The 57,671-nt window shown below is 44.5% G+C and carries 51 protein-coding genes and 1 other annotated feature; of the genes, 28 read left to right on the top strand and 23 right to left on the bottom strand.

The window, feature by feature from the left end; genetic code table 11:
• Window positions 1–127 precede the first annotated feature (127 nt).
• On the top strand, window positions 128–970 hold the full coding sequence (focA, locus tag ACED60_RS08290) for a formate transporter FocA (RefSeq protein WP_009848790.1): 843 nt from the start codon (window positions 128–130) through the stop codon (window positions 968–970).
• Between the two features lie 380 nt (window positions 971–1,350).
• Here the strand turns inward: focA and ACED60_RS08285 are convergent, their stop codons facing one another.
• On the bottom strand, window positions 1,351–2,145 hold the full coding sequence (locus ACED60_RS08285; protein WP_371727298.1) for an ABC transporter permease: 795 nt from the start codon (window positions 2,143–2,145) through the stop codon (window positions 1,351–1,353).
• Between the two features lie 436 nt (window positions 2,146–2,581).
• On the opposite strand from ACED60_RS08285, the gene torE reads away from it, so the two are divergent.
• The 3 genes from torE to torA are packed head-to-tail and all read left to right on the top strand — an operon-like array spanning window position 2,582 to window position 6,483.
• On the top strand, window positions 2,582–2,764 hold the full coding sequence (gene torE, locus ACED60_RS08280; RefSeq protein ID WP_008222628.1) for a trimethylamine N-oxide reductase system protein TorE: 183 nt from the start codon (window positions 2,582–2,584) through the stop codon (window positions 2,762–2,764).
• A gap of 50 nt (window positions 2,765–2,814) precedes the next feature.
• A complete protein-coding gene (gene torC / locus ACED60_RS08275; RefSeq protein WP_009848788.1) occupies window positions 2,815–3,996 on the top strand; it encodes a pentaheme c-type cytochrome TorC in 1,182 nt (393 codons plus the stop codon).
• Window positions 3,997–4,020: 24 nt separating this feature from the next.
• Complete coding sequence (torA, locus tag ACED60_RS08270) at window positions 4,021–6,483, top strand: trimethylamine-N-oxide reductase TorA (protein WP_017100089.1); 2,463 nt, start codon at window positions 4,021–4,023, stop codon at window positions 6,481–6,483.
• Window positions 6,484–6,795: 312 nt separating this feature from the next.
• On the opposite strand, the gene ACED60_RS08265 is transcribed toward torA, so the two are convergent.
• Window positions 6,796–8,010, bottom strand: coding sequence for a putative manganese transporter (locus ACED60_RS08265; protein WP_371727297.1), 1,215 nt, complete (start codon window positions 8,008–8,010; stop codon window positions 6,796–6,798).
• Window positions 8,011–8,211: 201 nt separating this feature from the next.
• On the opposite strand from ACED60_RS08265, the gene ACED60_RS08260 reads away from it, so the two are divergent.
• Window positions 8,212–9,117, top strand: coding sequence for a manganese-dependent inorganic pyrophosphatase (locus ACED60_RS08260; protein ID WP_017104082.1), 906 nt, complete (start codon window positions 8,212–8,214; stop codon window positions 9,115–9,117).
• Window positions 9,118–9,266: 149 nt separating this feature from the next.
• Window positions 9,267–9,656, top strand: a complete 390-nt coding sequence (locus ACED60_RS08255) for a DUF2750 domain-containing protein (protein WP_004734596.1) — start codon at window positions 9,267–9,269, stop codon at window positions 9,654–9,656.
• A 93-nt stretch (window positions 9,657–9,749) separates the two neighbouring features.
• On the opposite strand, the gene ACED60_RS08250 is transcribed toward ACED60_RS08255, so the two are convergent.
• The 7 genes from ACED60_RS08250 to pspF form a co-directional block, all read right to left on the bottom strand.
• The gene (locus ACED60_RS08250; protein WP_102257842.1) at window positions 9,750–10,529 is read right to left on the bottom strand and encodes a DUF2927 domain-containing protein; all 780 of its coding nucleotides are present in this window, start codon (window positions 10,527–10,529) and stop codon (window positions 9,750–9,752) included.
• 36 nt (window positions 10,530–10,565) lie between these two features.
• Window positions 10,566–11,348: an ATP-binding cassette domain-containing protein gene (locus tag ACED60_RS08245; RefSeq protein WP_009848782.1), complete on the bottom strand. Its 783-nt coding sequence runs from the start codon at window positions 11,346–11,348 to the stop codon at window positions 10,566–10,568.
• A complete protein-coding gene (locus tag ACED60_RS08240) occupies window positions 11,345–12,346 on the bottom strand; it encodes an oligopeptide/dipeptide ABC transporter ATP-binding protein (RefSeq protein WP_009848781.1) in 1,002 nt (333 codons plus the stop codon). Before ACED60_RS08240 ends, ACED60_RS08245 begins: the two co-directional genes overlap by 4 nt.
• Complete coding sequence (gene sapC / locus ACED60_RS08235; RefSeq protein ID WP_009848780.1) at window positions 12,346–13,233, bottom strand: putrescine export ABC transporter permease SapC; 888 nt, start codon at window positions 13,231–13,233, stop codon at window positions 12,346–12,348. The genes ACED60_RS08240 and sapC overlap by 1 nt, the downstream gene beginning before the upstream one ends.
• Window positions 13,220–14,182: an ABC transporter permease gene (locus tag ACED60_RS08230; RefSeq protein ID WP_371727296.1), complete on the bottom strand. Its 963-nt coding sequence runs from the start codon at window positions 14,180–14,182 to the stop codon at window positions 13,220–13,222. Before ACED60_RS08230 ends, sapC begins: the two co-directional genes overlap by 14 nt.
• Entirely contained in the window at window positions 14,182–15,804 is a 1,623-nt protein-coding gene (gene sapA, locus ACED60_RS08225) for an ABC transporter substrate-binding protein SapA (RefSeq protein WP_371727295.1), read from the bottom strand. Before sapA ends, ACED60_RS08230 begins: the two co-directional genes overlap by 1 nt.
• A gap of 102 nt (window positions 15,805–15,906) precedes the next feature.
• Entirely contained in the window at window positions 15,907–16,929 is a 1,023-nt protein-coding gene (gene pspF / locus ACED60_RS08220; protein ID WP_371727294.1) for a phage shock protein operon transcriptional activator, read from the bottom strand.
• A 316-nt stretch (window positions 16,930–17,245) separates the two neighbouring features.
• On the opposite strand from pspF, the gene pspA reads away from it, so the two are divergent.
• The 9 genes from pspA to ACED60_RS08175 all read left to right on the top strand — a co-directional run bounded on the left by pspA (window position 17,246) and on the right by ACED60_RS08175 (window position 26,168).
• Window positions 17,246–17,917, top strand: coding sequence for a phage shock protein PspA (pspA, locus tag ACED60_RS08215; protein WP_009848776.1), 672 nt, complete (start codon window positions 17,246–17,248; stop codon window positions 17,915–17,917).
• 15 nt (window positions 17,918–17,932) lie between these two features.
• Window positions 17,933–18,166, top strand: coding sequence for an envelope stress response membrane protein PspB (pspB, locus tag ACED60_RS08210; RefSeq protein ID WP_009848775.1), 234 nt, complete (start codon window positions 17,933–17,935; stop codon window positions 18,164–18,166).
• Window positions 18,159–18,545, top strand: coding sequence for an envelope stress response membrane protein PspC (gene pspC / locus ACED60_RS08205; protein ID WP_029405178.1), 387 nt, complete (start codon window positions 18,159–18,161; stop codon window positions 18,543–18,545). The genes pspB and pspC overlap by 8 nt, the downstream gene beginning before the upstream one ends.
• Window positions 18,546–18,702: 157 nt before the next feature.
• The gene (locus ACED60_RS08200; RefSeq protein WP_029223131.1) at window positions 18,703–19,737 is read left to right on the top strand and encodes an efflux RND transporter periplasmic adaptor subunit; all 1,035 of its coding nucleotides are present in this window, start codon (window positions 18,703–18,705) and stop codon (window positions 19,735–19,737) included.
• Window position 19,738: 1 nt separating this feature from the next.
• On the top strand, window positions 19,739–20,824 hold the full coding sequence (locus ACED60_RS08195; protein ID WP_009848772.1) for an efflux RND transporter periplasmic adaptor subunit: 1,086 nt from the start codon (window positions 19,739–19,741) through the stop codon (window positions 20,822–20,824).
• Window positions 20,817–23,927 (top strand): efflux RND transporter permease subunit, encoded by a 3,111-nt coding sequence (locus ACED60_RS08190; RefSeq protein ID WP_009848771.1) that lies wholly within the window; start codon window positions 20,817–20,819, stop codon window positions 23,925–23,927. The genes ACED60_RS08195 and ACED60_RS08190 overlap by 8 nt, the downstream gene beginning before the upstream one ends.
• A 78-nt stretch (window positions 23,928–24,005) precedes the next feature.
• A complete protein-coding gene (locus ACED60_RS08185; protein ID WP_009848770.1) occupies window positions 24,006–24,572 on the top strand; it encodes a DNA-3-methyladenine glycosylase I in 567 nt (188 codons plus the stop codon).
• Between the two features lie 109 nt (window positions 24,573–24,681).
• Window positions 24,682–25,704 carry a winged helix-turn-helix domain-containing protein gene (locus ACED60_RS08180; protein ID WP_017100082.1) on the top strand — a complete coding sequence of 341 codons (1,023 nt, stop codon included), beginning with the start codon at window positions 24,682–24,684 and terminating at the stop codon, window positions 25,702–25,704.
• Window positions 25,695–26,168, top strand: a complete 474-nt coding sequence (locus tag ACED60_RS08175) for a hypothetical protein (RefSeq protein WP_009848768.1) — start codon at window positions 25,695–25,697, stop codon at window positions 26,166–26,168. The genes ACED60_RS08180 and ACED60_RS08175 overlap by 10 nt, the downstream gene beginning before the upstream one ends.
• Window positions 26,169–26,254: 86 nt before the next feature.
• Here ACED60_RS08175 and ACED60_RS08170 read toward each other — a convergent pair whose 3' ends face one another.
• Both ACED60_RS08170 and cls read right to left on the bottom strand, forming a co-directional pair.
• The gene (locus ACED60_RS08170; protein ID WP_371727293.1) at window positions 26,255–27,439 is read right to left on the bottom strand and encodes a cystathionine beta-lyase; all 1,185 of its coding nucleotides are present in this window, start codon (window positions 27,437–27,439) and stop codon (window positions 26,255–26,257) included.
• 183 nt (window positions 27,440–27,622) lie between these two features.
• Window positions 27,623–29,077: a cardiolipin synthase gene (gene cls, locus ACED60_RS08165; protein ID WP_012604351.1), complete on the bottom strand. Its 1,455-nt coding sequence runs from the start codon at window positions 29,075–29,077 to the stop codon at window positions 27,623–27,625.
• Window positions 29,078–29,444: 367 nt separating this feature from the next.
• Here cls and ACED60_RS08160 point away from each other — a divergent pair, with 367 nt between their 5' ends.
• The 4 genes from ACED60_RS08160 (at window position 29,445) to ACED60_RS08145 (ending at window position 34,570) form a co-directional block, all read left to right on the top strand.
• A complete protein-coding gene (locus ACED60_RS08160; RefSeq protein WP_012604350.1) occupies window positions 29,445–30,878 on the top strand; it encodes a sodium-dependent transporter in 1,434 nt (477 codons plus the stop codon).
• Window positions 30,879–31,066: 188 nt separating this feature from the next.
• On the top strand, window positions 31,067–32,683 hold the full coding sequence (locus ACED60_RS08155) for a methyl-accepting chemotaxis protein (RefSeq protein ID WP_009848765.1): 1,617 nt from the start codon (window positions 31,067–31,069) through the stop codon (window positions 32,681–32,683).
• 226 nt (window positions 32,684–32,909) lie between these two features.
• Complete coding sequence (locus ACED60_RS08150) at window positions 32,910–33,608, top strand: TIGR01621 family pseudouridine synthase (RefSeq protein WP_371727292.1); 699 nt, start codon at window positions 32,910–32,912, stop codon at window positions 33,606–33,608.
• An 8-nt stretch (window positions 33,609–33,616) separates the two neighbouring features.
• On the top strand, window positions 33,617–34,570 hold the full coding sequence (locus tag ACED60_RS08145) for a class I SAM-dependent methyltransferase (protein WP_371727291.1): 954 nt from the start codon (window positions 33,617–33,619) through the stop codon (window positions 34,568–34,570).
• Window positions 34,571–34,653: 83 nt separating this feature from the next.
• On the opposite strand, the gene ACED60_RS08140 is transcribed toward ACED60_RS08145, so the two are convergent.
• The gene (locus ACED60_RS08140) at window positions 34,654–35,973 is read right to left on the bottom strand and encodes a dicarboxylate/amino acid:cation symporter (RefSeq protein ID WP_012604345.1); all 1,320 of its coding nucleotides are present in this window, start codon (window positions 35,971–35,973) and stop codon (window positions 34,654–34,656) included.
• Between the two features lie 410 nt (window positions 35,974–36,383).
• Between ACED60_RS08140 and ACED60_RS08135 the strand changes: the two genes are divergently transcribed.
• Complete coding sequence (locus ACED60_RS08135) at window positions 36,384–37,790, top strand: nodulation protein NfeD (RefSeq protein ID WP_371727290.1); 1,407 nt, start codon at window positions 36,384–36,386, stop codon at window positions 37,788–37,790.
• Window positions 37,791–37,859: 69 nt separating this feature from the next.
• Window positions 37,860–38,657 (top strand): slipin family protein, encoded by a 798-nt coding sequence (locus ACED60_RS08130; RefSeq protein WP_004729804.1) that lies wholly within the window; start codon window positions 37,860–37,862, stop codon window positions 38,655–38,657.
• Between the two features lie 116 nt (window positions 38,658–38,773).
• Here ACED60_RS08130 and trpA read toward each other — a convergent pair whose 3' ends face one another.
• From trpA to ACED60_RS08095, 7 genes are all read right to left on the bottom strand, one after another.
• Window positions 38,774–39,580: a tryptophan synthase subunit alpha gene (gene trpA / locus ACED60_RS08125; protein WP_135383021.1), complete on the bottom strand. Its 807-nt coding sequence runs from the start codon at window positions 39,578–39,580 to the stop codon at window positions 38,774–38,776.
• Window positions 39,580–40,770 (bottom strand): tryptophan synthase subunit beta, encoded by a 1,191-nt coding sequence (trpB, locus tag ACED60_RS08120; RefSeq protein WP_009848758.1) that lies wholly within the window; start codon window positions 40,768–40,770, stop codon window positions 39,580–39,582. The genes trpA and trpB overlap by 1 nt, the downstream gene beginning before the upstream one ends.
• A gap of 130 nt (window positions 40,771–40,900) precedes the next feature.
• Window positions 40,901–42,352, bottom strand: a complete 1,452-nt coding sequence (trpCF, locus tag ACED60_RS08115) for a bifunctional indole-3-glycerol-phosphate synthase TrpC/phosphoribosylanthranilate isomerase TrpF (RefSeq protein WP_371727289.1) — start codon at window positions 42,350–42,352, stop codon at window positions 40,901–40,903.
• 25 nt (window positions 42,353–42,377) lie between these two features.
• Window positions 42,378–43,373, bottom strand: coding sequence for an anthranilate phosphoribosyltransferase (trpD, locus tag ACED60_RS08110; RefSeq protein WP_371727288.1), 996 nt, complete (start codon window positions 43,371–43,373; stop codon window positions 42,378–42,380).
• Window positions 43,374–43,382: 9 nt separating this feature from the next.
• Window positions 43,383–44,009, bottom strand: a complete 627-nt coding sequence (locus tag ACED60_RS08105; RefSeq protein WP_017104070.1) for an aminodeoxychorismate/anthranilate synthase component II — start codon at window positions 44,007–44,009, stop codon at window positions 43,383–43,385.
• Between the two features lie 2 nt (window positions 44,010–44,011).
• Complete coding sequence (locus tag ACED60_RS08100) at window positions 44,012–45,601, bottom strand: anthranilate synthase component 1 (RefSeq protein ID WP_371727287.1); 1,590 nt, start codon at window positions 45,599–45,601, stop codon at window positions 44,012–44,014.
• Between the two features lie 125 nt (window positions 45,602–45,726).
• Window positions 45,727–45,841, bottom strand: a sequence feature (Trp leader region).
• Window positions 45,788–45,913, bottom strand: coding sequence for a trp operon leader peptide (locus tag ACED60_RS08095; protein WP_009848753.1), 126 nt, complete (start codon window positions 45,911–45,913; stop codon window positions 45,788–45,790). It overlaps the preceding feature by 54 nt.
• Window positions 45,914–46,033: 120 nt before the next feature.
• Between ACED60_RS08095 and ACED60_RS08090 the strand changes: the two genes are divergently transcribed.
• The 3 genes from ACED60_RS08090 (at window position 46,034) to rluB (ending at window position 48,759) form a co-directional block, all read left to right on the top strand.
• Window positions 46,034–46,888, top strand: a complete 855-nt coding sequence (locus tag ACED60_RS08090; protein WP_009848752.1) for a PHP domain-containing protein — start codon at window positions 46,034–46,036, stop codon at window positions 46,886–46,888.
• Between the two features lie 62 nt (window positions 46,889–46,950).
• Window positions 46,951–47,571, top strand: coding sequence for an L-threonylcarbamoyladenylate synthase (locus tag ACED60_RS08085; RefSeq protein ID WP_371727286.1), 621 nt, complete (start codon window positions 46,951–46,953; stop codon window positions 47,569–47,571).
• Between the two features lie 159 nt (window positions 47,572–47,730).
• The gene (rluB, locus tag ACED60_RS08080) at window positions 47,731–48,759 is read left to right on the top strand and encodes a 23S rRNA pseudouridine(2605) synthase RluB (protein WP_017104066.1); all 1,029 of its coding nucleotides are present in this window, start codon (window positions 47,731–47,733) and stop codon (window positions 48,757–48,759) included.
• 162 nt (window positions 48,760–48,921) lie between these two features.
• Here rluB and ACED60_RS08075 read toward each other — a convergent pair whose 3' ends face one another.
• The 3 genes from ACED60_RS08075 to yeiP form a co-directional block, all read right to left on the bottom strand.
• A complete protein-coding gene (locus ACED60_RS08075; protein WP_004729783.1) occupies window positions 48,922–49,413 on the bottom strand; it encodes an RNA methyltransferase in 492 nt (163 codons plus the stop codon).
• A gap of 89 nt (window positions 49,414–49,502) precedes the next feature.
• Entirely contained in the window at window positions 49,503–49,832 is a 330-nt protein-coding gene (locus ACED60_RS08070; protein ID WP_012604336.1) for an HI1450 family dsDNA-mimic protein, read from the bottom strand.
• A 10-nt stretch (window positions 49,833–49,842) separates the two neighbouring features.
• Window positions 49,843–50,412: an elongation factor P-like protein YeiP gene (gene yeiP, locus ACED60_RS08065; protein ID WP_009848748.1), complete on the bottom strand. Its 570-nt coding sequence runs from the start codon at window positions 50,410–50,412 to the stop codon at window positions 49,843–49,845.
• 137 nt (window positions 50,413–50,549) lie between these two features.
• On the opposite strand from yeiP, the gene ACED60_RS08060 reads away from it, so the two are divergent.
• Window positions 50,550–51,317, top strand: coding sequence for a nucleotidyltransferase domain-containing protein (locus ACED60_RS08060; RefSeq protein WP_371727285.1), 768 nt, complete (start codon window positions 50,550–50,552; stop codon window positions 51,315–51,317).
• Between the two features lie 146 nt (window positions 51,318–51,463).
• Here ACED60_RS08060 and ACED60_RS08055 read toward each other — a convergent pair whose 3' ends face one another.
• Window positions 51,464–53,827: a DNA polymerase II gene (locus ACED60_RS08055; RefSeq protein ID WP_371727284.1), complete on the bottom strand. Its 2,364-nt coding sequence runs from the start codon at window positions 53,825–53,827 to the stop codon at window positions 51,464–51,466.
• A gap of 428 nt (window positions 53,828–54,255) precedes the next feature.
• Between ACED60_RS08055 and uvrY the strand changes: the two genes are divergently transcribed.
• The 3 genes from uvrY to pgsA are packed head-to-tail and all read left to right on the top strand — an operon-like array spanning window position 54,256 to window position 57,352.
• Window positions 54,256–54,900 carry a UvrY/SirA/GacA family response regulator transcription factor gene (gene uvrY, locus ACED60_RS08050; RefSeq protein ID WP_004729778.1) on the top strand — a complete coding sequence of 215 codons (645 nt, stop codon included), beginning with the start codon at window positions 54,256–54,258 and terminating at the stop codon, window positions 54,898–54,900.
• Window positions 54,901–54,915: 15 nt separating this feature from the next.
• Window positions 54,916–56,748 carry an excinuclease ABC subunit UvrC gene (gene uvrC, locus ACED60_RS08045; RefSeq protein WP_017098191.1) on the top strand — a complete coding sequence of 611 codons (1,833 nt, stop codon included), beginning with the start codon at window positions 54,916–54,918 and terminating at the stop codon, window positions 56,746–56,748.
• Between the two features lie 46 nt (window positions 56,749–56,794).
• On the top strand, window positions 56,795–57,352 hold the full coding sequence (gene pgsA / locus ACED60_RS08040) for a CDP-diacylglycerol--glycerol-3-phosphate 3-phosphatidyltransferase (RefSeq protein ID WP_012604331.1): 558 nt from the start codon (window positions 56,795–56,797) through the stop codon (window positions 57,350–57,352).
• Window positions 57,353–57,671 lie beyond the last annotated feature (319 nt).

Genomic DNA, 57,671 nt, shown 5'->3' with positions numbered 1-57,671 from the left:
ATAACTCGGACTATTTGCTTTCAACAAGGCTGTGAGAGGCATTTTGAACCTAAAATAGCTCTTGAATTCAGAAATGAAAGAGAGGATTATCGCGCTCCCGACGACATGTTTCAAAATGTAAATCATCATGAATCTAAACCAATTCGACTCATTATTACCGCCACAAATGGCTGAGCGCGCTGCAGATATTGGCGTAGGTAAAGCAACCAAAGATCCAATCAAATCTTTTCTCCTAGCGATTTCTGCTGGCATACATATTGGTATCGCGTTTGTGTTCTACACAATCGTGACTACCGGCGCTGGTGATTTACCGTGGGGTATTACTCGCTTATTGGGTGGTCTAGCTTTTAGCTTAGGATTAATCCTTGTTGTTGTTACTGGTGGTGAACTGTTTACCAGCTCGGTGTTGACGCTTGTTGCTCGCGCAAGTGGCAAGATTACCTGGCGTACATTAGTTAAGAACTGGACCACGGTTTATGTAGGTAACTTAATTGGTGCATTGCTGCTGGTGGCCTGTATGCTTCTGACTAAACAGTACATGTTCGATCATGGGCAAGTGGGTTTGAATGCCATGGCGATTTCCCAACACAAAATGCACCATGATTTTATCCAAGCTATCGCGCTTGGCATCATGTGTAATGTGTTGGTTTGTATCGCGGTATGGATGACGTTTAGTGGACGTACACTGACTGACAAAATCGCAGTTATGATTTTACCTGTTGCGATGTTCGTATCAGCCGGTTTTGAGCACTGTATTGCCAACATGTTCCAAGTCCCTTTAGCTATCGGTATCAAAACATTTGCTCCCGCAGAATTTTGGACAATGACAGGCGCTAACCCTGCGGACTATGTTGATCTGAACATGATGGACTTTTTGATGAACAACTTGCTGCCCGTTACCATTGGTAACATCATTGGCGGTGGTATCTTTGTTGGTATGTGGTACTGGTTGATCTACCTACGTGACTAATAAGGGTAGCGTGATCCACCAAGCGGTTTCGTGATTAATTCCGATTACGCGGTTAATCCAGTTTACGAGTTAACTGGGTAACTTGGACTCAGTGAAAACACTGAACTGACTTATGACATTTACAAGACGGCCTGCATTGCAGGCCGTTTTTATTTGTGGAAAACCTACTTATTCATGTCTTAAATTATCATGTGAACGCTCAATAGCGATGATCACCGTGTGTGTATATGTCTTTGAAAACACCCAAAGATCAAAGGTAATGATCTTTCCCTAGGTGGGAATGGACAAAAAAGGATCTATATTGATTTGGTTATCCACAATTTCTGTGGATAACCTGTCTCAAATTCAGTGAGTAACCAGATCTAAGTGGAGTAGGGAGGCTATTTCGAAGGCTGTATTTGCGCGAGAACTCGGCCTTCTTTAGTAAGAGATGTCTTCAATGAGAGCTGAAGTGCAAGTGCTAAAGAGCAGCTCATCATCACGAAGATAGCTAACATGATCATCAACTGATACTTAATCGCGATCATTGGTGATGCACCACCTAAGATCTGTCCTGTCATCATTCCCGGTAGCGTGACTAAGCCTGTAGTTGCCATAGAGGCCATAATTGGTGACATCGTTTTCTGTATCGCATTACGAACAAAAGGCGCGGCTGCATAGGAAGGAGATGCGCCCAAAGCGATAGCCGCTTCGTACTCTGATTTCTGCATTTCAAAAGCCCCAAACAAGTTCTGCAATGCCACGATATTACTGCTTAAGCTATTACCTAACAGCATCCCTGCAATAGGGATAAGGTACTGTGCGTTAAAAACCGGAGTCGGTTTAATGATGAAAAAGCAGATAAACAAGACAATAGGTACACAAGTTACAGCAAGGCTAACGGCTATAGGAACTAAAAGTAGATTTTTTGGGAGCCTAGATTTTTCAACAATTGAGCTTGCCCCAACGATGATCATTGCAAATAGCCACAGCAAATTGACCCATAAGCTATTCAAGGTGAACAAGTATTCTAGGTAAAGTCCCACTAGAAATAGCTGAATAACCATACGAATGATGCTGACAGAAGCCTCTTTTCCAAGGCCGAGTTTTAACTTGTGGTTGATGGTAATAGGTAGCAAGAGAAGTGAGCTGAAGAACAATAACTGCCACCAAGATATATCAATAACGTCTTGCATAATGATTCCTTTTAAGTGGTCTCCATCATATCTGAAAGTGCCAAATGATGCATTTCAACTGTAAAGTCACCAATTCTAAAAATGATCAATCATTTAACAAACAAAACACAAAATAGTGGTTGTTTGAGGCTTTTTTAGCTACTACTTAGTAGGTAAAAAGTTAAAATTGGTTGTCATATGGTTGCGTATATGTTGGTTTTTAACATTTGCGAAATATACTTAATTCTTCACATTTGTTAATACTTTTTAATAACTTTGTTTAACTGAAAACAAGTTTGGATGACCTCAAAAAGGTATTGATTAGCAAGGGTTATAACGGGGGATTTGATTGAACCCTACTTTGTGTATGGTCTAAAATTTGTTGTTAGATACTCAAGAACTTTAGCCCCATAGAATGGGTTACTCGAAATTACTAAATACAAAATAGGCAAAATGTATGAGTGATGTTAATAAAATTGAAACTGGCGAAAAACGCTCGTTGGAGTGGAAGTCTTTCCTCTTCATCGCGGTGGTTCTCTTTCCAATATTAAGTGTGGCTTTTGTAGGCGGTTACGGCTTCCTAGTTTGGGCACTGCAAGTGTTTGTATTCGGACCTCCTGGTGCTCACGGCGGCATGTAATGCCCTCTAGTAACAACATTTTTTAAAATCAATATTTAAGAGAGCTAAACATGAAATCATTTTTAGTTAAATTATGGCGCACAATGACTCGCCCTGCAGTACACATCAGTCTTGGTGTACTAACTATGGGTGGCTTTATCGCCGGTGTTATTTTCTGGGGCGGTTTTAACACAGCTCTAGAGCACACAAATACAGAAGAGTTCTGTGTAAGTTGTCACACCATGCGTGACAACGTGTACGTAGAACTACAAGAAACGGTTCACTGGAAAAACACTTCTGGTGTACGTGCTACTTGTCCTGACTGTCACGTTCCACATGAATGGACAGCAAAAATCGCTCGTAAGATGCAAGCATCTAAAGAAGTATTCGCTCAAGTATTTGGTGACCTAGATACTCCTGAGAAATTCGAAGCTCGTCGTATCGAACTGGCTAAACACGAATGGGATCGTTTCTCTTCGAACAAATCTCTAGAGTGTAAAAACTGTCACAACTACGATTCAATGGACTTCGAGAACATGCGCCCAACAGCGCGTATCCAGATGAAGAATGCAGCAGAACGTGATCAAAGCTGTGTTGACTGTCACAAAGGTATTGCTCACAACCTTCCAATGGATATGGCATCAGCAAGCGGTATTGTTGGCGAGCTAGAAAATGTAGCAAGCAGCACATCTTACGCAAATGGTTCTGACGTGATCTCTATTCGTCACCTCCCAATGTACACGGATGAAACAGCAACAGTTGAAGCGGGTCTACTCAGCCCTGCAAGTAAAGTTGCGGTTATCGACGAAAAAGGCGACATGATCAAGATTCAAATCGATGGTTGGCGTAAAGCGAAAGGCTTCGGACGTGTAATCCAAGAAGACTTCGGTATGAATATCTCAACTGCAATCTTGACCAAAGAAGTATCTCAAAGTGACGTTATCACTGTTGGTGAGAAGAAAGAAGATGAGCTTACTGGCCTTCCATGGGAAGAAGTTAACCTAGCACTTTGGATGAAGAAAGAGTCTATGGTTGATAACTTCGATCCAATCTGGAACGCAGCGGGTCAAGCGTACCAATCTAACTGTTCAACGTGTCACTCACAGCCAGATGAAGCTCACTTCAGCGCTAACGGTTGGGTAGGCATGTTAGATGGTATGATTGCATTCGTTAACTTCGATACAGATACAGAAGCACTTGTTCTTAAGTATCTACAGAAGCACTCATCAGATTTTTCTGAAGGCCATCACTAATAAGACGTCAATTGGAGTAACACAATGGCAATTACAAGAAGAAGTTTTCTGAAAGGTGTCGCGACTACAAGTGCGGCATCGGTTATCGGTCCAAGCTTATTGGCGTCGGCATCAGTGTCTGCAGCAGAAACAGACGGCGCGTGGAAAGTCTCTGGTTCTCACTGGGGTGCATTCCGAGCTCGCGTTTACGCGGGTAAAGTGCAAGAAATTAAACCTCTAGAAATCGATCAACACCCAACTGAGATGTTGAAAGGTATTAAAGGTATTATCTACAGCCCATCACGTGTGCGTTACCCTATGGTTCGCCTAGATTGGTTGAAGAAGCATAAATACAGCGCTGACACGCGTGGTAACAACCGTTTTATTCGTGTGACTTGGGATGAGGCACTAGACCTTGTTTACCGCGAATTAGAGCGCGTACAGAAAGATTACGGTCCATGGGCGCTTCACACAGGTCAAACTGGTTGGAGACAAACGGGTCAGTTCCATAGCTGTACTAACCATATGCAACGTGCAATGGCACTTCACGGTTACTCTGTGAAGAAAATCGGTGACTACTCAACAGGTGCTGGTCAAACGATCATGCCTTACGTGCTAGGTTCTACTGAAGTTTACGCACAAGGTACATCTTGGGAACTTATCCTAGAAAACAGTGACAACATTGTTCTTTGGGGTAACGATCCAGTTAAAAACCTGCAAGTAGGTTGGACATGTGAGACTCACGAGTCATTCGCATACTTAGAACAGCTGAAAGAAAAAGTTGCTAAGAAAGAGATCAACGTTGTTTCTGTTGACCCTGTTAAAAACAAAACAGGCCGTTACCTAGAAAACGAGCAAATGTACATCAACCCACAAACTGATGTGGCGTTCATGCTTGGTGTTGCTCACGTTCTTTACAACGAAGATCTATACGACAAGAAGTTCATCGAAACTTACTGTCTAGGTTTTGAAGACTTTATCAAGTACGTTCAAGGTGAAACGAAAGATAAAGTTGAGAAGACACCTGAGTGGGCTTCGGCTATCTGTGGTGCAAGCGCGGACTCTATCCGTGAATTCGCTAAGATGCTGGTTAACGGTCGTACGCAGATTCTTGTCGGTTGGAGTATCCAACGTCAACAACACGGTGAGCAGCCTTACTGGATGTGTGCCGTTATCGCAGCAATGGTTGGCCAAATCGGTCTACCTGGCGGTGGTATCTCTTACGGTCACCATTACTCTGGTATCGGTGTTTCTTCAACTGGCTTCGCTGCTCCGGGTTCATTCCCGTTGAACATCGACCAAGGTCAATCGCCTAAGCACACTAACACTGATTACAACGGTTACAGCCGTGTAATCCCTGTTGCTCGTTGGGTAGATAGCTTGCTAGAGCCAGGTAAGAAGATCAAAGCGAACGGTTCAACGGTTACACTACCGGATATCAAGATGATGGTATTCAGTGGTAATAACCCGTGGCACCACCACCAAGATCGCAACAAGATGCGTAAAGCATTCAAGAGCCTACAAACTGTAGTGGCTGTTGATTTCGCTTGGACTGCAACTTGTCGTCACTCTGATATCGTGCTTCCTGCATGTACTCAGTGGGAACGTAACGATATTGATGGTTACGGCGCGTACTCTGGTCGTGGTTTGATCGCGATGCACAAACTAGTCGATCCTCTGTTCCAGTCTAAAACTGACTTCGAGATTATGTCTAGCCTAACTAAGCGTTGGGGTCGTTACGACGATTACACGCGTGGTATGGACGAAATGCAGTGGGTTAAATCTCTGTATGACGAATGTCGTGCATCAAACGAAGGCAGCTTCGAAATGCCTGAGTTTGCTGAGTTCTGGGAGAAAGGTTTCCTAGACTTCGGTAAAGGTAAGCCATGGACTCGTCACGCTTCATTCCGTGAAGATCCAGAGATCAACGCACTAGGTACGCCTTCTGGTTTCATCGAAATCACAAGCCGTACTGTTGGCAATATGGGTTACGAGCACTGTCAAGAACACCCAATGTGGTTTGAGAAATCTGAACGTTCACACGGTGGTCCAGGCTCTGATAAACACCCGTACTGGCTACAATCTTGTCACCCAGACAAGCGTCTTCACTCTCAGATGTGTGAATCTGAAGAGTGGCGTGCGACTTACGCGGTACAAGGCCGTGAGCCAATCTACATCAACCCAATCGATGCTAAGAAGAAAGGCATCAAAGATGGCGACGTAGTACGTGTGTTCAATGACCGTGGTCAACTACTAGCAGGTGCTGTTCTAATGGATAGCTACGCACCTGGTGTTGTTCGTATCGAAGAAGGCGCTTGGTATGGCCCGATCAACGAGAAAGTGGGGGCGCTAGATACATACGGCGATCCAAACACACTAACTCAAGACATCGGTACGTCTGAACTTGCTCAAGCAACGTCAGCAAACACATGTTTGGTTAACTTCGAGAAGTTCCAAGGCAAACTGCCTCCAGTAACTTCATTCGGTGGTCCAATCGAAGTTTCTTAAGTCTCGTACTTAAGAACCAAGATTAAAGCTTGAATTAAAGCCCCTGTAAGCACTCTTACAGGGGCTTTTTGTTTTTCCAGCCTGTGTGTGGGATTTGTAATTAAGCATTGTCATAGCGCCAAGAGGGGGCGTTTTTGAGACAGGCTATAACGACGTGCCGTTTGAGATAGGCTGTAGAACTATGAACTATGAACAATGAAACAGGAAGGGAATGTAAAAAGAATCTGTTGTAAGGATTTAGGCAGACGGGAACAAAAAGGCCGATACAAAGTATCGACCTAATAGAGACCTATGGAATTGAATCAGCTTGAGTTAAATCTCGAACATAAACCAATAACCGTATGCACAGATTAATGCGGGTATGCCTGAATATAATGTGGCCACAAGAGCCGCTTTTGGTGCCATTGCGATAGCAGGGAATAAAGCGTCACCATCATTTGATATTGCGTTACCGACCTGAGCTGAAAGTGGTAGTGCACCTGAAAGGTAAAGGCTAGTGACCAACAATTGTGGACCACACCCCGGCAGTAAGCCCATCAACACACCCGCCAGGGGGAGCATCATACCCCAGCTTGAGAATAGCGTCGCAAAATCGACATTTGCAAGCACAGAGCCAAACTCGAAGAAAAGAAAAGCGACCACTACCCATGCAGTGACAAAGTTTGTATCTTGAGCTGTTTTTTGTAGTGGGTGAGAACCTATACATTTTTCATCTTCACTTACGGCCGATTTGTAATCCTCAATTTCACGAGTAAGCCCCCACAAAAACATCGAGCTGATCAGTAAAATCGTTCCCGTCCATTCCATAGACATCTCAGGCAGTGTCAGCAACTGGTTTACATCGATTTGAAAAGAGCCAAGAAGGGCAACAGCGGCTCCCGGAATAATAAGCACAGACCATAGGTAACCCTGAAGGTTTATCGCTTTTTTAGAGACAGGGCTTTGATCTTGAGGTTGTGAGGCACAGCTGTTTTCCGCTTCATTTCTCTCTGCCTGTTTCGGGCGTAAAAAGTCGTCTGCGTGAAGCAAGTTTATGATTCGTCCTGAGGCGGTACCCACGATTACGCCCATCGCCATCATGGCTAAACCTGTTTTGGGTTCGCTAGCAATTAACAGGAAGGCCGCGTCACCCATGGTTGAGACGAGTACAGCCACAACCGCACCAAATCCGAGTTTGCCTGAAATAAATTGTGTGGTGACCACAATCGCTCCCCCACAGCCTGGCAATGCGCCCATTAGCGCGGCGAATACAACTTGGTTTGAACGAGATTGATGGACGAGCTTATTGAAGACGTTGTCTTTGTTGATGTATAGACTTAACCCGTGGTAAATCGCTAAGGTTAGCGCAACGTAACATGACACTGCCCAGAAGGCGTCAGACAAGGTAGTGACCGTCAATTCTCGCGTAGCAGGAGCTGCAACTAACGCCGCAAGTGAAATAGGTAAAAGCAGGCGCTTAAAAGACAGTGAAAACTGAGTTGTTTTCGCAGCGCTGCTGCTTGGCAAAAAAGAGATTAGTCGATCCATAAGTGTCACTCAAAATTTGTGTATTAAGATAATCATATACGAATGATAATAATTATCAATTGCATTTGTTGTTTTTTTATCTTTTGTTACCATTGGCCAAACCCACGAAACATGACCAATCTAAAAAAATGAGGTAAAGTATGCCTAATAAAGAGAGACTCTAAAGGTAGAGTCATAATTGTTAGTGTAATAGGAAGAAACATGATTTTAGTTGTTGGTCACAAAAACCCTGATAGTGACAGTATTTGTAGTGCGTTAGTTGCAACTGAGCTTCTTAAAGCTCGTGGCGAGGAAGCGACACCAATTCGCCAAGGCGAGATCAACCGCGAAACTCAACACATTCTAGAAGTCGCTGGTGCTGAAAAGCCAGAACTTCGTACTTCTGTTGCTGGTGAGAAAATCTGGCTAGTAGACTACTCAGATCTAGCACAGGCACCAGACGATGTTGCTGAAGCAGAGATCGTAGGCATTGTCGATCACCACCGTCTAGGTGACGTGATGACAGTTAACCCTATGGAAGCTTGGATCTGGCCTGTTGGCTGTACAAATACAGTACTTTTCAACATGTTTAAGATTGAAGGTCACGCTATCTCTCAACAAATCGCTAAACTGATGATGTCTGCAATTCTTTCAGACACAGTTGGTTTTGCTTCTCCAACATGTACTCAAAAAGACAAAGACGCGGTTGCTGAGCTTGCTGAAATCGCTGGCGTGACTGACGTTGATGCATTTATCAAAGCGCTTCTAATCGCTAAGACAAACATCGAAGGCCTATCTGCTGCACAGTTAGTAGAAAAAGACCTTAAAGGCTACCCATTCAACGGTCGTGATGTTGTTGTTGGTCAAGTTGAGCTTGCGACTCTTGAGCAAGTAGACGGCATGATCGAAGCGCTAGAAGCTGATCTTGAAGCGCGTTGTGAGAAAGATGGTCTAGCGTTCGCGGCAGTAATGCTGACAGATATCACTACAGCTCAAACTCGTCTTCTATACAAAGGTGAGTGGGCTGATAAGCTGGTTAAATTCGAGAAAGACGGTGTATTGATGATGGAAAATACATTGAGCCGTAAGAAGCAAGGTTGGCCTTGGCTTCAAGGCGAGCTTGTTTAACCAAGTCGCTTAATTATAAACGCCTGCTAATTTAGCAGGCGTTTTTCTTTGAAGTAGGCTTTCTTCTTCATCGATAGTGTTTGAAGTTAAAAACACTCGGCATAAAATAGCTTTAAGAACATAGTTACTGACTAAAGTAGGAAATTGAGATGACTACACAGCTAGACGATAAAAAAATCGCTGAAATCAATAAGTATACGGGTGAGCAACGCCTGAAGTACTGTGTGAAAGAAATCGTAGCGAACCGTGAAGTATGGATCTTAACCGATGAACACGGTTGTGTAATGCTGAACACAGAAGATGAAGACTGTGTTCCTGTATGGCCAAATCAAGAGTTTGCGGAGTCTTGGGCGACGGGTGATTGGTCTGAGTGTAAAGCTGAGTCTATTTCACTAAACAAATGGCATAGCCGTTGGACTAACGGTCTAGAAGACGACGAGCTTGCCGTTGTTGTGTTCCCGAACGAACAGGAAGAAGGTGTTATCTTGTTCCCGGATGAGTTCGATTTCGAGCTGAAGAAGCAGGCTGCTAAGCGCTAATTCTCTCGTCAAATTGTAAGCCAGCGTTGTCTTACCTCGGGCAACGCTGTTGTTCTATTCTTCCCTTCTAAGCTACTTTCCAACGTATTTTCGTCAATACCCAATAAGTTGATACAAAGGCGCCTGCTGTGCTGCTTTAGAAGCTTGCTGAAGTACACCTGTTTTGCTGTATCTTTTCAGTATTTTTCGCACAACTGGTTTTGCCTGTTCTTTTGTCATTCCCACTTTCAATTGAGGTTCATACAGTAGCTTTAGCAGCACTACATCTAAGGGGGATAATAAGTCTTCTGGCGTGTGATCATTGAAAATAGAAGGGTAGGCTTTATCTGAGTCATTGGGTAACCCAAGTACCTGTGTGATCTCTTCAACAATACATGCGACCAGCTTTCCTCTTGCTCTCGCTTGATCTACTGGGATCACAATTCCTGCATATACAATCTCCCCTTTGGAATTAGTTCGATAACCTGCAGTACAGATAGCGCTGTTTAGATGCTGTGTCGATTTCAGTTTGAGTACAGTTTTGGCTTCAGCTATCCACTGACTCTGCCTCGTGTATATCCATTTTACATTCGCTTCAGACTTATTTTTAACGATTGTTATGGGGTGCTGGGTCACTTCGGACAAGTGTTGGAGATGAAGTTCCGTGAGCTCCTGATGCAGGTCTTTATCACCCACTCGATGATCAACCCATACCTTGATAGGCTGTTTCCATTTAGCGAGGAGCTTGTCGCCTTGTGAATATTCGTGTTGAAGTGCGACGTGATAAAAGGCAGTTTCGACGAAGGTTCTATCTAGCCATGTGAGTGTTGTGCTTGCTGCATTAAAGGACAGCAGCGCCAACAAGAGGGAAAGCATTGAAGCTCTTGGTAACATATCTTTCCCCTTTGCGGAATATAGCGCTATCACCGATTAATGGCTTGGTGCTTTATAGAAGTGGCTCTCAACTAACCTTTGTGTGATTTGGTGAGTTGGGTTAGTCAGTACTTCATGTGTTTCGCCACTTTCAACCACATTGCCTTCGTGCATGACGATGATCTTATCTGTGATGTGTTTAACAATGCCGATGTGTTGGGAAACATAAACGAACGATACGCCCATCTCTTCTTGAAGTTCTAGGAACAGATTGATGATTTGCGAACGCATCGCCATATCCAAACCATTCAACGCTTCATCAGCCACAATGATGGAAGGCTGAAGTATCAATGCGCGAGCCAAACAAACCCTCTGCTTCTGGCCTGCAGCAAGCATCTGAGGATAGAAGTAAGCATGTTCTGGTAGAAGCCCAACACGTAATAATGTGTCCTTTACGCGGCGCATGCGGGCTTCTGGTGGCATGTTGGTATTTCGCTTCAACGGTCCTTCAAGGATTCGACCAATCTGGATGCGTGGATTTAGCGAGGTGTTCGGATCTTGGAAGATCATTCGAATCAGTTTACAGCGAGTTGAGTAGTCTTTGTGTTCTAGCTTTTCACCGTTCACTCGGATCTCACCTGCTGTTGGTTCCACCATACCCGCTAGCATTCTAGCTAATGTCGATTTCCCCGACCCATTCTGACCGATAAAACCAATAGTCTGTCCCGCTTCAAGGGAAAAGCTAACTGGCTTCACTGCCTGATGAATCTTTTTACGGAAAAGACCAGAGCGAGTCGTAAAGTCTTTAGATAAATCACTGACCTCTAATAATGCACTCATGATTTCTTTTTCTTCTCCATATTCAGAGGGAAATGACAGTTAAATTTGTGGGTCTTTATACGTTTAGTATGCGGGATCTCGACACACTGTCTTTGCGCGTATGGACAACGTGGTCCAAGTCGACAACCAATCGGAAGGTGCTGCAGCGGCGGAATTGACCCTGGTAAAGATTGCAGTTTTTCTTTATGGGGAATCCAGTCGTTAAAATCGGGCATCGCTTTTAGCAGTGCAACGGTGTAAGGATGCTTTGGTACATCCAACAGTTTTGTCGTATCTGCAGACTCAACGGACTGACCGCAGTACATCACGGTTATTCGTGTCGCCCATTGAGTGATAGTCGTTAAATCGTGCCCAATGAGGAGAATTGTCGTGTTATGAAGTTGATTCATTCGGCTCAATAAGCGCAATATTTGAGACTGCGTAATCGGGTCTAAATCGTTGGTTGGCTCATCGGCAATTAGCACTTTTGGCTTGGCAGCGATCGCCATGGCGATCATGACTTTTTGACACTCACCATCGGTCAACTCATAAGAATAACTGTCCATTAGGTGAGAGTGATTTTTGATCCCCACTTTATGCAGCAATGCTATTGCTTGCTTTTTTCGCCACTTAAACCGTTGCCACCATCGACCTTCAAATGAACGCGAAGGAATCGCCTCTATTAGCTGGCGTCCCACTTTTTCGGAAGGGTCAAGACACGTCGATGGTTCTTGGAAGATCATCGCGATATCGCGAGCGATCACACGGCGTCGTTCTTTGGGCGTCAGTTGTAGCAGGTCGATATTGCCAAGGCGCATTCGGTCGGCAGACACTTTCCAGTTTTCTTTGCAAACACCAACGATCGCTTTTGCAACCAAGCTCTTACCAGAACCTGATTCACCTACTAAGCCACGAATTTCTCCCTCATTGAGGGTAATACTCATTCGATCTACTGCTTTAACCATCCCTTGAGGGGTCTCAATCTCGATAGTTAGATGTCGAATATCAAGTAACGGCATTATTCGATTCCTGCATTTAGCGCTTGGCGAACACCTTCACCGACAAGGTTAATCACGATCACTGTAAACATAATGGCTAAGCCGGGTAGAGTTACTGTCCATGGCGCAAGGTAAATCAGCTCTACAGAGTCACCCAAAATTGAGCCCCATTCGGTACTGGGTGCTTGAGCGCCAAGCCCTAAGAAACCCAAGGCCGTGATATCAAGAATGGCGACTGACAATGCCAGTGTAATTTCAAGTGCCACTACAGTAAGAATATTAGGAAGGATTGAATTCCATAACAGGTAGAAGTCATTCGCACCATCAAGGCGAGAAGCCAAAATATAGTCTTTTTCTACTTCTGCATGCACGGCAATGTATACCGAACGAATAAAGCGTGGAATCAATGCCAAACATAAGGCTAGCAAGATATTAAACTCGCCAAAGCCAAGAAATGCCACGAAGATAATCGCGAGTAGCAGCGACGGAATAGACATTACTGTGTCAAGCAGGTGGTTTAGCGTACTTGATAACAACCCGCGAGTCATACCTGCAAGTACGCCAATCAGACAACCGATGACTGCTGCGATAAAGGTAATCACCACTGCGGCACCAAATGTCAGCTGAGAGCCAATAATCAGACGGGATAGAATATCTCGCCCTAAATCATCAGTACCTAGAAAATACTCAACTGTTCCAGCAGGATCCCAAGAAGGAGGTGTTAGTAGGTGTCCCGTCTGCTCTTGAGCATCATGCGGTGCTAGCCATGGTGAAGTGATGGTGATCAAAATGATCAAGACCAAACACCATAGTCCAAACATTGCGAGATTATTGCCACGGAAGCTGCGCCAGAAACGCTCGAATTGGGTTGGAATCTGTTCTTCTTGGTAGACGTTATTTGTTAGCATACCATTCCTTCCTTACCAGAGGGTTGACCATCGCGCCCAGTAGATCGGACAGTATATTCGCGGTCAAAACCAAGGTTGCTACCACAATTACACCAGCTTGAATTGAAACGTAATCTTGATTGGATAATGCATCCAGCAACCAGCGGCCAATACCCGGCCAGTTAAAGATAGATTCGGTGATGATAGCGAGCGTTAACATACTGGAGAGTTGAACGCCGACCTTAGGAATAATCGGTGGTATTGCATTTCTTAATACGTGTTGAGTGACGATCTCTCTTGTTGAAAGACCTTTGATTCGTGCGGCACGGATGTAGTTTTGAGCCATCACTTCAGCCACTGACGCTCTCATTAGTCGGATAACCTGGGTTGTTGGAGCGAGCGCCAAAACAAGACAAGGTAACGCCATATGGTCTATTACGCTCTGTAGGGCGTGTGCTCGATAGTTACCTTCGGCAAAGAAGGCATCAATCATTGCAAAGCCAGTCACGTGTTCAATTTCGTAAAGTAGATCGTATTGTCCCCCAACAGGGAACATCTCGAAGTGCAGTGAGAACACCATGATCATTAGCAATGCGACCCAAAATATAGGTGCTGAGTAGCCTGCCATTGAAGTAAACGATATAGTGGTATCAACAAACTTACCTTGTCTCATGCCGGCAATTGTGCCGAAAGGGATGCCGATAAACAGTGCGAGTAGAAAAGCAAAGAAGCACAATTCTAACGTCGCAGGGAATACCACGACAAGCTCTTCGATGATAGGAACACCGTGTTTGCTCAGGCCGAAATTCAGCGTCGATAATTCGGTGACGTAGCTAAGCCAGCCGGGCCAAAAATCTTGAATTGCCCAAGGTGAGGTTTGGTCTAATCGAAGTAGAGCAAAGCCGACTAAAGTCAGAATTCCAAGTGTAATAATGAATAAGTTTACACGCCTTAATGTATACCAAAACATCAGTTCACCTCCCTTCTGACTTGATCAAAAGGTTGAGCATTAAAAGGACTGTGTTTAAAACCTGTTAGCGAACGATCGTGCACACGGAATTGCACGCCATGAGCGAGAGGTATCACAGGAACTTCTTCATTAAGAATGTTTTGGGCTTGTCGATACAAGTTCACACGATGCCTTTGTTGATTAATCTCTAATGCCAAGTCGAGAAGGAAATCAAAGTCTGAGTTGCACCACATAGAGACGTTTAATCCCGCGCGTTCCGAACTACATGATAGAAGTGGACGCAAGAAGTTGTCTGGGTCGCCCGTACTGCCAATCCAACCTGTGAGTAACAAATCTGTTGAGGAAATTGAAGACAGCTGTGTTCGGTCAAATCGGTCGTCGGTATAGAGTTTCAATTCAATACCAATATCAGCCAAGTTTGCTTGGATCAGTTCTGCCGTTTTTCTTGGGCTTGGATTGTATGCGCGTGGCTCTAGTGGCACCCACATTGAAAGCTCTAACCCTGGTTCTACACCGGCCTCTCTAAGAAGTGCGATCGCATAGTTTCGATCATAGCGAACTTGAACGCTGTCTTTTTGATAAGCCCAAGAAGTAGGGGGAAGTAACGTGTAGGCTTTTGTACCTGTACCGTAGTACACAGAATCAAGAATGTTCTGACGGTTAATAGCCAAGTTCAATGCTTTACGTACTCGTGAGTCACGCAATGCAGGGTGTTCTGTGTTTAGCGCGATGAAAGAGACATTTACTGCAGGTGTGGCAGAAATCTTCAACTCTTCATGAGCTTGAATAATAGGGATCTGGCTAGAAATTGGTGAGTTCAACACGTCACACTCACTGCGGAGAAGCTTGGCAAGTGTGCCTGTACCGCGTTGTGAAGTATCAAATACAACTTGGTCCATTTGTACTTCACCCTTCCAGTAATGCTTGTTCTTTTTCAAGCGTACAAGATCATTAATTTGATATTCATCCAAGTAGAAAGGGCCTGTGCCTACAGGCTTGGAGTCTATTTCATTTTTTTCATCTGTGGTAATCAGCTTGTTGGCATACTCTTTGGAGTGGATAACCGCATAACTGGTGGCGATATTGTTAAGAAATGAATTATCTGGGCGACTTAACTGGAACTTCACCGTTAGGTCATCCACCGCCGTGATTTCAACTATCAGGTTTTGAAAGTCGATGCCAGCGAACCATGGATATAAACCGCCACCCACATAATGGAATGGGTTTGAACTATCAATAATTCGTTCAAAACTAAAGACCACATCCTGTGCATTCATGCTACGGGTTGGGGTAAACCAATCTGTGGTTTGAAACGCAACATTTGGGCGCAGCTTGAAAGTGTACTCTGTACCTGATTTATCGACAGACCAGCTTGTTGCCAAGTTCTGTTTTGGTCGGTAAGTCATAGGATCAAGAGTGAGCAGGGTATCGAAAATTTGAGGGCTCAGCGATTCTGAGGTAATGCCACTATCAACCAATTGTGGATTGAAGGTACTAGGATTACCTTGGCCGCAATAAATGAAGCCTTTTTCACGGATTTGCTCGTGAGTGACACTTTCACCACATCCAGCTAAAAAGCCAAGCGTGCAGATGCTAAGTGATAGTCTTATTAGTGCTTTCATAAAAAGAAATACTTTTCGAAACGAGGCGTTAGAGGAGCCTCAAGATCCCGACAATTTAACATTTTATTTATTCGGCTCCAAATAATAATCAAGTGTGGACAGCTATTTATCGTTCGCTTGTCCTACAATCGCGTACTTCCTCACCATTCCACGTAATTGGTTGTAGGTTAACCCAAGTAATTCTGCTGCTTGTTTCTGGTTATACTTGCTCTGTTTTAGAGCTTGATTGAGTAATTTAATGTCTTGCTGTTCTTGCCATGCTTTGTAATCAAGCGGCAAAGAAAATGAGTGCTCTAATGGAGTATGGCTGTTGGACAGATCATTGCCAGTTTCGTGCGTGGAATGTTGATCTATTTTCCATGTTGGTTTGAAGGGGTTAAACACCAAAGATTCAATAGGATATGGATCTTTACCGTGCTGGTAGATAGCTCGTTCAACGACGTTTTTGAGTTCTCTCACATTTCCCGGCCAAGAATAATCCAATAGTGCCTCAACAGCAGATGGCGCAAAACCGACAAACAGCTCCAATTCTAATTCTCGACACATCTTAATGGCGTAGTATTCTGCTAGTAGCGTGATGTCTTCTTTTCGTTCGCGAAGAGGTGGGATAGTAATGACATCAAACGCCAGTCTATCTAATAAATCGGGTCTGAATTCGCCTTTTAACGCCATGTCTGGTAAGTCAGCATTGGTGGCACACACCAGTCTTACATTGGCACTTAGCGCCTTTTGTCCGCCGACACGTTCATATTGCCCGTATTCAATAACACGCAATAGCTTCTCTTGAACGGCAAGGGGGGTGGTCGCTAGTTCATCTAAGAACAGAGTTCCACCTTCAGCCCTTTCAAAACGACCTTGATGACGACCTTTTGAACCGGTAAAAGAACCTGATTCATGACCAAATAACTCTGAATCAATCAACCCTTCGCTAAGGGTTGAGCAGTTCAGTGAAATCAATGGCTGGTCCCAGCGCCTTGAAAGGTAATGCAGCCTTTGAGCGATTAACTCTTTACCCGTTCCACGTTCTCCAATGATCAGAATCGGTCTTTCGATTGGTGCGAGTTGGGACACTTTATCCAAAACAGAGAGAAAACTAGGGGATTCACCAATGAGATTCTGCTGCATAATGGGTCCTTGTATGATCTGATTTCCAATGGGCAAGATATAGAGAGCTTTATTTACATCACTTGATGTAAATAGCATTAATCACAAAGCTGTAGTGGTGAAAAATACCAATACTTGGCTAAATTCATCATAGCATGGTTCGGGCTAATCACCATTTTATTGTAAGTGCCTGATAAACAATGGCTTAAAAGTTGGCACGCTACTTGGATTACTTATTGTAGGTTTAACAACAAACGTAGATTTTTGAGCAAGTGGATTGAGAAATCGAAAAACGATTTAAAACCTATTTGCCATTATTGCAATTAAGGAGTTTCTTATGGGTATTTTTTCTCGCTTTGCAGACATTGTAAATTCAAACATCAGTGCACTATTAGATAAGGCTGAAGATCCTGAAAAGATGATTCGCCTCATTATTCAAGAAATGGAAGACACGCTGGTTGAGGTTCGTACTAACTCAGCAAAAGCTATTGCAGACAAGAAAGAGCTAGCACGTAAAGTTGAAGCTATCGAAACTCAGATTCTAGATTGGCAGAATAAAGCGACACTAGCCCTGACTAAACAACGTGAAGATCTGGCTAGAGCGGCACTAATCGAAAAGCAAAAACTTGAAGATATCATCAAGGGCCTTCATACCGAGCAAACTTTGGTTCATGAAACCATCGAAAAACTAACCAGTGAGATCGGTAAGCTTGAGACCAAAATCGCCGAGACTCGTGCAAAACAGCAAGCACTAATGATTCGCAATAATGCAGCAAGCAATCGTCGCGATGTTCAAAAACATCTGCATTCAAGCAAAACCAACGAAGCAATGGCGAAGTTTGAGCAATTCTCACGTAAAGTGGATGAATTAGAAGCTGAAGCTGACGTTTACGCAAAAACCGGTAACGCAAAATCTTTAGACCAAGAGTTTGCAGAACTACAAGCTCAAGACGAGATTGAAAAAGAGCTGGCGAAACTGAAGCAACAAGTTGAAAACCGCGATAAATAATTTTAGGAGTTGTCTATGTCAACATTTCTAATTGCAGGTCCACTGATTGTCTTTTTGATCTTCGTGGCACCGCTATGGTTATTCTTACACTACCGCAGCAAGAAGAAATCCAGCAATGGTCTTTCAGAAACGGATCTTCAGCGTCTGCATAAGCTTTCTGAGCAAGCTGAGTCGATGCAAGACCGAGTGAAAACGTTAGAAAAAATACTGGATGCGGAGTCACCTAACTGGAGGCGAAACTATGAGTAGAGAACTGTATCGCGATCCGATTAACGGTAAATTGTCTGGCGTGTGTGCCGGATTAGCGAACTATTTTGGCCTTGAAGTTTGGTTGGTTCGTATCTTAGTGATCTCAGCCGCACTGCTAGGTGGTAGCTTTCTGGTGTTATTAGCGTATTTAGCTTTGACATTTATGCTTGAAAAACAACCACCTCAATATGTCGATCAGATGAAAGCTAAACAAGAGCACACACTCAAGCAAAAACCCTGGGAAAAAGGGCAAACAGCAGAGTCTTTGTTGGGCACTTTAGAGGGTGATTTCCAGAAGTTAGAGACCAGTGTACGCAATATGGAAGCTTATGTGACTTCGGACACTTTTAAAGTCGACCGTGCATTTAAGAACATGTAGTGGTCAAGCCTCAAAAAGATTAGATAACGGTTTAGGAAAATTTATCCCAAGCCGTTATTTTTTTTAATAATTTTGTCTAAATAAATCTTACGATAACTGGTAAGTTACATGTGATTAATCTATTTTAATAAAATATTTATAGATATGGATGATCGCAATGTACAAAGCCTCCCTAGTCCTATTGGTGACCTTATCCGGGTTATCTGGGTGTGGTAAGGAGCTCCCTCCGGTTCCAGAACCCGAATCACGACCAGCCAAACTCTTCACCGTCTCGGTCGGTAACAATGCCTTCGAACGAAATTTTCCTGCGACTACTGAAGCGGGCGATAAAGCCGTATTGGCATTTCGAGTCCCCGGTTTACTAAAAACGATTGACGTCACTGCGGGTCAACAGGTCTCCAAAGGAGATGCATTGGCAACGCTTAATCCTGATGAGTATCAGTTGCTAGAAAAGCAGGCAAGAGCTAACTTCAAACTTGCCGATGTGCAATACCAACGTTCCATCAAGCTACGTAAGGATAGAGTGGTTTCTGAGCAAGATTTTGACCAAGCGAAAGCAAATCATAACTCTGCAAGAGCGGTTTTAAATCAAGCAAAAGCTAATCTTCGCTACACCACACTCGTTGCGCCTTATGATGGTACTATTTCTATTATTCCTGCTGAAAACCACGAATACATCGCGGCTAAGCAAGGTGTAATGAATATCCAAACGAATCAGATCCTCAAAGTTGTCTTCTTATTGCCTGATCAATTAATTGCACGCTTTTCTGCAGGGTTTGAGACAGACGCAACTATGGTATTCGATGCCTTCCCTGAGCATTCTTATGTCCTCACCTTTCAAGAAGTCGATACCGAAGCCGATCCTAAAACCGGTTCATACAAGGTCACTATGGTAATGGAGAGACCGACTGATATAGGCATCCTGCCGGGTATGTCTGGCACGGTTAACCTTGTTTCTTCACAAGCAGCGGCGACAAAAATTCCAACCTCAGCAATGATGACCAATGGAGATGATGTCTCAGTATGGCGCGTTAACAACGATGGTATCGTCGAAGAAGTCGCGATAGTCATTGATGAAAAACGTCATATTATTTCGGGTCTTAACGACGGAGATCGCGTTGTGACCTCGGGCGTTAATGGATTAGAAACTGGTGTCAAAGTTCGTGAGTGGATCAAGGAAAGGGGGCTCTAACATGAAGACAGTATCAAAAGCCATCGGCCTATCATGTTTGGCGTTGTTGACAGCCTGTAAAGACAAAGGTGTCACTGAAGTCGAAAAGCTTCCTCTTGTTAAAGCCATTGAAATCTCCGTCTTAGACTTTAACGATAAACTCTATTTTCCAGCAGTGGCTAATGCTGCTGAGAAAGCGCACCTAAGTTTCCGTGTCGCTGGTGAGATTTTTAAACTTGATGTCAAAGAAGGTGAACAAGTTAAAAAGGGTGATGTTCTTGCCGAGTTAGATCCAACAGATTATCAGTTGGACGTTGATAACGCTCAAGCTAGATACACAGTGATTAACAGCCAATACAGACGTTCAAGTCCGTTGGTCAAAAAGGGGTTATTGGCTAAGTCTCAATTCGATGAGATTGCCGCTCAGCGTCAAATCGCTTATGCCGAGTTAGAATTGGCAAAACTGCGTTTGTCATTTACCAAGCTTCGCGCACCGGTTGATGGAATTATCTCTCGTGTCAGTGTTGACCAATACGAAAATATTCAGGTTGGCCAACAGATTGTGAATATTCACAGTGTTGAGGATGTTGAAGTTGTTATCCAATTGCCTGACCAAATCTATGTAAATCAACCAAATGAAGCGACTATCTCGAATATTGAGGCAGTAGTTAGAGTTCCAAGTGGGAATGAATACAGTGCGGGGATAAAAGAGTTTACGACTGAACCCGATCCAAACACAGGTACATTTACCGTCACGCTTGCTTTACCTATGCCAGAAGATGATTTGATTCTTGACGGTATGGCCGTTGAGGTCACGTCAAATGGGCGTGATATCGGGTTGAAATTAAAAGCCGGCGTACTTATTCCTATTGAGGCTGTGTTCAATGCCGATGGGGATGAGTTAACTCGTCAAAACTCTTACGTGTGGATTCTTAATGACGACAATACAGTATCTAAACAGCAAGTCGTATTAGGCAAAGCGAATCAGAAAACATTGCAGATAATCAAAGGATTAGAAATGGGGCAGCATGTCGTTGTTGCAGGCGTATCGCGATTGCGAGATGGGATGACAGTGGAAGTATTGTCTCAGGAGACGAACAATGAGTGAAGTCAATAACAAGCCCCAAAGTGACGATCAACAGGGTGATGACCAAATCACTGGAGTGGCGGCTTATTTTATACGAAATAAGGTCATTAGCTGGATGCTATCACTGATCTTTCTTATTGGTGGTGTGTCTGCATTCTTTGGTTTGGGCCGTTTAGAAGATCCTGCCTTTACCATCAAAGATGCCATGGTAGTGACCTCTTATCCGGGAGCGACGCCTCAGCAAGTGGAAGAGGAAGTGACTTACCCATTAGAGAAAGCGATTCAACAGCTTACCTATGTTGATGAAGTTAACTCTATCTCTAGTCGTGGCCTGTCTCAGGTTACGGTAACGATGAAGAATAATTACGGCCCTGATGATCTTCCACAAATTTGGGATGAACTTCGACGTAAAGTGAATGATTTGAAAGGTCAACTTCCACCCGGGGTAAATGACCCTCAAGTCATAGACGATTTTGGTGATGTTTACGGCATTTTGCTTGCCGTAACGGGGGACGGTTACAGTTACAAAGAGTTACTTGATTACATTGATTACCTAAGGCGAGAGCTAGAACTTGTTGATGGGGTCAGTAAAGTCTCGGTATCCGGCCAACAGCAAGAGCAAGTGTTCATTGAGATATCGATGAAACGGATCAGCTCTCTGGGTTTGTCTCCAAATACTGTATTTAACCTTTTATCCACTCAAAATATTGTTTCAAGTGCAGGTGCTGTAAGGATTGGTGACGAGTACATTCGAATCCATCCAACAGGAGAGTTCCAGAATGTTGAACAGCTCGGTGATTTGATTCTTACGGAAGGTGGCGCTCAAGGGCTTATCTATCTAAAAGATGTGGCGAATGTAACTCGTGGTTATGTTGAAGTGCCTACTAACATCATTGGCTATAACGGGAAGCTCGCACTTAACCTTGGTGTTTCTTTTGCACAAGGCGTGAACGTGGTCGCAGTGGGTGAAGCCTTTGACCGAAGGCTCGCCGAGCTGAAATACCAACAGCCCGTAGGTATTGACATATCTGAGGTTTATAACCAACCCAAAGAAGTCGATAAGTCAGTTAGTGGATTTGTAGTGAGTTTAGGACAAGCGGTTGCGATCGTAATCGTAGTGTTGCTGTTCTTCATGGGATTACGATCGGGTTTGTTGATTGGTTTGATACTGCTATTGACCGTTTTCGGTACCTTCATTTTCATGCAGTACTTCAAAATCGATCTTCAACGTATTTCATTGGGCGCGTTGGTTATCGCGCTGGGGATGCTGGTGGATAATGCCATTGTGGTGGTGGAAGGGATATTGATCGGCACGCAGAAGGGGCGAACCCGAATGCAGGCCGCTACAGATATTGTGACCCAAACCAAATGGCCACTGCTTGGTGCAACGGTTATTGCGGTCACCGCTTTTGCCCCAATCGGTTTGTCTGAAGACTCAACGGGCGAATATTGTGGCACCTTGTTCACGGTTCTACTTATCTCCTTGATGCTGAGTTGGTTTACGGCCATCTCACTCACGCCATTCTTTGCCGATATGTTCTTCAAAGGCCAGAAAGTCGATCCAGATAGTGAAGGTAAAGACCCATACAACGGGATGGTTTTTGTTATCTATAAAAACTTCCTTGAGTTCTGTATGAAGCGTGCGTGGCTCACGATGTTCGTTCTGATTATTGGTTTGGGTGCGAGTGTTTACGGCTTTGGTTTTGTAAAACAAGCCTTCTTCCCATCTTCGACTACGCCAATGTTCCAAGTGGATGTTTGGATGCCGGAAGGTACCGATATTCGTGCGACCAACACTAAGCTTAAAGTGCTTGAAGGTTGGTTAGCAGAGCAGGACGAAGTTGAGCACATCACGACAACGGCAGGTAAAGGCCTACAACGTTTCATGCTGACTTATGCGCCAGAGAAAAGTTATAGCGCATACGGTGAGATAACGGTTCGTGTGAAGAGTTATGAAGTACTTGAAGGTTTGATGTTGCGCTTTCGTGAGCATGTAAACGGCCAGTTCCCTGAAATTAATTACAAACTTAAACAGATCGAATTAGGTCCTGGTGGCGGTGCTAAAATTGAAGCGCGAATTGTGGGTTCTGATCCAACGGTTTTACGTTCAATCGCAGCTCAAGTTATGGACATCATGCGTGCTGACAATGGGTCGTTTAACGTTCGTCACGATTGGCGTGAAAGAACTAAGGTACTGGAACCTCAGTTCAACGAAAGCCAAGCGCGTCGTTATGGTATTACCAAATCTGACGTTGATGATTTCCTAGCGATGTCTTTCTCTGGTAAGTCGATTGGTGTGTATCGTGATGGTACTACGCTGATGCCTATTGTGGCTCGTTTACCTGAAGATGAGCGAATTGATATTCGCAACATCGAAGGTATGAAGATTTGGAGCCCGGCATTAAGTGAATACATCCCACTACAACAAGTAACACTAGGCTACGAATTGGAATGGGAAGATCCACTGATCATCCGTAAGAACCGTAAGCGTATGCTGACGGTAATGGCGGATCCTGACCTACTGGGTGAAGAGACAGCATCAACTTTACAGAAACGCTTACAGCCACAAATAGAAGCGATTGAGATGCCACCGGGTTATTCATTGGAATGGGGTGGTGAATACGAGTCGTCAGCTGACGCTCAAGCGTCACTGTTCACAACTATGCCGTTAGGCTACTTGTTCATGTTCTTAATCACGGTGTTCTTGTTTAATTCGGTGAAAGAGCCTCTGATTGTTTGGTTAACGGTACCACTCGCCTTGATAGGGGTAACGACAGGCTTGCTAGCCTTGAATACACCGTTCGGTTTTATGGCGCTTCTGGGCTTCTTGAGTTTGTCTGGAATGCTTCTGAAGAACGGTATCGTACTGCTTGATCAAATTGAGATTGAGATGAAGTCAGGTAAAGACCCATATATAGCGGTTGTTGATGCGGCATTGAGTCGTGTACGTCCTGTATGTATGGCGGCTATCACAACGATTCTCGGTATGATTCCATTGTTACCGGATATCTTCTTCAAGCCAATGGCGGTAACCATCATGTTTGGTTTGGGCTTCGCCACCGTACTGACGCTAATCGTGGTACCTGTGCTGTATCGTCTATTCCATAAAATTGAAGTCTCGTAAGACGAGTGAGTCTTTGAATTAATGCCCCTGTTTAGGGGCATTATCATTTCTGAGTGATTTAAAATAGGTAGCAATAACATGGAAACAAACACTGAAGGTAGAACGTGTGCATGGGCACTGAAGCACGAACTGGAAAGGGAGTACCACGACGCAGAGTGGGGCGTACCGGTTTATGATGACCAAGTTTTGTTTGAGTTCATTACCTTAGAAGGGGCACAAGCAGGCCTTAGCTGGATTACGATCCTTAAAAAGCGCGAAGGCTATCGTGCTGCCTTTGATAATTACGATCTAAACAAGTTAGCCGAATTGAATGAAGACAATGTGCCACACGTCATAGAGAACTTTGATGTGGTTAAGCATAAAGGCAAGATTGCCTCTGTGTATAACAACGCTCGAGCAACGCTTGAACTGCAGAAAGAGTTTGGTTCTCTTTCAAACGCCTTATGGCAATTTGTCGATAACAAGGTGATCGAAAACCACTGGATTGAGATGACTCAAGTTCCCGCTTCTACCGAGCAATCCAAAGCGATGAGTAAGTTTTTGAAGAAGAGAGGCTTTAAGTTTGTTGGGGAAACAATCTGTTACGCGTTAATGCAAGCGACAGGTATGGTTAATGACCATTTAGAAGGTTGCCCACATAAATAAAGGTGTTATTTCTCGACGCGAAATAATTGTGTGTAAATTGAAAAATTCACTGGTCATTTATAAACTTTTCAATATTATATGCGACCAAATTCAAATGTAGACAACGATAGTGAATCAACAAAACTACCAAATATGTGATGCTAACTATGATCCCTTGCTTAGGCAGTTTATGCGTGAGGATGGCCACGTAGAAACTATCGCGCCGCTAGAAGGTAAAGTGTTCCTATTCTTGCTTGAAAATACAGGCGAATGCATTGAGCGAGGCCTGATCTTTGATAGATGTTGGGGGGATGTGATTGTCTCTGAGCAAGCGTTGACCAACGTGATATCTAAGCTTAGAAAAACACTGAACAGAGTGACTTGTGGTTGCGCCACGATTCGTACCGTCAGTAAAATGGGGTATTCTCTGGAGATAGAGGAATCATCTCAACCTCAAAATACAGAGCCTAAAGCGACAGTCCCTGAGGCGGATTTAGTATCAGAGTCTCCTCAAACGATAGGATTATCGCAAGCCGAACTTAACCCATCATCAATAACGACAAATCAAACACAAACCTCAGGCGAGTCACCTGAGAAAAAGCCGCAAGATGAGCAGGCTCATGTTATGCCTGCATCAGTAACACAAAGCGTTGAAGGCGACATGGAAATGCCATTGTCCACAGTTAGCCCGAGAGGTTCAGTCAACGCGGTACCACCTAGCTTTAAGCTTTTTGTTCATCGTCATTTAGCCTGCGTGGGCTACTTTTTAGCCTTTACCTGTGTGTTGATCTCTTTGTTTAATATATTTCAGGCTTACTATCAGCCATTGCCATACTTTGTTGATAAAAATGAGTATCACGACAGCTTCGTAGATGAAACTAATCACTACTTTTTCCATATTGTTCGCAATGAAGCCTACTCGTTGCCTGCGATCACTGAGAGACTGATACAAGTTATACCTAGCCACTGTAATGTTGATGTTTTTGTTCGCATTTATCCATCTGTCAACCAACCTGAAAATGATGCTTTGTATATGCTGATTGAGAGAAAGGATGGCGAAGCTCTTAATTACTTGTCATCTATTTTTGAAGTTGAGTCATCTTTTGATTCGTTTGTGAATTACATGGCTCAAAGGAGTTACTTTTGCGAATAATTGGTTTGCTATTGGTATTAGCACTCACAGCTGCAAGTTTCATGATTGATAGAAACGTATTAGCGGGCACTCGTTGGCACTGTAAAACCATCAAAACGGGCTTTATGACGCAGGCATTTCAACCTTATCAATCGTTGTATGAACGTATGACTTTTACCTTCCAATCAGACAATACGTTTATGATTGCAGAGGCGGTGAAGATTGAAGAGAAGAATGGTCAGGTGAGTAAATTGGAGCACCACTCCTCAGGTCGTTATTCGTTAGAAGATGGCGAGTTGTCTATCTCTATCATTGATTATTCGCCGACAACTGAAACTGATGATCCTGTTATTAATCGAGAGTATAGCTCGTATAAGGGGCTGAATATTGATTACTCAGTTGTTGTCACCGATGACTCACTCTATTTATTTAATAAAAATCGTTTCGAAATTTTTAATTGGGTATGTTTTAAGGTTCAGAAGTAGTCATATAACTTCTACACCAAGAGCTTACCGAACTAAAAAAGGCAGGTTGTCCCTGCCTTTTTGTGGAAACTTGTTTATTGTTTTACTTAAACCAGAGCGTTGTAACGATCTAGTCCAGCTTCTAGATCCGCAATCAGGTCATCGACGTCTTCTAAGCCGATATGAACGCGTATCAAGGTTCCTTCGAAGTTAGGGTTCGCTACCGTTCTCAAGCTATTAAAGCTGCTCGGTTCGTTCGCTAGAATCAAACTTTCAAATCCACCCCATGAGTAACCCATACTAAAGTGCGTCATACCATCAAGCAGAGCAGTCGTTGCTTTTGTGTTTGAGTTCTTAAGAACGAAAGAGAACAAACCATTACCGCCAGTGAAGTCTCGTTTGAAGAATTCATGACCGGGACAAGACTCAAGGGCAGGGTGACGAACATGGTCAACCTCAGGGCGTGTTTCTAACCACTTTGCTACTTTTAGGCTGCTTTCAGCATGTTGGCGAAGTCGAACGTCAAGAGTGCGAATACCGCGAAGACCAAGATAAGCGTCATCTGGAGATACGCACTGTCCCATCAAGTAACTCTGCTCTCTTAGTTGATCCCAACATTTTTCGTTGGCTACTGCAGTTCCTAGCATCACATCAGAGTGACCAACAATGTATTTAGTCGCCGCTTGAATTGAGATGTCGACGCCAAAATCGAACGGTGAGAAGTTAACACCAGCCGCCCACGTGTTATCAAGCATTACAATGATGTCATGTTCATGAGCAATACGTGCGAGTGTTGGGATGTCTTGAACTTCCAAGGTGACTGAGCCCGGAGACTCAGTAAATAGAACCTTAGTATTTGGCTTAATAAGGTCTTGGATATTTTCACCGATCGTTGGCTCGTAGTAAGTGGTCTCTACACCCATCTTTTTCATTATGGTGTCACAGAAATCACGAGTGGGTTCGTAACAGGTATCGACCATCAGAATATGGTCACCTGTTTCAACAAAAGAGAGGATGGCATTAGAGATGGCTGCCGTACCACAAGGGTAAAGTGCGCAACCTGCACCACCTTCAACTTCAACCATTGCATCTTGAAATGCGAAATGAGTCGTGGTGCCACGGCGTCCGTAGAAAAGTGTCTTGTTAGCGCGGTTAATGGTCGCTTTGCGTTTCTCTTCTACTGTGTTGAACACGACAGTTGAAGCGCGTTGTACTGGTGGGTTAACGACACCATTAGTCCACTTCTTATCACGACCTGCAGTGATCAGTTTAGTGGTTTTGTTCTCGGACATGCTGTGAATTCCTTATCAATCGGTTATGTCCTATTTAAAACATGCCAATAGCATTCAAAGCAAGAGCTGAGGGGGAGTTTTTATGCTTTTCTTTCGCTTTTTAACCTTTCACGTCGTTTATCGTGAAAGGTTTAAAATCCGATAGTCGGAGAGTGATGAGCCGCGGTGGACGCATTGATGGAATTAAAGCAGCGGGTTGAATAAGTAAAACAACCTTTCGAAGAAGCGGTTGCGTAGGTTTCTCTGCTCCCATTGCTCCAATTCCACTGGATGAGATGATTCAATATAGGATTGCTGCAAATCAAACAGTTGCTTGGTGAAGTGCACATCATCAACGGCTAGCGTTACTTCGAAGTTAAGCCATAGGCTGCGCATGTCGATATTGACCGTTCCGATTAAGCAAAACTCTTCATCAATCACTACCGATTTGGTGTGAAGAAGCCCGCCGTAAAACTCATATATCTTCACTCCGGCTTCAAGCAGTTCGGTATAGAAGGCGCGAGAAGCCCATTTAACCATTAATGAATCGTTGTTATGTGGAATGATTAATTCTACGCTGACACCACGTTGTGCCGTCATTTTGAGTGTTTCTAATAAGTCGGCACTCGGTACAAAGTAGGGTGTTGTAATACGAACTGAATGGTTTGCTTGATTAATCGCAATAGTAAGAACTTGCAGAATCAAATACTCCGGCATGCCCGGGCCTGATGGCACTACTTGAACTGGATGATGCGTCATTATTTCTTCAACTGGACACTCTGGTAAATCAGGAAGAATGCGTTCACCTGTTTCCACTTCCCAATCCCAACCATGGATTGCTGACAACACGTTAACGGTTGGTCCAGTGACGCGAACCATGACATCAATCCATTGGCCGACACCTGAGCTCTGTTTGAAATGAGCTGGATCTACCATATTCATTGATCCGGTATAGGCGATGGACTCATCAATCACGATGATCTTCCGGTGCTGCCTTAGATCTAGACGGCGTAAGAAAATACGCCAAGGACTAACCTCTAATGCTTGGACAACGTGAACGCCAGCGTCTTTCATCATTGAACGCCAGTGACTTTTGAAAAAGCGCGGGCTACCTGCAGAATCGAGTAAAACTTTAACATCGACACCACGTTTTGCTGCTCGAATAAGTGCGGAAGCAACGGAGTCAGTTAAGCCGCCGGGGTGCCAAATATAGAAAACCATTTTGATACTAGTCTGGGCGTTTTCTATATCTTCGATAATTGCGTGTAGAATCTCATTAGGAGAAGCCTGCAGTGAAAGTGTGTTTCCGCTGAGCGCTGGAATGCCCATCCGATTGTTACAAAGCTCATCAATTTTGTGGATAGGCGAGCCGACTTTACCTGGAAGGTGGACTTGGCAATCATTTAATTGGCGGAACCAATCACCAAAAGGCGTAAACATGCGATGTGCCCGCTCAGCCCTCTTTCTACCAAGATTTAGCTCTCCGAAAAGGAAGTAACAAGCGACGCCAACAATAGGGATAATGTAGATAACCATCAACCATGCGAGAGAAACGCTGACAGAGCGTCGTTTTAGTACGACACGAAAAGTCACACCGGCGACAAGGACCCAGTATAAAGCGACAGAAGCTAAAGTTAAAAAATGGTAGAGCTTTTCCACATTGAATACTCGAAAAAAGAGACACTTAGATAGTAATGCTATTTTACGGATATGGGAATTTAAGGAATCAACTATTTACAAAATAGAGCAAAAGCTGTAAACAGGTTAAAGTTGTTAAGTTTTAGTTAACTTAAGACGAATGCAATTGTTTTGTATGAAAAACCGGCATTTAACCATAAAGATTCACATTGATAACGAAATATATACGGTTCGGGCTTCCAATTATATTCTTAAACTGGTTTACTTGCTAGATAACGAGCGTCAATCAAATCTTTTAATGGTGTAAATTATTGTATACACCTTATCTTTTAATGACGCCACACAAAGCAAAATACAACATCACATAACACAAAAGTTTGGAGTAAACGTGGCTACTAGTAATACAACCACTACACCCCGCGATACCTGGGGTTCGAAATTAGGATTCGTAATGGCTGCAGCAGGTTCTGCTGTTGGCTTAGGTAACATCTGGAAATTCCCATACACAGCAGGTGAAAGTGGCGGCGGTGCATTCGTTGCAATTTATCTGTTTTTTGTAATCTTCATCGGTTTTAGTGTGATGCTGACTGAATTTGCGATTGGCCGTCATACGCAAAAATCAGCAGTAGGTGCATTTAAATCAACTGACCGTCGCTGGACGTTCGCTGGTGTTATTGGCGTAGTCAGTGGTTTACTTATCATGGGTTTCTACCCTGTAGTAGGTGGCTGGTCTATCGCATACATCGGTAAAATTGCTGGTGGTCTACTAGACGCACCTGAAGCAATTGGCGACAGCTTCGGTGGCTTTATCTCAAACCCAGTTCAGCCACTAATGTGGATGGGCCTATACCTACTACTTAACGTTGTCATCGTTATGAAGGGTATTTCTGGCGGTATTGAGAAAGCGGGTAAGATTCTGATGCCACTTCTTTTCATCATCCTTATCGTGGTATCAATCAAAGGCCTAATGCTTCCGGGCGCGATGGCTGGTCTTGAATTCCTATTCAGCCCTGACTTCTCTAAAGTAGACAGCGGTGTAATCCTAGCCGCACTAGGTCAAGCATTCTTCTCACTATCTCTTGGTATGGGTTGTATGTTGACTTACGGTTCTTACCTTAAGAAGAAAGAGAACCTAGTTCAAACTACAGCTATGGTTACGGCGATGGATACAGGCGTTGCTATCCTAGCTGGTGTTGCAATGTTCCCTGCAATGTTCGCATTCGGTATGGAACCTGCAGCAGGTCCTGGTCTAGTATTCGTTGTTGTTCCTCAGCTATTCGCTGAAATGGGCGGCGTAGTTGGTCTTCTATTTGCTCTTATGTTCTTCGTTGGTCTAAGTGTTGCGGCACTGACTTCTTCAGTATCTCTACTTGAAGTTGTTGTTTCGTACCTAATCGATGAGAAAGGCATGAAGCGTGTAACAGCTGTACTGTCTGCAAGTGTCGTAATGGCGATTCTATGTATCTTCGCTTCTCTATCACTTGGCGGTTTCGGTCCAACACTGTTTGGTACTGGTGCATTTGATATCTTCGACTTACTAACGGATAAAATCTTCCTAGCAGTTGGCGGTATGTTGGTATGTATCTTCGCTGGTTGGAGGCTAAATCGTGCTGACCTAGAGAAAGAAATCACTAACGACGGTGAAGTTTCTTTCCCTCTATTTGGTCTATGGTACACACTCGTTAAGTACATCATCCCAGTAGCTATCGCTATCGTAGCGTTCATGGGTATATCTTCTGGCTTCGACAGCGGTAAAGGTGCAATCATGCTACTAGGTATTGGTATCATTGCCGGCTCTGCGCTTATTTCTAAGAAGCTATAATTCTTAGAAACTCTAATCGCAAACTAAAGTTAATTGAGAAGCGGGAGCCATTGGCTCCCGTTTTTTATGCGACGTACTTATTGTTTTTCGAGAAATAAAAACATCGTCCCCTAAAGTTATCCGTGTGGTGGCCGATATATCTTTCGGTTAGGCTATATCGGCCTGTATTTATTTTAGGTAGGTGTTCTGTGAAATTGTCAGTGAGAAAAAAACTATATTTGGGTTTTGGATCTATATTGGCGGTGCTTGTCACGTTAGTAGGGATTGTATCGATAGAAGTGATTGGGGCTCACGAGAGCTCTGATGAAATTAGACTGGATGATGTTCCAGGAACTGTTACCTACCTTATATTGATCGATGAAGCTGGTGATGTTTACCGTGATGCTTTGGGCGCGGTTGTTCAGGGCGGTAATGCGCTCAATGATTATCGAGCTAATAAGACTCAATTTTCTCAAGCAATTGAAGAAGCAAAGCGTTTAGAGAGTAAAGGCTCAGAGGACCATCGTCGTGTTCAGCGAATTGAAGAGCTAATGGGGCGCTTTACTCAAGAGTTTGAATCGAAGCTCGTACCTATGCTTAATGATGAAACTGCATTGTTATCAAATATCCAGCAGCTTCGCTCTTTGTATGAGAGTAATCTTATCCCGATTGAAAATTTGCTTGATCAAGCATCTGAAAGTGAGATTGCTGATACAGAGCGAGCTCTGCTAACACTAACGGATTCGTTTATTACAATCGAACGCACGATTATGGTGTTGACTGCGGTTGCGATTGTGTTTGGCTGTGTAATTGCGTTTGTATTGTCTAGCTCTATTACTAATCGCTTAACTCGTGTAGAGCAAGTTGCACGACGCGTAGCAAATGGTGATCTAACGGCAGGTGACATTGTTGATGATTCTGGTGATGAGTTGGCTGACCTTGCTCAATCGATCAACCAGATGCAAAAGTCATTGGTCGATCTCCTCGGTTCTATCTCATCAGTGACTACCCAAGTTCAATCCGTTACTGGTGAGCTATCATCAATCAGCCACGACATCGTATCTGGCGCCTCTGCTCAAGCAGATAAAGCGACATTGATTGCGACTGCGGCAGAAGAACTAAGCTTAACCATTTCTGAAGTAGCGCAACAAGGTACTTCTACTTATGAAGAAGCGCGCCGCTCAGAAACGTCTGCAGAAGACGGTCGTAAAGTGATCGTGGAGATGGTTGCGAGCATCCAACAAGTGTCTACTCAAATGAGCGACATGTCGTTACAAATGAACACGCTGGGTTCACATGGCGAGCAGATTGGCAGTGTTATCAAGGTAATCGAAGATATCGCAGAACAAACCAACCTCTTGGCTCTGAACGCGGCTATTGAAGCTGCGCGTGCTGGTGAGTTCGGTCGTGGTTTTGCCGTGGTAGCTGATGAAGTACGAGCGCTAGCGGAGAGAACGACTAAAGCAACACAAGAAGTGTCTGGTATCATCCAATCTATTCAATCAGGTACTCAAGAAGCGGTGACTTACACTCAAGACAACTGTCGTTTAGTTGAAATTGGTGTAGAGCAAAGTACAGGGGCGGTATCGGCTCTAGAAGCAATTGTTAGCGGTGCGGGCAACGTACAAAGCATGGTTAACTCAATTGCGACTGCGGCAGAAGAACAGACAGCGGTGACAAAAGAAATCGCAGCGGATATTACGGCAATCAGTGATATCTCTGAACAGTCATTACAGTTAGCGACTCGCAGCTCTGAGAACACATCAGGTTTGAATGCTAAAGTTGCCGAGCTTGAAGGCTTAGTAGGTAAGTTCAAACTTGCTTAGAGCTTAGAGCTTAGAGCTTAGAGCTTAGAGCTTAGAGCTTAGAGCAGGATCATAAGTCTAGAACATAAGCTTAGAGCGAATTGATTAAAGACTTCCCAGTGAAAGTTACCTATTGAAACATAAGCCCAACGATTCAATGTTTATTGAACTCGTTGGGCTTTTTCGTAGCTGGAATCTGGATTCAGACACGGTATACTCCACGTTCTACAATGGAGCTAGCCTTTACATGTTCGACATTCTTCTGAATCACTCTGATTTTTTACTTATAAACAAACATCCAGGCGTCAGCGTCCATAAAGACGATGGTGATACGATGTTATTGCAAGAAGTTGCTAAGGCAATCAATGAGCCGAAGCTATATTTAGTCCATCGTCTCGATAAAATGACGTCAGGAATTCTACTGCTGGCAAAAAATGCCCCGGCAGCGAGTGAGCTTTCACAGTTGTTTGCAAAGCGTGAAGTAGAGAAGTACTACCTTGCGATAGGCTCCAAGAAGCCGAAGAAAAAGCAGGGGCTGATCTCAGGAGATATGGAGCGTTCACGACGCTCAAGCTGGAAGCTGCTGACAACCAAAGAAAACCCAGCGATTACCCAATTTTTATCTGCAACGGCTGAACTCGGTGAGCGTCTACTTTTATGTAAACCCTATACGGGGCGAACTCATCAGATCCGTGTCGCGATGAAGTCCATTGGCTCGGCTATTGTTGGTGATCCTATTTACAATCCATCGAACGAGGCTGACAGAGGCTATCTGCATGCCTTCGCGATTCGATTTACCTATCAATCACAAGCCTACGAATATGTCTGCGATCCAAGAAACCTCGACTCTTTGGGTGAGAAATGGCATCAAGAGATCGTGTCTAATGGTTTAGACAGTTGGCTTGAACCTTGGTCATTAACGTGGCCAAAGCTAAACACTAAGTGAGTGAAATAATGGAAGCATCAGCTTTACCTCTGTTTTTTAGTCATATTGAACAGCAATTGAATGAAGTGCCGAATGAACTACGTCGTATTTTTCACGGGCGTGGCAAGTTTTGGCCCGGCCTAGATCAACTCACTTGTGATTGGGTTGATGGACAGTTATTGGTTAACGTGTTTAAAGAAGTGGACCAATCGTTCTTATCATCTCTAAAGACAGGATTAGTCGACCTCACTAACAAAGATATCTGGCAAGTAAAACAGGGCACAAGCATTGTGCTGCAACACCGTTATGCTGATGGCGCGCCCTCTGAAGTGTTGTGGGGTGAATTGAACGACTCACCAGTCGTGGTTGAACATGGGCTTAAGTACCAACTAGACATTGGCCGCAATCAGAACTTCGGTCTGTTCCTAGACATGCGTAATGGTCGTCAGTGGGTACAAGATAATGCTAAGGATAAGAACGTTCTTAACCTGTTCGCATACACTTGTGGCTTCTCTGTCGCGGCGATTGCGGGTGGCGCTCGACAATGTATGAACGTAGACATGTCTCGCGGATCACTGAATAAAGGCCGTGATAACCACCGCTTGAATGAGCATGACATGCGATCGGTGAACTTCCTTGGCTACGACATCTTTAAGTCGTGGGGAAAAATCAAGAAGGGTGGCCCATACGAGCTGGTTATTATCGATCCGCCTTCGTTCCAAAAAGGCAGCTTTGCACTTACTAAAGACTACAAAAAGATCTTACGTCGTTTGCCTGAGCTTCTAACCGAAGGTGGTGAAGTGATTGCTTGTGTTAACTCACCAGCAGTGTCACCAAACTTCTTGATTGAGGCGATGGCAGAAGAAGCGCCAAGTGTTGAGTTTATCGAGCGTTTAGATAATCCACCTGAATTTGTCGATGTCGACCTCGATTCAAGTTTGAAAGTCCTGAGATTTAAAATTAACGTTTCTGAAGACGCTTAATTTGGAGTAAACAAATATCAACGTTTGAAAGTAAAAAAGCCACTCAAATGAGTGGCTTTTTGGTCTTTAGGTTTCGAAGAAGTTTAAGCTTGTTGTTTCTCTAGCTCAGCTTCTTTCACTTCGTCTTTGATTAGAGAATCAACGATTACCGCACATGCTGCATCACCAGTGATGTTAAGAGCAGTACGAATCATGTCGAAGATACGGTCTAGAGCGAACAACAGAGGTAGACCTTCGATAGGGATACCAGCTGCTAGAAGAACCGCAACCACTAGGAAAGAAGGACCTGGAACTCCTGCTTGACCAACTGCGCCTAGCGTAGAGGTTACGATGATAGCAACGTAAGCGCCCATAGACAGGTCGATGTTGAACAGCTGTGCAAAGAAGATAGCAACCAGGCCGTAGTAAATTGCATTACCAGACATGTTGATCGTCGCACCAAGTGGCAGAACGAATGAAGCCGTAGAGTTGCGAACGCCAAGTTCTTTCTCTACCGTTTCCATTGTTACTGGTAGTGTCGCCATTGAAGATGCTGTTGATAGTGCAACCGCTTGAGGCTTCTTCATTGCCACTAGGAACTTCTTAGCTGAAGTCTTAGTGAAGATTTGAATCATCAGTGGGTAAGCAACAAAGCCGAAGATAAGAATCGCAGCGATGTAAACAATGAACAGCTTGAACACGACCATAAGCGCGCCAAAGCCAAACGTACCTACTGCTTCAGCCATTAGGCCGAATACGCCAAGTGGTGCAATGATCATAACTTTGTTGATCATCCATACCATAGCGTCAACGATAGCATTTACACCGTTGATGATAGGGTCACGTTTCTCTTTTGCTTGTTTAGAAATCGCAATACCAAAGAATAAGCAGAAAACGAGAATTTGCAGAATGTTTGCTTCATTCAGTGATTGGAAAACGTTGGTAGGGATCATGCCAGTGATGGTTGCCCAGAACGTTGGAAGTTCGCCTTTCGCAGCGTATTCTGAAGAGAACATACCTTCAACGCCAGAAACATCGATACCACGACCGGGTTCGAACACTTCACCCATTACAAGCGCTAGTGCCACAGCAAGTGCAGACGTTAGTGCAAAGTAACCCAGTGTTGTTACACCGACTTTACCAGCCGATGAGCTATTACCTAGACCTGCAGCACCTGAAATTAGGGCAACTGCGACTAGAGGAATAACCAGCATCTTGATCAAATTGATGAAGATAGCACCCAGTGGAGCGAACATTGTTGCGCTGTCACCCATCATCGCGCCGACTGCTGTACCGATGATCATTGCAATAACGACTTGAATGCCAATATTGCTTAGTAAACTCTTTTCTTTTAACACTTCCATAACCTCTGTGCTACTAAATATAAAAATCCCAGAATTACTCACCAATGAACGATGTGCCATTGGATAAATATTTCGCGAAGAGTTTTACACGTATCCTTTACATTTATCAATATGAGCAGAGGTGAAAGTCTCCGAAAAACTGGTGGTCTAATGTCATTTGTTGATTTTGCACAACAATGCAATCGTTTGCCTTGGTTTTTTATTGCGATGTTATTTGTTGAATTTATAAAAACCTTTTCGCTGGAGATTTTGTGAATGATTTACAAGCGCTGGTATTGAAAACGTTCCATTAACATTTTGATTTCATTTGCGAGTGTTTTTTGAACGCCTATGTTGGGGTGAATCCACAGCTACGTGTTGTGTGAAATTTAGCCTGAACTATGCTTAAGGTATCTATTTATTACCAAGATGTTACCTCTGCGCTTTAAATAAAACGTCTATCTAGCATCTCAGTTGTAAGGAGAGGGGCTATGACTTTTATATTAAAGTACTTGTTTGTGTTTCTTCTGTTGTTCAGCTCTGTGTTCGCTCAGGCCGATGATGTTTGGGTGATTGAGGTGAACGGAGGGATAGGTCCGGCGACCAGTGATTACCTCACTAGAGAAATAGAACAAGCTCACGATGAGCAAGCAAAGCTCATCATTTTGAAAATGAACACGCCTGGCGGGTTAGATTCGTCGATGCGTGACATTATTCGATCCATCACCACGTCACCGGTTCCGATAGCAACTTGGGTTGGGCCTGCGGGTTCACGTGCTGCGAGCGCGGGGACGTATATCTTGCTAGCCAGCCACATTGCTTCGATGGCGCCCGGAACTAATCTAGGTGCAGCAACACCTGTGTCGCTTGGTGGTGGCAAAGCGCCTGCTAGTCCGTTATCTCCTCAAGACGACGCCAATAAAGATGACAACACGTCAGCGGGTGAGCAAGACGAAACAAAACAAGAGAACTCAGACCAAGTAAAAGCCACCACTGCGATGGAAAAGAAAGTCATCAATGATGCTGCGGCTTACATTGTCAGTTTGGCTAAGCTACACAATCGCAATGAAGAATGGGCAGAAAAAGCGGTAAGAGAAGCGGCGAGTTTAGACTCAGAGAACGCACTGACACTTAACGTGATTGATTTTATTGCCAGCGACCTTCAGCAATTGGTTGAACTGAGTAACGGACGCGTCATCACCATCAACGGGGTCAGTCAGGAAATCCAACTTAGTGATGTTGCTTTTGTCGAGCGAGAACAAGACTGGCGATTTAGTTTGCTGTCAGTGATCACGAACCCGAACGTTGCATATATTTTGATGCTCATCGGTATCTATGGTTTGCTCCTTGAGTTCTATAACCCTGGCGTCGGGCTACCGGGTGTATTGGGGGGGATCTGTCTGTTATTGGCAATGTACTCCTTACAAATGCTGCCGGTGAGTTACGCAGGCCTTGCTTTAATCCTATTGGGAATTGCTTTGATGGTCGTAGAGGCCTTTAGCCCGAGCTTCGGTATTTTCGGTTTGGGCGGCGTCGCTGCGTTTACGCTCGGCTCGATCATGTTGATGGATACCGAAGTGCCGGGTTATCAAATCGCATTGCCGTTAATTATCGGGATCAGTTTGTTCTCTGTTTCCTTTATCGTCGTAACAATATCAATGCTAGTCCGAGTGAGAAACAAACCAGTGACTACGGGGATGGAAGCGGTAGTAGGCGACACTGGCAAAGTGGTAAGCGGTTTCCCCGGTGCGGGGCGTGTGCTAGTCGAAGGTGAGATCTGGCAAGCCAAATGTGCGAGTGAATTGCAAGTGGGGCAGATCATCAGAGTGACCAAGCTGACGGGGCTATCTTTGGATGTTGAAGCGCTGCCCGATGATACATCATCGAAGTCTAGCTAGCGCGACATGCTAGAACAAACTTGATTGAATTATTTATTGCTTAACCATCGTTACCATTAGGGGGCGGTTATGTTTATACACACTATAGGTATTGTCATTGTGCTCGTTATCTTGTTGATAGCCAGCATGTTCAGAGTACTGCGCGAATATGAACGTGCAGTGGTGTTTTTCCTTGGGCGCTTTTACGGTGTGAAAGGGCCGGGGTTGATTATCATCATTCCTTTCATTCAACAAATCGTGCGAGTGGATCTTCGAACTATCGTGTTGGACGTACCGACGCAAGATTTGATCACACGCGATAACGTGTCGGTGAAGGTGAATGCCGTGGTGTATTTCCGAGTGCTTGATCCGAAGATGGCGATCAACAATGTTGAGAATTACCTTGAAGCGACCAGCCAACTTTCACAAACAACGCTGCGTTCGGTGCTTGGGCAACATGAGTTGGACGAGCTGTTGTCTGAGCGAGAAGAGCTCAATAGAGACTTGCAAGCGATACTGGATCAACACACCGATAACTGGGGGATCAAGATTGCCAATGTCGAGATCAAGCATGTTGATCTGGATGACAGTATGGTGCGAGCTCTTGCTAAACAAGCTGAGGCGGAACGTTCTCGTCGAGCTAAGGTAATCCATGCAACAGGGGAACTAGAAGCATCAACCAAGCTGAAAGAGGCTGCAGAGGTTCTTAATCAAGCGCCCAATGCCATTCAATTGCGATATATGCAAACACTAACAGAAGTAGCGAATGAGCGAACTTCCACAATCATATTCCCAATGCCCATCGATCTGGTCGAGAAGATAACCGATCCGATCAAAGCGACGCTCAATGAGGCAGCGATTAAGAAAGCGATGAAAGCCGATGAGTGATTGGCTCAAATGAAGAGCAATAAAAAAGGCTCCACAGTTGTGGAGCCTTTTAGTATTTGAATCGCTGGTTTTATTTTACGACCATTGATTACGAACGTCTATTTAATGACCGTCGATTATTTCTGCGTAGCCGCTTTCATTGGCGTAACAAACTCCGCAAGGGCTTTAAGCATTGCTTCTGGTTGTTCAACGTTGTTTTCAATGATTTTAACTACGGCTGAGCCTGAGATCGCACCGGCAGCGCCAGCTTCGATGGCTTCTTTAACTTGCTCAGGAGCAGAGATACCGAAACCAAGCAGTGCTGGTGGCGCATCAAACTTGTTCAAACGATCAAGTAAGGCAGTCACAGGCATGTTTGCTTTTGTTTCTGCACCCGTTACGCCTGAGCGAGAAAGTAGGTATGTGTAACCGCCACCTAGCTCAGAAACTGATTGAAGTGTTTCATCGCTTGCTGTTGGTGGAGCAATAAAGATTGGGTGAACACCAAACTTCTTCGCAGCAGCAACAAACTCGCCACTCTCGTTGGTTGGTACATCAGCAATCAATACTGAATCGATACCTGCTTTTGCGCAGCGTTCGTAAAAATTTTCTATACCACGTGCGTAAACCAAGTTTGCGTACATCAGTAGGCCGATTGGTAGCTCTGGGTATTTAGCGCGAATTTGACCAATAAGATCAAAACACACATCTGGCGTTACTTTAGAATCTAAAGCACGAATGTTTGCGCCTTGGATTGTTGGGCCATCTGCAAGCGGATCTGAGAATGGGATACCAAGCTCAAGTGCATCTGCACCCGCTTCAACTAAGGTTTCCATGATCTTAAGAGACTGCTCAGGGTTAGGATCGCCAACCGTTACGAATGGTACAAATGCGCCCTGATTCTTTTCAGCTAAGCGAGTGAAGAGTGATTGATAGCGATCCATTATAATGCTCCTTTCTCTTTAAGAATGTCGTGTACAGAGAAAATGTCTTTGTCACCACGACCAGATAAGTTAACGACTAATAGCTGTTCTTTCTCTGGGTCGTCGTGAGCCATTTTAACTGCATGAGCCAAAGCATGAGATGACTCTAGCGCTGCAATAATACCTTCTTTACGTGCAATCAATTGGAACGCTTCTAGCGCTTCATCATCGGTCACGTTGTCGTATTCAGCACGGCCAATGGCATTTAGGTGCGCGTGTTGAGGACCAACTGATGGGAAATCTAGACCCGCAGATACAGAGTAAGACTCTTCGACTTGGCCGTTCTCATCTTGCATCAGTGGGGCTTTCATACCGAAGAAAATACCGGTTTTACCGTGTTTAAGCGGCGCGCCGTGTTGGTCAGTATCAATACCTTTACCAGCAGGCTCTACACCGATCAGGCGAACAGACTCTTCTTCAATGAAATCAGCGAACATGCCGATAGCGTTTGAACCACCGCCAACACAAGCGATAACGGCATCAGGAAGGCGACCTTCACGAGCTAGAATTTGGTTTTTCGTTTCTTCACCGATCATGCGTTGGAAATCACGAACAATCGTTGGGAATGGGTGAGGGCCAGCCGCAGTACCCAGAAGGTAGTGCGCGTCTTCATAAGTTGCAGACCAGTCACGTAGTGCTTCATTACATGCATCTTTTAGCGTTGAAGAGCCAGAATGAACAGGAATAACCTCTGCGCCCATTAGCTTCATGCGGAATACGTTCGGGCTTTGACGCTCAACGTCTTTTGCACCCATGTAAACGCGACACTTAAGGCCTAGTAGAGCACACGCTAGAGCAGTGGCAACACCGTGTTGGCCTGCGCCTGTTTCAGCGATGATTTCTTGCTTACCCATACGTTTTGCTAGCAGCGCTTGACCAAGTACTTGGTTTGTCTTGTGAGCACCGCCGTGAAGTAGATCTTCACGCTTTAGGTACAGTTTAGTTTTTGTACCTTTAGTCAGGTTACGCGTTAGCGTTAGTGCCGTTGGACGACCTGCGTACTCTTGCAGAAGCGTCATGAATTCACTGCGGAACTCAGGATCGGCTTGTGCATCGATAAATGCTTGTTCTAGTTGGTCTAGTGCTGGCACTAGGATCTGCGGTACGTATTGACCACCGTATTCACCGAAGTAGGCATCGAGTTTAGCCATTGTGTTATTCCTTCAATTCTATTGATGTGTCTTCACACCAAGTCATTTAATCTTGTTTGAGCTTCGCTAAAGCAAAGCTCACAAATATGTTTTTAATTTCTGCTTTCTAATTCCTAGAGTCGAGCTTGGACTAGTAATTACGAATCGCTGCAAAAGCGCGTTGCAGTTTGTCTGCGTCTTTTTTACCTGGAGCTGATTCAACGCCAGAGTTTAGGTCTAATCCTAAACAACCCAACTTAGCCGCTTGGTTAGCGTTTTCTGGGTTTAGGCCACCCGCCAACATGATTGCGCTTTGGTCGTTGATTAGGCTCCAATCGAACGCTTGGCCTGTACCACCCGTTTGAGAACCCACTTTAGTATCTAGTAGGTGACGAGTCACGTTGCTTTTCAGTAATTCTGGTAGCGCGCTTTTAGCACCGTTTTCATCACCAGAAGCCACACCGTAAGCTTTCCAAATCTCAACGCTTTCAGGCAGTGATTGTTTTAACTCATCGACAAATGCTTGAGACTCATCACCGTGCAGTTGTACAGCAAATAGGCCTAGCTCAGATACCGTTTTCGTAACGTCTGCTACGCTGTGGTTTTGGAACACACCCACGTAGTTCAGCGGTGCGCCGCTCATGGTTAAACGAGCCGCTTCGATATCAACATGACGCTTAGACGCTTCAACGAAAATCAGACCACCGAATACCGCACCAGCTTGATACGCTTTCGCGGCATCATCAGAGTGAGTTAAACCACACACCTTGTTTTCACCGAGTGTTACTTTACGCACCGCAAGCTCTAGGTTTTTTTCAGCCATAAGAGAGCTGCCGATTAGGAAGCCATCTGCAAACGTTGAAAGGTCACGAACTTGTTGATGTGTGTAGATGCCAGACTCTGAAATCACGACTGCGTTTGGAGCCAGTTCGCGAATCAGCGGGGCCAACTCTTTAGTACGGTTCAGATCCGTCGAAAGGTCACGTAGGTTACGGTTATTAATACCGATCACTTTTGCTTTTAAAGCGACTGCGCGGTGAAGCTCTTCTTCGTTACTGACTTCGGTTAGTACACCCATATCTAGAGAGTGAGCAACTTCAGCAAGTGCTTGGTACTCTTCGTCATCTAATACCGATAGCATCAACAAGATAGCATCTGCAGAGTAGTGACGAGCTAAGTAAACTTGGTAGGTATCAACCATGAAGTCTTTACACAGGATAGGCTGCTTAGCAATGCTGCGAACCTTAGGTAAAAACTCAAAGTCACCTTGGAAATACTTCTCGTCTGTCAGTACTGAAATGGCGTTGGCGTGGTTGTTGTACACCGATGCAATGTAGTCCAAATCAAACTCGTCACGGATTAAACCTTTTGACGGAGAGGCCTTCTTACATTCAGTGATGAAAACCGTTTGTTCGCCGCTCAGTGCATCATAAAAGCTGCGGTCTGTTGCGGTTAACGATGCTTTAAACTCGTCCAGTGGTTGGGTCTGCTTACGCGCTTCAACCCATTGGTATTTATCACGAACGATTTTTGCTAGTACTTCCGCCATTTCAGCTTCTTTGACTGAAACGTGGGTCGACAATTTATCGGTAGTCTGTGTCATGTTCTTTGTCTCAATTCGTCGTTCGTTAGGCGTGTGCAGCAAGCTTTTGTACAAGCTCGTATGCTTTGCCAGAGTTCATCGCGTCAATTGCTTGTTGTGCGTTAGCTTTTAGGTCTTCGTGACCAAATAGACGCATCAATAGAGCAACGTTCACGGCTACTGCGCCAACTTGGGCTTCAGTGCCTTTACCCGTTAGGATATCGGTTGTGATGGCTTTATTCTCTTCTGGCTCGCCGCCCTTGATTGCTTCAAGAGGGTGAGTGTTCAAACCAAAGTCTGCCGGTGTGACTGTGTATTCGTGAATGGCGCCGTCTTTGATTTCAGCAATGATGGTTTCGCCGTGAATAGCCACTTCATCAAGGCCGCTACCGTGCACAACGGCAGCACGCTTCATGCCCATTTGCAGCATGGTTTCCGCGATAGGGCGTACTAGCTCTTTGCTGTAAACACCCATTAGCTCGATGTTAGGGCGAGCAGGGTTAATCAGTGGGCCAAGGATGTTGAAGATAGTACGTGTTTTCATAGTTTGACGAACAGGCATCGCGTGACGCACGCCACCGTGGTATTGCGGAGCAAATAGGAATGCTACGCCAAGCTCATCGACTGCCGTACGAGTGTCTTCCGCGGTCATCGCTAGGTTGATGCCAAACGAATCCAGTAGGTCAGAAGAGCCTGATTTGCTCGATACACTGCGGTTACCGTGCTTCGCGACTTTTAAGCCACACGCTGCTGCTACAAATGCAGAAGTTGTAGAAATGTTGATGGTGTTGTGACCATCGCCACCTGTACCTACGATGTCTGCGAAATCGTAATCAGGGCGTGGGAACGGGTTTGCATTGGCAAGCAGTGCTTTCGCCGCGCCAGCGATCTCATCAGGCGTTTCGCCTTTGATTTTCAATGCAGTCAGAGCAGAAGCCATCAAGATTGGGTCTAGCTCACCCTTAATGATCACATCAAATAACTGTTGGCTTTCTTCTTGAGTAAGAGACTGCTGTTCGTAAAGTTTACTAATCTGTTCCATGATTTCGTCCTATTTTCCTGTCTTCTCAAGGGGAGAGCTTTTCTCTAAATGAATAGGTTTCTCAAGAGCCCATTCGATAGCGTTTGCTAGAAGCGTTGCACCGTAGGTCGTCATAATTGATTCAGGGTGGAATTGGAATCCACACACCTTGTCTTGTTCTTGAACCACAGACATTACCAAATCATCGACTTCAGCGGTCACTGTTAAGCTATCAGATACATGCGTTGCTACTAAAGAGTGGTAGCGAGCGATAGCCAGTGGCGAAGGTAAGCCTTGGTAAGTCGCATGATTTTGGTGTTCCATCATCGACACCTTACCATGAATGATTTCGCCAGCGCCTGCAACGGTGCCACCGTAGGCTTCAACAATCGCTTGGTGGCCTAAGCAAATACCAATCATTGGCACTTTGCCTTTTAGTAGCTGAATCAGCTCAGGCATGCAGCCCGCATCAGCCGGAGCGCCTGGGCCTGGCGAGAGCAATGCAACAGGGTTGTCTAGTTCATTGATCGCCGCTTCAACTACCTTTGCAGGAATGTTGTTACGGTAAATTTTCACGCTGTGACCTAATGAACGGAACTGGTCTACAAGGTTGTAAGTGAACGAGTCGAAGTTATCGATGAATACAATATCAGCCATGATTACGACTCCTTCTTAGTTGTTAGGTTTTTAGTATGAGCTGCTTGAATCGCAGAGATGACCGCTTGAGCTTTGCCGCGAGTTTCATCTGCTTCTGCTTGTGGGTCTGAGTCGAATACCACACCTGCGCCCGCTTGTACTTGTGCCACGCCATCTTCAACGTAAGCAGAGCGAATCACGATACAAGTATCTAACGTGCCTTCACCAGTTAGGTAACCAACTGCACCGCCGTAGCTACCACGACGTGTTTTTTCTACGTCACGGATAAGCTGCATAGCGCGGATTTTTGGTGCACCCGTTAGCGTACCCATGTTCATACAAGCTTGGTAAGCGTGTAGGGCATCTAAGTCTTCACGTAGTTGACCAACCACACGAGAAACCAAGTGCATTACATGACTGTAGCGATCAACTTTCAGCAAGTCTGCTACGTGGCGAGTGCCAGCTTCGGCAATACGTGCCACATCGTTACGCGCTAGGTCGACCAGCATCATGTGCTCCGCGTTTTCTTTCTTGTCGGTACGCAGTTCAAGTTCGATGCGGCTATCTAGGTCGAAATCAATTTGCCCATTCGGGCGCTTACCACGACGACGAGTACCAGCAATTGGGTAAATCTCGATTTGGTTGGTTTCAGTTTCGTACTTCAGCGCGCTTTCTGGAGATGCACCAAACAGAGTAAACAGCTCATCTTGCATATAGAACATGTAAGGGCTTGGGTTACTTTGCTTGAGTTCTTTGTAAGCCGCCAGTGGAGCAGGGCAAGGTAGCGTGAAGCGACGTGAAGGTACCACTTGGAATACATCGCCTTTAACGACGTATTCTTTTAAATCACGAACCGTTTGGCAGAAGTCTTCATCTGAAACGCTTGGTACAGCGTCAACATTGTCGAGCGGCGTTACTTCGGTGATGGCTTTCAATGACTGACACTGTGTTTGAATGTCGGCTAGGCGCTTAGTTAATTGCGCTTTAATGGTTTCATCTTGAGCGAACAAGCTCGCGTGAAGTAGGCCTTCGTTTTCTTGGTGGTCGAAACGTAATAGAGTCTCGGCAACGTAGAAAACAAAGTCAGGACAATTGTTGGTTGCTTCAGCATCGCCTAGCGGTTCAAAGTTCGCCACGATGTCGTAAGCGAATAGGCCAGCCATGAATAACGCGTGTTTGTTATTCGCGTCTTGCTCAAAGCTATGCTGAACCAAACGCAGTGCATCGAATGAAGACGCTTCTCTTAAACGTGAATCTTCGTCTAATTCGTTGCTTGGTTCGACAAAAGTCAGCGTCAATACGTTATCCGTAAGGTCAGATTTTATCTCTGTTTTAACGTTTTGAGCTAGGTGTTCGATTAGCGCTTGACCATTTTGAGTCAACGCTTGAAAGGTTACTTCATGTCCGCGACATACGATGCGAACAGCAGAGTCGATAAGGAGTAGGCTTGTCAGGTTCTGTTTAGATTCAATCTCAGCAGATTCCAACAACAGACTGTCTGTTTTGTTTTCACACAGAGTATGAAAAACACTGGTTGGATCTTGCGAGTAAGGAACGGAAGAATTGATGACCTCAATGGTTCCCAGCTTTTTGATTTCAATGGCCTTGTTCACAAGACCTCCTTTATGATTCTTTAAATTTCCTGCCGTACATAGTCGCATAAAGATACCTTTCACCCAATCTAGAATATGGTCAATTCGTTGATTTGTTGGTCAGTTGAATGTGAGATGTTCGACAAATTAAAAAGCCCGCTATGAAAGCGGGCTTAGTGATAACTTTTTTATAAACAAACTGTTTAATTAGAAGTACACGTTAGCCCACCAAGAACTTGTCCAAGTGCGCCACCAATTAAGCTCTGAACTTGCTTCTACTGAAGAAAGTTCTAAAACTTTATCTTTATGGTTTTGGTTAAATTCTTGTAACATAGTGAACCTATCAAATGTGATACTTCGTATTTGTGTACTAGTTAACTAGTTTTGTGCTTGCAGGTCAAGTGCGTTGACACAAATATAACGATAAAAATTGAAAACAATGAAAAAGAATATATGAGAATTGATCTACATAGTCATACAACAGCCTCAGATGGCCGACTTACTCCACCTGAACTGATTGACCGAGCGCTAGGCTTTAACATCGAAGCGTTAGCGATTACAGATCATGATACGACTGATGGACTTGCAGAAGCACGCAGCTATATTGCTGATAACAATCTTCCTATTCAGTTGATTAACGGCATCGAGATCTCAACCGTTTGGCAAAACAAAGATATCCATATTGTTGGGTTAAACGTCGATCCTGAATCACCAGAATTGAAAGCGTTAATTGAACAACAGAAGCAACACCGTGTCGGACGTGCAGAGATGATTGCTCAACGTCTTGAGAAAGCGACTCGTGAAGGTGTGTTAGAAGAGGTTAAGTTGATTGCAGGTGATGCACCAATTACTCGAGCTCACTTTGCGAAATGGTTAGTCGACAATGGCTACGCGAAAACCATGCAGCAGGTGTTTAAAAAGTTTCTTACGCGCAATAACCCAGGCTATGTGCCGCCAACATGGTGCTCAATGAGTGATGCTGTCACGGCTATTCATGCTGCTGGTGGTCAAGCGGTATTAGCTCACCCTGCGCGATATGGCCTTACTGCCAAGTGGGTTAAACGCCTTCTCGCTGCATTTGTTGAAGCAAATGGTGACGCTATGGAAGTGGCTCAACCTCAGCAAGCACAACAAGAAAGACGCACACTTGCGGATTATGCTATACAATACAAACTATTAGCCTCCCAAGGCAGCGACTTCCATTACCCATCCCCATGGATGGAACTTGGACGTAATCTCTGGCTACCTTCTGGGGTCGAAGAAGTATGGAAAGATTGGGAGTTTCAAACGGTTTCACCATCTGAATAGTCTTTAGGTGAACCAGCTCCTTCTGATGATAGAGTCGAGAGATTCGATAACGAGGATCAACAATGAGCCAGTTTTTTTATGTACACCCAGATAACCCACAAGCGCGCTTAATTACTCAAGCGGTTGCGATTATTCGCAATGGCGGCGTTGTGGTTTATCCAACAGATTCAGGTTATGCACTGGGTTGTCAGCTTGAAAATAAACAAGCACTCGAACGCATCTGTAAAATTCGTCGAATCGATGATAAGCACAATTTCACTTTGTTATGCCGTGACCTTTCTGAGTTGTCACTGTATGCACGAGTAGATAACGTGGCTTTCCGTTTACTTAAGGCGCACACGCCAGGTGCTTACACGTTTATTTTCAAAGCAACAAAAGAAGTGCCAAAGCGTTTGATGAACGCTAAGCGTAGAACGATCGGTATTCGTGTACCGGACAACAAAATTGCCCTAGATCTTCTAGAAGCAATGGGCGAGCCATTGATGTCGACGTCTCTGATTCTTCCGGGTAACGAGACCACTGAATCGGATCCTGAAGAAATTCGTGACAGCCTAGAGCATGCGGTTGATGTCATTTTGAATGGCGGCTACTTAGGTGAACAACCAACCACGGTTATTGACTTCAGTGACGATGACGCCGTTGTTTTACGTCGTGGTGCCGGTGATCCAGCACCGTTTGAATAATAGCGTTACTGATTAACAGTCTGTAACGAAACAGCAAACCTGCCAGAGTAAATAACAAGTGCTTTTTGGCAGGTTATTTGCGATAATACGCGACCGCGATTTGGTCGCGAAAAATTCATTCGACGTCTGTGAAGACGACAATTAGGTAGAAAAGAGTAAATGAGCGAAAAATTACAGAAGGTTTTAGCGCGAGCTGGTCACGGTTCTCGTCGTGAACTAGAAGGTTTAATCAAATCTGGTCGTGTAAGTGTTAACGGTCAAGTTGCGAAATTGGGTGAGCGTCTTGAAGACGAGAACTCAGTGATCCGTATCGATGGCCACACTATTACAGGCAAAGCCTCTGAAGAAGTGGTTTGTCGTGTACTTGCTTACTACAAACCTGAAGGTGAGCTTTGTACTCGTCACGATCCTGAAGGTCGCCGTACTGTTTTCGATCGTCTACCTAAGATCCGTGGTTCTCGTTGGATTTCAGTTGGTCGTCTTGATGCAAACACATCTGGCCTACTGTTGTTCACAACCGATGGTGAACTAGCAAACCGCCTAATGCACCCAAGCCGTCAGGTTGAGCGTGAGTACCTAGTACGTGTATTTGGTGAAGTAACCGAGCAAAAAGTTAAGAACGTGACTCGTGGCGTTCAACTTGAAGATGGTATGGCTCGTTTCGAAGATGTGGTTTACGCTGGCGGTGAAGGTATGAACCATACTTTCTACGTAGCAATTAACGAAGGTCGTAACCGTGAGGTTCGTCGTCTTTGGGAATCACAAGAAACAACAGTAAGCCGTCTGAAACGTGTACGTTACGGTGATATCTACCTTGATAAGAAACTGCCTCGTGGCGGTTGGAAAGAGCTAGATCTTCAAGAAGTAAACTACTTGCGTGAGCTTGTTGAACTTCAGCCAGAAAAAGAGACACTGTTGGATCTTGATCCTGCAAACACTTCTCGTAAGCGTGAGCGTTCTCGCAGCCAGAAAATTCGTCGTGCTGTTAAACGTCACGAAGAGCGCGCAAATGCTCCTAAAGGCCGTAGCAACCAGACTAAGCGTAAGAAGCCTGCAACTCGCGGTACTACAACACCTGATTCAGGTCGTAGTGCTCCAGCGACCAATGGTAAACCTCAGTCTACCAAAAAGCCTAAACTGAACAACGGACGCCCGGCTAAACCGGCTAAGCCAAGATCACGTAAGTAATTACGTGGATTCTGAAGCTTAATCCAACGTTTCGAATACAAAAAAAACCTGCTAATTTAGCAGGTTTTTTTATGTCTTGAATATGGCGCAGTTCAAATCATGTGGAAGTGCTTGATCAGGTAGAAGTGCCCAGCCAACTCGGCTGACTCGCTACGATTGATATTAGGTCACTTTCAAATGATTCGAGAAGTTGTCACCCTTTGCCATGCGGTCATACAAAATAACATTGACCGCGGCAGCAAGGTTCATGCAGCCATTAGTCGGGACGTAGATGGTTTCACGACAAAAATCCGTGATCTCTTTTTTCAGAGTCCCATCTTCAGGGCCGAAGATATAAAAAGCACGAGGTGGGTGCTTATAATCAGGTAGAGGTTTAGCGCCTTCTATCAAATCAACCGCGATGGGCACGCAGCCAACAGGAATAATATCTTTAAGATCTTCAACACCAATCAAAGGCAACTCAAGATGCTTTTCTTTGGTGTCGGTATGAAATTGTCGAGCGTGGTCATAACGGGTGCCAGTATAAAATACAGAGTTTGCTCCGTAGCAACCAGCTGCTCGCATTACTGAGCCAACATTTTCAGGGGTTTTGGGATTTACTAATCCAACACAGGCATAGCCTTTGGATAGGGTATCTGTCTTTGCTTTGGTCATAATTTTGTAGAGTTGCAGTTTGGTAAAGTGATGAGGCTATGAAGTCGTAAGAAAACCAGCTCAGTACTCTGAGCTGGTTTAAGAAGAGCCTAGTCGCGTTTCCACAACATGTGACAGAACTTGTGTTCAGGGTCACGGCTGATCAGTAGACGAGCGAATACGTCATCTAAGACATCATCAGCTTCATTTACAAGACCAATGCGTACTTCAGCGTAGATCTCTTTGTCGACTTCAAAGCCAACATGTTCAACCCAATCGTCACCAGTTTCAACAAGTTCTGCAGCGCCACGATCTTCAAACTGAGCGGTGAATAAGATCACGTCTGCAGGTTCAAGATTATCAGCAGCCATCTCTAGAAAGATGTCGTATGCAGTGTCAATTGCGTCGTCGTAAGACATTAGGTCGTTAGCTTCGGTCATAATCAGTATCTTAGCTTGCGCGGTTCATGTATTTGCGTTCAGCTGTGTTCACAACAACTTTGTCGCCAGTTGCAATGTACTCAGGAACTTGAACAGTAAGGCCTGTAGACAGACGAGCTGGCTTAGTACGAGCTGAAGCAGAAGCACCTTTGATTGAAGGGTCTGTCTCTTCGATTACTAGCTCAACTGAAGTTGGTAGCTCAAGAGTCGCCGCAGTACCGTCGATAAGAATCGCGTACATACCTTGCGTATCTTCGTTGATGAACAGCAGTTCGTCTTCGATCATTTCACCGTTGAAGATGAATTGTGTGTAATCTTCGTTATCCATGAAGATGTACTCGTTGCCATCAACGTAAGAGAACATCACCGCACGCTTAGTTACGTCGATCGTTTCAACGATTTCGTCAGCCTTGTGACGAACTTCTGTTTTAACGCCAGTTGCTACATCGTGACCACGGAAGCGGTAAATCTTTTGACCGCCACGGCCACCTGGTGTTGTTACTTCGATATCTTTAACTAGTACTGTTTTGCCATCAACATTGATCGCAAAACCTTTTTTAATCTCACTTGCTCTAGGCATTTTGTGTTTGTCCTTATTGGGTCTATCCGGTGATTATATCTCGTAGACGCTATAAATAGGAATAGCTTGAATCATAAAGTCACCTAAGCGATCATAGAGAGACAGTTAAATCATTATTTTATTTACCGAAACGACCTATGCAGCTACCTGTTATTGACCCAACACAGCCATTTCAACCTGAATTTCAACCTGTGGTTAACGATCTGATTACCTTTCTAAAAGGTGGGTTAGGTTCTAATCTGCACAGTGTCTATGTTTATGGCAGTGTGGCACGCAAGCAAGCCGTTGTCGGTCGCTCGAATCTAGATGTGGTTGTGGTTACTCGTCGTTCTTTCCCAGACCAACGAACCACGCTGCTGAATACCATTAAATGGCGCTTCCAAAAGAGCTTCCCTCAGGTCACACAAGTGGCGATCAAAACTACCTTGGTGAGCGAGATAGTTGATTTTGACAACATCTTTACGTGGGGCTTTATGCTCAAGCATTTAGCTGTGTGCGTGCATGGTGAAGACTTATCTGATTGTTATGGTGATTTTGAAACAAGTTGGGAAATCGCTAAGCACTGGAATATGGATGCGGAAAACTGGTTAGCGGTGTATCGCAATAAGATCGCCCGAGCAACAACACCAGAGCAGCAAGTCGCCGCGCAGGTGATTATTGCCAAGAAGCTTCTGCGAGCCAGTTATTCTTTGGTTATGTACCGAGACAAGAACTGGTTCGATGCGCCTATGGAGTGCGGTCAACAGTTCTTGAGATATCATCCAGAGAAAGAAGTCGAGATTCAAAGATTGGGTATTTTGCTGTCTGGGCGTGCGATTCCTAAACGTTCAGTAATAGGGATTCTTGATGGCTTTGGTGAATGGCTGGTTAAGCAGTATCAGAAAACTGAGTTTCGAATCGGATAGGGGGTCGTAAGCTATCAAGATCGTAAGCTATCCATTGATATGAAAAAGCAGAGCGAGTTAAGCACTCCTCTGCTTTTTTCGTTTTAATGGTATATCGAGTTTTAATGGTATATCGAGTTTAATGTCGCCTCTAAAGAGGATTCAATCTAGAACAGACCTAGCTGCTGGCCGCTGACTCTTTCAAAATCTAACCCTATAAATGGCAGAATCGCTTCTGCGACCGGTTTAATCTGCTTGTCGATGTAATGTTGATAATCGATACCGCTCTTCAAATACTCCTTGGGCTCGGGGCCACTCAGCGTAATCAAATATTCAATACGTCCTTTGTTTTGGTATTGAAGTGGGCGACCGAGCTGAGCATTGATCTCATCGGCTAATCTTGCTGCGCGAACCTGTGGCGGAATGTTCTTCTGGTATTCATGCAATTTACGGCGCAAGCGCTTTTGATAAACCAGTAGGTCATCGTGTTTGCCTGCGGATGTTTCATCGACAAACTGTCTAACATAATCACTTGGATCTTGGTCGTGAAAGACCATCTCATACAAGGTTTGTTGGAACTGTTGTGCGAGAGGCGTCCAATCGGTTCGTGCACTTTCAAGGCCTTTAAAAATGATCTTCTCTTGGTCACCTTGATTGATTAAGCCTGCATAACGTTTCTTCGATCCTGTCTCAGAGCCCCGAATTGTCGGCATTAGAAACTTGCGGTAATGGGTCTCGTATTCCAATTCAAGTATCGAGGTGAGGTTGTAGACCTCTTTCAGGTGATTCGTCCACCAGTCGTTGATGTAAGCCACAAGAGAGTGACCAATCTCGTCTGCTTGTTCTTGCTCAAAACTGCCATTAAGAGACACGAAAGTTGAATCGGTATCTCCGTAAATTACTTGATACCCTTTATCTTCGAGCAGAACCTTGGTTTGCTTCATGATCTCATGACCACGCATGGTGATCGATGACGCCAATCGAGTATCAAAGAAACGACAACCAGAAGAACCCAGCACACCATAGAAAGAGTTCATGATGATCTTAATCGCCTGAGAAAAAGCTTTCTCGTTATTTTTCTTTGCGACATCACGCGCTGCCCAGAGATTTTCGATCATCTCTGGTAGAAAGTGCTTAGAGCGGTGGAATTGACCGCCACGAAACCCAGCCACTGCTTGGTCTTCTTCAGAGCCTAACTCTAACTTTAGTCCTTCAATTAACCCCATCGGGTCAATTAAGAAAGAACGAATGATCGATGGGTAAAGGCTCTTAAAATCGAGTACCAACACAGAGTCATAAAGGTTGGGAATCGAATCCATCACATAACCACCGGGGCTAGCGATCCAGTTCTCAGGCTCTAAGTTCGGCGCGACGTAACCCGCTCGGTGTATCTGAGGCATGTATAAGTTAGTAAAAGCAGCGACAGAGCCGCCAACGCGATCAAGTTCAACACCAGTTAAGCGAGAACGTTCAATAGCAAAATCGAGTAGGTGAGTGTGTTCGAAGATTCGGTTTACTAGCACACAGTCTTGAAGGTTGTACTTGGCAAGTGAAGGTTTATCGAACTTAAACATTCGATTGATTTCATCCATGCGGTCATGAACATTATGAATGTCTTTGCCTTCGCCCAGTAACTCTTGTGACACGGACTCAAGAGACCATGACCTGAAATGGTAGGTTGCTGTTTTAAGCATATCGATACCATCTAAGACCACGCGACCAGGAATGGTAATGAACCCCTGCTGGTTTTGTGCGGAGCTGCGAAAGAAGCTCGGTTGATTGTCGCGACCAATACTGAGTTTCACTTCGTTCCATTCTGAACGTTTGTGCAGCAGCCTAAAGTCGAAATCAATGACATTCCAACCGATGATGATGTCTGGGTCAAACTCGGAGAACCACGCAATCATAGCTTCAAGCAGCGCTTTCTCGTTGGCAACCCATTGGATATTGGTGTCGGCTTGTTGTGGGTCGCCAATCATTATCACTCGGCTATCCATTGGACTGTCTAGGCCGATGGAATAAAGCACGCCTTTTTCCGAACACTCAATATCAAGCGAAACCACAGACAAGTTTGGCAAGTAATCGCCAGCTCGACATTTTGCGTTCGATACTCTGCGATGCTGTCTTTTTGGAGTGATAGTGCCTGTGAATTCGATACTGCCCTTGATAAAGCGCTCCATCAAGAAACGATCGGCCAGTCGAATATCACCTTCAAAGGTTTGGATCTCTTCACCGTTAAAGGCTTGAGCTAACCCGAAGCTGCTTCTCGATAAGGAAGAGTAACAAGCGGCTAAAGGGGTTTGGTCAAATGTTGCTAGCTCCAAAGGCTTTAACTGGCAATTGATAGACTCTTTCGCTGCGATAGCCTGACATGCTTCAACATCAGTTTGCGCGACAAAAAATACAGGCTTTTCATTTTGAATTGTCAGTAGAGTAGGGCCTTGAGGGGTGCTTAACCACAAGTCGATTTGTGTGCGCCCTGAAAAGTCTCTTGCTTGTCTTGTGAGTACAAAGCCTTGCTGAATATCCAATGTAGTAACCTATTGAAATTGGGAATCGAATACTACCACCTAGCGACCCTCAGCGCATAACAGGCAGCAAAAATACTAACTAAATTCTAGTTAACAGAGGCAAATAACGGGACTCTATAAGCAAATAAGTGAAATTGTCGCGAATGGCTATTCAATGGTATTGAAAATGTCTTTATCTTGTGTAATTTTATTGGGTGTTGTTTTAACTGGTTGATTTTTAGAAAAAGCTTGTTGTTTTAGTTGGCTTATTTGTTAATAAGTACTTGCTAAAGTTCGTGTTTCAGCACATATTCAACAGAGCTTTTTTTTAGTAATTAAGTTAAGATGTACTCAATGCTGCGATTCACTGTTCCTTTGTTCAATTGTTTCAAACAGATGAACAAAGGAACAGTGGTTGCAGAGCCAATTAATAGTGTGGAGATACAAGTTTGATAAATGTTTTCCTTGTAGATGATCACGAGCTGGTTCGCACAGGGATACGACGTATTATTGAAGACGTCCGTGGAATGAACGTAGCAGGGGAAGCTGAAAGCGGTGAAGATGCTGCAAAATGGTGTCGTACTAACAATACTGACGTTATTTTGATGGATATGAATATGCCTGGTATTGGTGGCTTAGAAGCAACCAAGAAAATCTTGCGTTTCAACCCTGATGTTAAAATCATCGTTTTAACTGTTCATACGGAAAATCCGTTTCCAACTAAAGTGATGCAAGCTGGAGCTGCTGGTTACCTTACTAAAGGGGCAGGTCCGGATGAAATGGTAAATGCAATTCGAGTGGTTAATAGTGGCCAACGATACATTTCACCAGAAATTGCGCAGCAGATGGCTTTGAGCCAATTCTCGCCTGCGTCTGAAAATCCATTCGCAGACTTATCTGAGCGTGAACTTCAAATCATGATGATGATTACTAAAGGTCAGAAAGTGACGGATATTTCAGAACAACTCAATCTAAGTCCTAAAACAGTCAACAGTTACCGCTACCGCTTGTTCAGTAAGCTGGATATCAGTGGCGATGTAGAGCTGACGCATTTAGCGATTAGACATGGAATGTTAGACACTGAGACCCTTTAACACTGAGATCGTATAGTGACCAACTTGTTTGACTCAGTCTCATTCCTCAAGACAGTAACAGAGCAGCCCGGCGTTTATCGAATGTATAACGCCGAGGCTGTCGTTATTTACGTCGGTAAAGCTAAGAACCTCAAAAAACGCCTTTCCAGTTATTTCCGTAAAAAAGTCGACAGTGAAAAAACACGCGCTCTAGTCAGTAATATTGACAAGATCGACGTCACTGTAACGCACACGGAAACAGAAGCGCTTATTCTTGAGCACAACTACATCAAGCAGTACTTGCCTAAATACAATGTACTTTTGCGTGATGATAAGTCGTATCCTTATATTTTTATTAGCGGTCACAAGCATCCTCGTTTGTCGATGCATCGTGGTGCTAAGAAGAAAAAGGGCGAATACTTTGGTCCTTACCCTGATTCCGGCGCTGTGCGTGAGACGCTACACCTAATCCAAAAGATTTTCCCTGCCCGTCAGTGTGAAGATACCGTTTATGCCAATAGAACGCGCCCGTGTTTGATGTATCAGATTGGCCGTTGTGCTGCGCCATGTGTCAGCTCAATCATCTCTGATGAAGAGTACAGTGAACTTATCGATTACGTTCGTCTGTTCTTGCAAGGGAAGGACAAGTTAGTCCTTGAGACGCTCATCGAAAAGATGGACACAGCAAGCCGAGAGCTTCGCTTTGAGCAAGCTGCCGCGTTCCGTGACCAAATCCAAGCGATTCGACGCGTGCAAGAACAACAATATGTATCCGACGATTCAATGGAAGATATGGACGTGTTGGGCTTTGCTCAAGAGAATGGCGTAGCGTGTATTCATATCTTGATGATTCGCCAAGGCAAGGTTTTAGGCAGTAGAAGCCATTTCCCGAAAATTCCCACCAATACGGTGCGAGAAGAGGTTTTTTCGAGCTTTTTAAGCCAATACTATCTTGCGCATAATGAAGCGAGAACCATCCCAACTCGTTTGATTCTCAATGCCGATTTGATGGAAGATATCACACCGATTCAAGAAGCCTTGTGTGAAGTGGCGGGTCGTAAGATTCACTTCAATACCAACCCTTCAGGTACTCGAGGTCGTTACCTTAAACTCTCGAATACCAATGCATTGACGGCTATTACCACCAAAATTAATCACAAGATGACCATCAACCAGCGCTTTAAAGAGCTTCAAGAAGTGTTGTCGATGGATGTGATTAAACGGATGGAATGTTTTGATATCAGTCATACCATGGGTGAAAGTACGATAGCGTCTTGTGTGGTGTTCAATCAGGAAGGCCCTGTTAAGCCGGAATACCGCCGTTACAACATCACTGGCATTACCGGTGGTGATGATTACGCGGCAATGGCTCAGGCGCTTGAGAGGCGTTACTCGAAGCAACTTGATGTCGATAAGATCCCAGACATCATTTTTATCGACGGTGGTAAAGGTCAGCTCAACCGCGCTCATGAGATCATTTCTCAATATTGGGGTGATTGGCCATTTCGACCAAGAATGATGGGTATAGCCAAAGGGGTTACGCGTAAACCGGGTTTAGAAACCTTGGTGACTCTTGAAGGCGAAGAGTTCAATTTACCCAGTGATGCGCCAGCGCTACACCTTATCCAACATATTCGTGACGAAAGCCATAATCATGCTATTGCCGGGCACAGAGCAAAACGTGGTAAAACGCGTAGAACCAGTGCACTTGAAGGAATTGAAGGGGTAGGGCCTAAGCGTCGTCAATCTTTGTTGAAATATATGGGTGGCTTACAAGAACTTAAGCGTGCAACTGTCGAAGAAATAGCCAAAGTGCCGGGCATTAGTCATTCTTTGGCAGAAAACATTTATCAAGCATTGAAACAATAGTAAAAATCCCGCACCATTAAAGCGCAATTGATAAGAGCCTAATAATATGCGTTTGAATATACCTAACATTTTGTCCTTACTGAGACTATTTTTAATCCCAGTATTCGTTGTTGTTTTTTACCTACCTTATGAATGGGCTCCTTTTGCTGCTGCAATGGTGTTTTGGGTAGCGGGTTTTACTGACTGGCTAGATGGCATGCTGGCTCGTAAACTAGGACAAACGTCTCGCTTTGGTGCCTTTATTGACCCCGTGGCGGATAAAGTGCTCGTTGCTACTGCTCTTATCTTAGTTACCGAGCACTATCACTCGATCTGGGTGACTATTCCTGCGGTGACCATGATTGGTCGTGAAATTATCATCTCGGCGCTTCGTGAATGGATGGCTGAAATCGGCAAACGTGCAAGCGTTGCGGTATCTTGGGTTGGTAAAGTGAAAACCGTTTCTCAGATGTTCGCTCTTTGGGTACTTATCTGGCGATACGACGACTGGATGGTTTGGGTGGGTTACATTGCACTCTATGTTGCAACCGTTCTTACTTACTGGTCAATGGCGCAATACTTGATGGCCGCCAAAGATGATTTGTTAGACGAAAAACACCATTGATGAAGAAGCGAGCTGAGGCTCGCTTTTTTGATCTTTAACCTAAGGTTAAATTATCAATAGTGGATATCTAATGTGATATAGATCTCCTTTGAATAGCCTGTCCACAAAGTGCTTTGCACACAAAGTCAGCTATTTAGCCTGTTTCGTATAAAATCTATTCAAACGAATTAAAAATATAAAAATAATATTGACTCAAACGCTCGAATCCGTAGAATGCATCCCGTACCCAAGAGGATGGCAATAAGCGATTCGATTGGAGTTACTAAGGCGCCTTGGCAGAGTGGCTATGCAGCGGATTGCAAATCCGTGGACCTCGGTT

It is taken from the genome of Vibrio sp. 1F279 (genome assembly GCF_041439815.1).
GTDB lineage: Bacteria > Pseudomonadota > Gammaproteobacteria > Enterobacterales > Vibrionaceae > Vibrio > Vibrio tasmaniensis_A.
The sequence above is the reverse complement of the archived record's forward strand: the minus strand, read 5'-3'. Positions and strand labels throughout refer to the sequence as shown.

Bases quoted from the DNA above. Each gene is read 5' to 3' on its own strand.
- focA (WP_009848790.1), top strand. From the start codon at position 128: ATGAATCTAAACCAATTCGACTCATTATTACCGCCACAAATGGCTGAG.
- ACED60_RS08285 (WP_371727298.1), bottom strand. From the start codon at position 2,145: ATGCAAGACGTTATTGATATATCTTGGTGGCAGTTATTGTTCTTCAGC.
- torE (WP_008222628.1), top strand. From the start codon at position 2,582: ATGAGTGATGTTAATAAAATTGAAACTGGCGAAAAACGCTCGTTGGAG.
- torC (WP_009848788.1), top strand. From the start codon at position 2,815: ATGAAATCATTTTTAGTTAAATTATGGCGCACAATGACTCGCCCTGCA.
- torA (WP_017100089.1), top strand. From the start codon at position 4,021: ATGGCAATTACAAGAAGAAGTTTTCTGAAAGGTGTCGCGACTACAAGT.
- ACED60_RS08265 (WP_371727297.1), bottom strand. From the start codon at position 8,010: ATGGATCGACTAATCTCTTTTTTGCCAAGCAGCAGCGCTGCGAAAACA.
- ACED60_RS08260 (WP_017104082.1), top strand. From the start codon at position 8,212: ATGATTTTAGTTGTTGGTCACAAAAACCCTGATAGTGACAGTATTTGT.
- ACED60_RS08255 (WP_004734596.1), top strand. From the start codon at position 9,267: ATGACTACACAGCTAGACGATAAAAAAATCGCTGAAATCAATAAGTAT.
- ACED60_RS08250 (WP_102257842.1), bottom strand. From the start codon at position 10,529: ATGTTACCAAGAGCTTCAATGCTTTCCCTCTTGTTGGCGCTGCTGTCC.
- ACED60_RS08245 (WP_009848782.1), bottom strand. From the start codon at position 11,348: ATGAGTGCATTATTAGAGGTCAGTGATTTATCTAAAGACTTTACGACT.
- ACED60_RS08240 (WP_009848781.1), bottom strand. From the start codon at position 12,346: ATGCCGTTACTTGATATTCGACATCTAACTATCGAGATTGAGACCCCT.
- sapC (WP_009848780.1), bottom strand. From the start codon at position 13,233: ATGCTAACAAATAACGTCTACCAAGAAGAACAGATTCCAACCCAATTC.
- ACED60_RS08230 (WP_371727296.1), bottom strand. From the start codon at position 14,182: ATGTTTTGGTATACATTAAGGCGTGTAAACTTATTCATTATTACACTT.
- sapA (WP_371727295.1), bottom strand. From the start codon at position 15,804: ATGAAAGCACTAATAAGACTATCACTTAGCATCTGCACGCTTGGCTTT.
- pspF (WP_371727294.1), bottom strand. From the start codon at position 16,929: ATGCAGCAGAATCTCATTGGTGAATCCCCTAGTTTTCTCTCTGTTTTG.
- pspA (WP_009848776.1), top strand. From the start codon at position 17,246: ATGGGTATTTTTTCTCGCTTTGCAGACATTGTAAATTCAAACATCAGT.
- pspB (WP_009848775.1), top strand. From the start codon at position 17,933: ATGTCAACATTTCTAATTGCAGGTCCACTGATTGTCTTTTTGATCTTC.
- pspC (WP_029405178.1), top strand. From the start codon at position 18,159: ATGAGTAGAGAACTGTATCGCGATCCGATTAACGGTAAATTGTCTGGC.
- ACED60_RS08200 (WP_029223131.1), top strand. From the start codon at position 18,703: ATGTACAAAGCCTCCCTAGTCCTATTGGTGACCTTATCCGGGTTATCT.
- ACED60_RS08195 (WP_009848772.1), top strand. From the start codon at position 19,739: ATGAAGACAGTATCAAAAGCCATCGGCCTATCATGTTTGGCGTTGTTG.
- ACED60_RS08190 (WP_009848771.1), top strand. From the start codon at position 20,817: ATGAGTGAAGTCAATAACAAGCCCCAAAGTGACGATCAACAGGGTGAT.
- ACED60_RS08185 (WP_009848770.1), top strand. From the start codon at position 24,006: ATGGAAACAAACACTGAAGGTAGAACGTGTGCATGGGCACTGAAGCAC.
- ACED60_RS08170 (WP_371727293.1), bottom strand. From the start codon at position 27,439: ATGTCCGAGAACAAAACCACTAAACTGATCACTGCAGGTCGTGATAAG.
- ACED60_RS08150 (WP_371727292.1), top strand. From the start codon at position 32,910: ATGTTCGACATTCTTCTGAATCACTCTGATTTTTTACTTATAAACAAA.
- ACED60_RS08145 (WP_371727291.1), top strand. From the start codon at position 33,617: ATGGAAGCATCAGCTTTACCTCTGTTTTTTAGTCATATTGAACAGCAA.
- ACED60_RS08140 (WP_012604345.1), bottom strand. From the start codon at position 35,973: ATGGCACATCGTTCATTGGTGAGTAATTCTGGGATTTTTATATTTAGT.
- ACED60_RS08135 (WP_371727290.1), top strand. From the start codon at position 36,384: ATGACTTTTATATTAAAGTACTTGTTTGTGTTTCTTCTGTTGTTCAGC.
- ACED60_RS08130 (WP_004729804.1), top strand. From the start codon at position 37,860: ATGTTTATACACACTATAGGTATTGTCATTGTGCTCGTTATCTTGTTG.
- trpA (WP_135383021.1), bottom strand. From the start codon at position 39,580: ATGGATCGCTATCAATCACTCTTCACTCGCTTAGCTGAAAAGAATCAG.
- trpB (WP_009848758.1), bottom strand. From the start codon at position 40,770: ATGGCTAAACTCGATGCCTACTTCGGTGAATACGGTGGTCAATACGTA.
- trpCF (WP_371727289.1), bottom strand. From the start codon at position 42,352: ATGACACAGACTACCGATAAATTGTCGACCCACGTTTCAGTCAAAGAA.
- trpD (WP_371727288.1), bottom strand. From the start codon at position 43,373: ATGGAACAGATTAGTAAACTTTACGAACAGCAGTCTCTTACTCAAGAA.
- ACED60_RS08105 (WP_017104070.1), bottom strand. From the start codon at position 44,009: ATGGCTGATATTGTATTCATCGATAACTTCGACTCGTTCACTTACAAC.
- ACED60_RS08095 (WP_009848753.1), bottom strand. From the start codon at position 45,913: ATGTTACAAGAATTTAACCAAAACCATAAAGATAAAGTTTTAGAACTT.
- ACED60_RS08090 (WP_009848752.1), top strand. From the start codon at position 46,034: ATGAGAATTGATCTACATAGTCATACAACAGCCTCAGATGGCCGACTT.
- ACED60_RS08085 (WP_371727286.1), top strand. From the start codon at position 46,951: ATGAGCCAGTTTTTTTATGTACACCCAGATAACCCACAAGCGCGCTTA.
- rluB (WP_017104066.1), top strand. From the start codon at position 47,731: ATGAGCGAAAAATTACAGAAGGTTTTAGCGCGAGCTGGTCACGGTTCT.
- ACED60_RS08075 (WP_004729783.1), bottom strand. From the start codon at position 49,413: ATGACCAAAGCAAAGACAGATACCCTATCCAAAGGCTATGCCTGTGTT.
- ACED60_RS08070 (WP_012604336.1), bottom strand. From the start codon at position 49,832: ATGACCGAAGCTAACGACCTAATGTCTTACGACGACGCAATTGACACT.
- yeiP (WP_009848748.1), bottom strand. From the start codon at position 50,412: ATGCCTAGAGCAAGTGAGATTAAAAAAGGTTTTGCGATCAATGTTGAT.
- ACED60_RS08060 (WP_371727285.1), top strand. From the start codon at position 50,550: ATGCAGCTACCTGTTATTGACCCAACACAGCCATTTCAACCTGAATTT.
- pgsA (WP_012604331.1), top strand. From the start codon at position 56,795: ATGCGTTTGAATATACCTAACATTTTGTCCTTACTGAGACTATTTTTA.